This is a genomic window from Mariniphaga anaerophila (genome assembly GCF_900129025.1).
In the GTDB taxonomy this organism is placed as follows: domain Bacteria; phylum Bacteroidota; class Bacteroidia; order Bacteroidales; family Prolixibacteraceae; genus Mariniphaga; species Mariniphaga anaerophila.
The window spans coordinates 346,028-398,986 of sequence record NZ_FQUM01000006.1 but is presented as its reverse complement, the minus strand read 5'-3'; the positions used below and the strand labels follow the sequence as shown (position 1 = coordinate 398,986).

The window sequence follows — 52,959 nt, the reverse complement described above, 5'->3', positions numbered from 1 at the left end:
TCCCGTTCAAAAAAGCTTTTACGATTAATAATCCAGAAAATGAATTAATTTTGAATGAAAGAAAAATACCAGACAGAGTTTAGATTACACTCCCGGAAATAGCTGTGTCCCCTGACGCTTGGGTTAGAATCTAATATACTTGCAGTACTATACTGCTGCAAATAGGCAATTGCATTTGGAAACGGTTAAGAACGATTTAACGATAGGGAAACAAAGAATAAAAAAGGAATCAAATTTTGCAAGTTCGCTAAAAGTATATATATTTGCACCCGCGTTCAAGAAGATATTTCAAAAGAAATCAAGATATATTGCGGGATGGAGCAGTTGGTAGCTCGTTGGGCTCATAACCCAAAGGTCGTAGGTTCAAGTCCTGCTCCCGCTACAGAGAAGCCGGTTTTTGCCGGCTTTTTTTATGACTTTTTTTAGATGCAAGCTGCTAGTATTTTTTGCCGCTGGAGTCAATCATTGGGACAAAACGCACCGGCAATATATTTTTCTCCCTTAATTTTCCGTTTTTCTTTTTTTGTAATATCAGGTGTTGCAGAGGATTGGTTCCTACGGGAATAATCAGTCGTCCACCCTCGGCAAGTTGTTTTTGCAGGGGCTCGGGCACTTCTGTGGGCGCACAGGTTACTATAATGGCATCAAACGGTGCATATTCTTGCCACCCCTGGTAGCCGTCATCAATTTTGCTGAAAATGTTGTTGTACCCTAGTTCCGAAAAAACGCGGCGTGCCTTGTGCCCCAGTTTTTCAAATATTTCGATGGTGAAAACGGAGTCGCAAAGTTCGGCCAGAATCGCCGCCTGATAACCCGATCCGGTACCTATTTCAAGTACTTTGTCGGTTCGCTTTAAGTTTAGGGCATCGGTCATAAAAGCAACAATGTATGGTTGCGATATGGTTTGCCCTTCGTCTATCGGTAGTGGTGAATCGGAGTATGCGTATGGAATGTACTGGGTTAATACGAATTTGTGGCGCTCAACTTTACGAAACGCCTCCAGCACATTTTTATCGGTAATTCCCCGTGCTTCAATTTGTGTTTTTACCATTTGGTTTCGTAATGCCGGAAAAGGATCGCTGTTTTGGCTGAATGAAACCACTGAAATAAGCAGAGAAAGTATTACACACGAAAAAAGTCTGGCCTCCATTTTAATCTGTTTTTCAGATTATACGGAGAAGGGGAAATTGTGTTTCTGGCTGATTTTAACCCGCTAGTCTTTATTTGACATCTTCTTGCCCGATTCCTTCAGCTTTTTTAAGTCATTTACCGTAAAATCGCCATAAAAAGAAACAATAAACCGTATGGATTCGGGTTCATCTCCGTCAAGAAAGATGTGGCATTCGGAGTATTTGCTTCTTTTCCCCAGAAGCCAAATTTGGCCGTTTTCAAAATCGTCATCAGAGTCTTTGTACTGTTTGTACGAACCCGGTAAAAGTGAAACCGCTTTTTTGGTAAAATCAGTTCCCGAGAGTTTTCCTTTTTCCGGATTGTAAGTCATAAACCGCACTTTGTTCAGATCTCCCGTTACATTCCTGTCATCATCTTCGCTTAAATCCAGATCAATTGCATCAATCATGTTTTTTGAAAAGCTGAACTGGTTAATTCCGTCTTTGCCGTCAAAATAGTCATACATTTTATTTGACTGGCTTTGTCCTACAGCGCTTTGCGATGCAGCTGCAATAAATAGAAAAAGCAAAAAGGTAATTTGTTTCATGTGAATTTGTGTTTGTTAATTTTCTAAAGTAGAATATCAGGGGGCATGCTTTTGTGGCATGCCCCTGATTCTGCTGTTTAATTATTCTTCTATCTCAACTTTGGTGTTTTCAACTTTTTTCATTGTGAGTCCTTTGGGTTCCATCTTCCAGTATTTTCCTACCATATCGCCGTCCCAGGTATTTGTAACGTTTTCAATATCGTAAATAATGTCAACCATCTCATCGTCGAGGAAAATGGTTCCTCCCTCCGGAACTTTTACAGTGATATTTACTTCCTGGTCACGCCACTTGTCTTTTTCATTCAGAAAAAAGTAGGGGTCGAAAAGTAGAACAGAATCCCGGTTCTGAAACTTGTAAACAAGGTCAGATGCATGGTCTCTTGCAGTTTCCCGGGTTCGTCCGCGCGATGACTTTTTAACGGTTACGATAAAGGAGTTTCCACTGGATTTTTCAATGTCGAGGCGTGGATTTCCGAGGATAATTTTTTCGCCGTCAATTTGCCTTACTTTCAGTTTGTTTAAATCCCAGCCATCAGCGGCGTATCCTTTGTACTTGTCCTCGTTAAGTTTCAGGTAGATTGTTTGGCAACTGTCGCAATTTATGGTGCTGCTTTCTACAACCGACGCCTGGTTTTTGAAATTACCTAACTGGCTTGTGGAAATTACGAATAATGATATTAGTGCAATGAGCCACACTCCTACCATACTAAGCCCGATGGCGGTATTGTTTGATTTGTAGTTGAACACCAGTTTTGTGCCAACATACAGCATGGCAAGCAGTGGAATTCCGGCAAGAAAACCGACTGAAATAATGCCGAGCTTAACCGTGTCCGGCTCAACAAGATAATTGAGAAATTCCGGGAAATTGATTTCGGGGCCCCAAACCACCAGCGGCCAGTCCTGTACAAACGAATGCCCGATTGCCAGTGATGAAATTAACCCGAGTAACCCAAAAAAACCTGAAATGATAAGAACGACGCCAATTATTACGACTGCAACTTTTAGCAGTAACCTGAAGATGTTGTAGGTCACTTCACCAGCACCTTCAACTTTTTTTTTTCCTTTGGTGAAAGTGTCCGACTCCTTAAACTTTTTGTAGCTCTCTTTTACGTCTTTTACTTCTTCTTTAATTGATTTTTCAATGTTTTTTACCGTGGCTTCCTGCCCCCGCATTTCGAGGCGCTGGGCTGTTGTAACAGCCTTCGGAACAGCAATCCATAAAATCAGATAAGCAAGTAACCCGGCTCCGGAAGTTATAAAAAACAGCACCACAAAAATGATTCGCAGAATAACCGGATCCATGTTGAAGTATGCGGCCAGTCCTCCGCAAACGCCGCCAATTACGCGTTGTTCTGTGTCGCGGTAGAGTCTCCGCTTGCGTTTGGTTGTTTTGCTGTAAATTTCTTCTTCGCTTTCGCCTTCTTCTTCGGCAAAATCTTCCGGTGTTCCCATGGTTTCAATTACCTGTTCCACTCCGGCCATAGTAATAACATCTTTTTCTCCTGAAGATTTTTCTGAAAAGATTTCAGCAATCCTGGCTTCAATATCTGTTAATATCTCTTGCCCTTCTTCCTCTGTTCCGAAATGATTTTTAAGCTTCACCAGGTACTTTTGCAGTACTTCGTATGCATCTTCTTCGATGTGAAAAACAGTACCGCTGATATTGATTGTGAATGTTTTTTTCATATCAATGAATTCTTAGAATTTTTGTTCTGGTTTATTGTTTCTGTTAACTCATGTTTTTTCTGACTTTTCCAACGGCGTCAACTAATTCGGCCCACGATGCCTCAAGTTCTGCTAAAAAACTGCGCCCTTTGTCGGTGAGTTCATAGTATTTTCGTGGTGGCCCCTGGTTGGATTCTTCCCAACGGTAAGCCAGTAATTCGGCATTTTTAAGTCGCGTAAGCAGCGGGTACAGGGTTCCTTCAACTACTATCATTTTTGCTTCTTTTAAAGCCTGAATGATGTCGCTGGCGTAAAGAGGTTTGCCGTCAAGTACCAGTAGAATACAGTACTCCAGCACCCCTTTTCTCATTTGTGCTTTTGTATTTTCAAGTTTCATCTTAATTTTCTCCTTTCTAAAAGGCGACCATGCCCCTTTTCTTTAGATGGTCCAAAAATCAGCAGAAGTCATCCAGTCTTCTACTTCCAGCGGTTCTTCCTGCATTTTGTGGCTGTAAAACAGATTTTCGTCCAGCATCCAGCTTTCCATTTTTAAGGGGATGTCCACTTCGTTTTGAAAGCTAAAAGTAGCTATTTCAAAGTAATTTTCGGTGGTCATCCAACCTTCCATTTCAAGTGCCGGGTCGAAAGCTTTGTCGAAAGAATACCAGCTTGCATTATTGACTGATAAGTCCGCTGCTTCTGCTTCCCTGGCTGATGTTTCAACCATTGCAAGAGCAATTTCGTTGAAACTGCTGTGAGTCAGAACTTTTTTCCAAAACTCCTGCGCGCTAACGGTAAAACTTACCAAAACAAAACTTACGACTACGGCGACTGAACGTAATACTGCTTTTCTGAAATTTGTTTTTGTTTTCATGGCCTTTTCTGTTTTCATTGTTTCAATTGTTTTCATGGCTTCTGCTTCTCTGTTTGTTTTCTTGTTTCTTTGTTTCTGCTATTATGACGTAGTTTTTTGTGAAACGTTACAACTTGTATAGAACTTTTTTTTAAAAACTACTTTTAAATACACTGTTGTTGGTAATGCAAATATATGTATTTTTTTTAGTACTGTGCAACACATAGTACTAAAAATATTGCAATTATTTTGTATTGTATTTTTAGCGTGTTGATTGTCAGCTTGTTTGTGGGGAATGAAAAAATATTGAATGGGCGATTTTTTTTTATCTGAATGCAGATAGAAGCTCTTTGCAATTCGTTTTAGCACAGCTGCTCCCCTTTTTCAACATGATTGTTAATAAGAAAAATGCAGTTTTTGAGTGTCCGGTTTCAGGAAATGATGTCGGGTAATTATTGCTTTTTGTTCTTCCCTTTGTTGTCAAATGATTTTGCGATAGCGTGGGCACCTAGGGGCGCTGTTAGGTAAATAAATACGATTATGAATAGCGATTTAATGTAAACTACGGGCGTGTTAAAGTAGATGCTTACCCCGATAAGTAGCAGTAAGATGCCAAAGGAAGGCGCTTTTGTACCGGCATGCAACCTGGCGTATAGATCCTTAAAACGTAGCAATCCGATAGCGGCCACCAAAATAAAAAACGAACCGGCAAGAATAAATATCGAAATAATTATTTTATCCATTTTTGTGTTTTAAATAGGTTGAGACTGCTACCGTTCCAATAAATGAAATCAGCGAAATAACAATTGGAATATCGAAATACATGGCATTATTAATGAGTACGCTGTAAACCAGAATAAACCCCATTACTACAATTGAAATAACATCCATGGCTGCGATACGATCGTTTATCGACGGGCCTTTTAAAAGACGCGTAAAGGCAAGAATCAGCGCCGCTAAAAGCAACGAGAATGCAATGAGAAGAACTGTTGTTGATATCGAATCGTTCATTGTTTACCCGGTTATTCTTTTTATTTTTTGTTGCATTTCTTTTAATCCGTTTTGTATTTGTTCTTCATCAGAATAATATAAAACGTGCACCAGCATTGTTTTTTTATCCCGGCTTATATCGAGGCTCAGTGTCCCCGGTGTCATCGACAGCAAATTGCTGAACATTAATAATCCCGTGTCTGAATTTAAAATTACCGGCACTTCAACAAATGCTGGATTCGATTGCTTGCCGGGAGTCAGAATGTCCCACGCAATGTAAATATTCGACTGCACCAGTTTAAACAGGTAGAATAGACAGAACGCAAGCAGATAATATGTTTTTTTCAGAATTTTCATCGTTTCAGCCTTTTAGAACAGTTTCAATATAGAGAGAAGGATCGATAAGCTGATTGGCTGCATTCATTGTAAAATCAAATAAATATGCAGCAAACAGGCCCATTAAAATGCTTGTTGCGCCTAAAAGAACAGACGGGAAATACTCGGCAAATTTTAATTTTTTGAATGGAGTACTTGCATACTCATTTGCAGGCTGTGCCTTTAAAAATGCTTCGTTCCATATTTTTATCATGGAATAGAGTGTAAGCATTCCGGTAAGAATGGCAACCGCAGTTATTACGTAGTTTCCATTTTCGAGGCCGGCTTTAATTAATATGAATTTGGCAAAAAAGCCTGAAATGGGAGGTACTCCTGCCAGGGCAAAAGCAGGCACCATAAACAAGATGGCCAAAAAAGGACTTTGCTTGAAAAGCCCGCCCACTTCTTTCAGCTCAAAAGTGCCTCGTGCTTTGGCAATCATTCCGGCAACCAGGAAAGTATTGGTTTTTGCAATCATATTATGAATCGTAAAAAAAATGGCTCCGGCAATGGCAAGGGGCGTAAAAATTCCCAATCCCATTATCATGTACCCTATTTGGCTGATGATGTGGTAGGAAAGTATGCGCCGGGTTTCGTAATGTGCAGCGGCTGCCATGCCTCCGGCTACCATTGTAAATCCGGCTGTTATCAGAAGAAGCTGGTGCCAAAACTGTTGGTCGTGCACAAAAAACAGTGTAAAAAAGCGGATGAAAGTGTAAACACCAACTTTTGTAAGCAACCCGGCAAACAGCGAAGAGATGGTGATGTTGGGAGTGTGGTACGAAGCCGGAAGCCAAAAGTAAAGGGGAAACACAGCGGCTTTAATTCCAAATGCCACAAAAAACAGCACAGCCGAGGTATTCATCAGAATGGCCTGGTTGTCATTTTTCAAAATTTCAGCCAGATGCGCCATGTTCAGCGTTCCGGTTTTTCCGTAGAGCAATCCTACTCCCGCCAGAAAAAGAAGCGAACCAATAAGGTTCAGTGACATGTATTTAATTCCGCCTTCGAGTTGCTCTTTTGTTCGTCCCAGTGTAATTAATACAAAAGACGACATCAGCATCACCTCAAACCAGACAAAGAGGTTGAAAACATCGCCGGTAACAAACGCTCCGTTCAGCCCCATTGTCAATCCAAAAAAGAAAATGAAAAAGCGGTTTAACCGGATGGTTTTTGGCAAAAAGCGCAAGGCATAAATTGCAATGGAGAAAACAATTAATGCTGCAACAACCAGCATAATTGCACTCAGAAAATCAACCACCAACGTAATGCCAAACGGGGCTTCCCAGCCTCCCATTTGCAACGCAATTACGCCGTGCTTCTGCACCAGAATAAAAAGGTACCCCGAAAGTAAAATGAGTAATCCTGACCCGAAAACGCCCAGCCAGCCCGCCAGCCGGTCAGAACGAAACACAAGCAGGCTGATGATGAAAATAAACGGAAGAAGTATGGGTAGCGCAACGAATGTTATCATTAATTATCTGTTTTTTTTAGCTGATCCAAATCGTCTGTTCCTGTAGTTTCAAAAAATTTGTATTTCAGTGCCAGGGTGAAAACCACAATTCCCAGTCCGATGACAATTGCTGTTAGCACCAGCGCCTGGGGCAGCGGGTCTGCAAGAGGTGCCGAGCTGCCTGAACCTGCCTGCACAAAAGCGGGGCTTCCGGGAACCAGTCCCGCCGAGAGAAAAACAAGTAAATTGGTGGCGTTGCTCATAAAAATCAGTCCGATAATAAATTTCAGAATACTGCGACGAAGCAGCAGGTACACACCTACCGTGTACAATAATCCAACAACTATGGCGAGTATTATTTCCATTATTTTTTTTGTGTTAATGAGAAGACAAATAGCAGTGTTACGCCAATTACAGTAAAGAATACCCCGATGTCGAACAGAAAAGGGGTTCCGAGTTTAATTCCCGAAAAAAACGGAACAGGAACAGTAATCCATATGCCCGTCATTAGAGGTTTGCCGGCAAATACAGACGGGATAAAACTCAGTAGAATCAAAAACAATCCAAGCCCCATGTATCGTTCAGGTCGTTTAAGCAGTTTTTCTTTAACCTGAAAAGCGTTAAAAGCAAACCCTTTGTACACAATTGCAAGTCCGGCCATCAATCCGCCGATAAACCCTCCGCCCGGATTGTTGTGTCCGCGTAGCAGCGCTAAAACGGCAAAAGATATGAGCAGCCATCGTAAATATTTTGCGGCAAGTTGAAGTATTACTGAGTTCATAATTTTCGGCTTTTGGGTTTCGATAACAATAAATAAACTCCCACGGCAGCAATGGTAAGAACCGTTACTTCGCCCAGTGTATCAAGCGCCCTGAAGTCCACAAGAATTACATTAACCACGTTTTCGCCAAACGCTTTCAGATAACTGTTTTCCAGATAAAAATCGGAAATGGAACGGTTCAGGTTAACGTTTACCGCTTTCAGTGCCAAAATTGTCATTACCGAACCAAATCCCAGGGCGATTAAAAAATCCCGCAACCTTGTTTTTTTGGATGATAAAACAGCAAATCGAGGCAGCTTCTGCAATATGGCCATAAACATCACCAGGGTAAGGGTTTCTACCAGAATTTGTGTGATGGCCAAATCGACAGCACTGTAATACAGAAAAATGAGCGAAATTCCGTAGCCGGCTACTCCCATTGAAATGATGGTTACAATTCGCGAACGCGAAACAGCACTTACCGCAGAGGCCAGAATAATGACAAGCGCGAGCCCCGAAATATAAAATGGCCGCAACGTAAACGGGATATCAAAATTCCATGAGCGGGTTACAAAAACCTGAAACCACAGCAGTAACGATGTAAACACAATGATTGTAAGAATGTACAAGCGGTGGTATCCGTGTTGTACTGTTTTGGTTTTTAATTTTGAAACAGCCACAAATTTATCCATTACCCAGGCAAATACTTCGTCGAGCTGAACTGCAAATACAACGTCGTTTATTTTTTTCCAGTAGATAAGCAGCTTGTCTTTTTTTAGCATGGCAACGTACAGCAAAAAGCCCAATATAATTGTGAGCATACTTAAAAAGAATACCTGGTTGAATCCGTGCCAGATTTTTAGTTTAACCTCAGCAACTTCGCCTAAAACAGCGCTCAGGGCAGGCTTGATAACTGCCGAGCCTAGTTTACCGGGAGAAAGGCCAAGCACCAGGCTTAACAATGCTAAAACGCCCGGGCCAATCAAAAAAGCCGCCCCCCTTTCGTTGGGTTGTTTGGGAAAATTGCCGGGTTTTCCCAAAAAAACTTTCCGGGCAAAATACAACGAAACGGCTACCATAAAAATGTTGGAAGTTACTCCAAGTATCAATATCATTGAGGCGATTCCCGGGGACTGTACTTTGGCTTCGTAAATCAGTTCTTTTCCTAAAAAGCCTAAAAGTGGGGGCAATCCTGCCATTGACAGCAGTGCTAAAAAGGCAATAACAAAAGTAAGGGGCATGTATTTTATCAGGCCTCCCAGTTGTCTGAGCTCCCTTGTTCCGGTCTTTTTTTCAATCAGCCCTGCAACCATAAACAGCGTTGCTTTATAAAAAGCATGAATAAACAAAAACAGCATGGCTGCCTTAATCGATTCTGTGGTATTTATTCCCAAAAGCAGCACTAAAACCCCGAGGGCATTAATGGTGGTAAAAGCCAGAATTCCTTTTAAATCGGTTTGAGTAATGGCGAAGTACGAACCGGTAAGCATGGTAAGAACCCCGGTAAGGGAAATGATGTAAGTCCACTCGGGAGTTCCACCCAAAACCGGACTGAGCCGGGCAAGCAGAAAAATACCTGCTTTTACCATGGTGGCCGAATGCAAATACGAGCTTACCGGCGCAGGAGCCTGCATGGCTCCGGGTAACCAAAAGTGAAACGGAAATTGTGCCGATTTGGTAAAAATTCCTGCCAGAATCAGTAGCAGTCCGGGGAGATATAAATTGCTTTCTTTTATTGCATTGGCATTGGAAAGCCAGTCGGAAAACGAGTAGCTGTCAACCACGCTTCCCAGAAGTACAATTCCCGCAAGCATGCTGAGCCCGCCAAACCCGGTGATATAAAGCGACTGAAATGCTGCTTTTCGTGCCGACTCTTTTTCGTGAAAAAAGCTGATTAAGAAGAAGGAAATAAAACTGGTTAGTTCCCAAAAAATAAAAAGCTGAATGAGGTTTCCCGATAAAACAAGGCCCAGCATTGCGCCGCTAAAAAGCATCAGGTAAAAGAAAAATTTGTCGGTTCCGGCATAGCTTTTCATATAATCTTTTGCGTAAAGAAACACCAGCGCGCCAATGCCGGTAACCAGCAGTGCGAAAACCATGCTCAGGCCGTCAAGCATAAATTCGAGATTAAGACCCAGTTGCGGAATCCATTCAATAAAAATTGATTTTGAATGATAACTGGTTATTTCAGAAACATGGGATAAAAAGTAGATGAAAGCGGCGAATTGGACAAAAGATAGTAAAATGGCTTTTTGCTTTTTCAGCCATCCGGGGAGAATAAAAATCAACAGAGAAGCAGAGAGGAAAACAAGCAGTATATAAACCATTAATTTGTTTTAAGGTTCCGTGTATTTTTTAAGTTTTTTTGTATGTAAAAAGCCCGATTGGGTCAACAAGCGTTTTGAAAAACGGAGAAAAATTTGGGTCTTTCGACAGCGACGCGATACTGAAGACCGGGACTTTTGACATGTTCATAATGTGATGAGCGAATGCTCCGATGTAATTGTCATAAGTGTATCCTTCCTGGTGGGTCATCAGCAAAATCATTCCTGCGTCAACATCTTCCGCATACTCCAGCACCCGCTTAAACGGTGGAATTTTGGAGCGGTCGAACAATTTTATCTCACATTTCAGCCCGTTCATTTCCAGAGTTTCCTGGGCTTCTTTCAGTTTGCCGTAAATGCGGCTTTCGGTTTTTTTAATTCCACCCACAACCGCCGAAACAAGATGAATAGTTGCTCCGTACTCCAGTCCGTAGTATAAAGCCGATAGCAGTTGCTCCCGCGTTTGCTTGGTTAAATCAAGCGGAACAACAATGCTGTCTTTCATTTTACTGGTATCTTCTTTTAACGTGAGCACCGGTATTTTTGCTTTGAGGGTGACATGGTAAACGGTTGTTCCAAGGTCGTCTTCGGGGTCTCCGCTGTGGTGGTTTTCGCCCAGAACAATCATGGTGGCACCTGATTCGTCGGCCACTTCAAGAATTTTTTCGTAGGGTTTGCCCAGCTCAATTCGTGTGTTGATTTTAACTCCCGGTACTTCTTTTTTTACTTCATCTGCAATTTCCTGCAGTTTGTCTTTGGCCTGGTTGGTTATTTTTACCAGATAGTCGCCCGAAGAAAAAAACTGAGCCATTAGCCCGGGGGTGTGAATAACGTAAAGCAATAAAAGATTCCCGTTTAATTTTTCCGTCATTTTTGCGGAATATCTGACAGCTTTCACCGAAGTGTCTTCAAAATCTACGGGGATTAGAATGTTCTTTATCTTTCGTCTCATGGTATGATGACTTTGTTATTTGAACAACAAATTTCGCTGTATGGTTTACAGAAAATTCTAAGATATGTTCCAAATATATTTAAAAAAATAAAACAAAAAAGAGCATTGTTCTGTTTCGGTTGTAATCGGAATTGCCTGAATCATACAGTTCTGGGCGTTTTAATATTTTGATTACTAGTTATAATTTGGCTTTCGGCATTTTATTTTTTTCGGAGATATTTTTTTTTAAAAATATTCAGGGATGTTGCTTTTTTTCCTGTTTGTTACTCGAAGTGGAAAACGGAAATTTTTTTGCCGATGAGTTGTAAAGAATAAACAATTTGGAACCTATGAAAAGTCTTCTCGAAGAGGTCAAGAGTTCTGTGGGAAAACCGTATGCCGATTTAGAATTTCTTTTGGAGTGTTTCTCCGAAGTTTTAGTGGAAAACAACGAAGCTGCCCTGGCTGCTCAAATTCCCTGGATTTCGGAAAGTGAACCTCGTTTCGATGACGAAAATGCTCAAAAACTGCTGCATTTGTTTTCCATCAGCTTTCAGTTGCTAAATCTTTCAGAAGTGAACGGGGCTGTTCAGAACCGTCGTGCCCGTCAGGAAAATTCGGGGTTGGAAAGTGTTAGCGGAATGTGGGCAGATATTTTTAACGATTTGAAGTTGAAGGGTTTGCGGGAAGAAAGCATTGCCGAATGTCTTCGGCAGGTTCATGCAGAGCCTGTTCTTACTGCCCATCCAACCGAGGCAAAGCGCCCTGTGGTACTGGCTCTTTACCGGCAGCTTTACCTTCTGCTGGTGAAACGCGAAAATTCGATGTACACCAGTTACGAGCAGGAAGAAATAAAGTACGATATCAAACAAATATTGCATAAACTCTGGTTTATTGGCGAAATTTTTATTGAAAAGCCGGCCGTAGAATCTGAATTGGAAAATGTACTCTATTATTTCCATAAAGTTTTTCCGGAGATGATTCATTACCTGGATTATAAGTTGAAACAGGCCTGGGAAAAAGCAGGGTTTAATCCGCAGTTAGTAGAGGACACGGAGAATTTTCCGGTGTTGAGTTTTGGAAACTGGGTGGGCGGCGACCGGGACGGGCATCCGCTTGTCTCTTTCGATGTAACACGAAAAACGCTGGAGATTTTTCGGCTACATGCTTTGTCGCTGCTCAAAAGCATGCTGAACGAGCTTTCCGATAAGTTGAGCATCTATTGCAATATTGATTCTCTCCCCTCGTATTTCATTGAGCGAATGGATGAACTGTATGGTGAAATGGATATTGCTTCTGATAATCCGGACGAACCTTTTAAAAAATACATTCAGTTTATAAAAGAGAAACTTCCCATAACTGAAAATGCGTCGGGAGGAATAAAGTTGCAGGATGCTGTTTCTTCTTACTCGAATTCTGATGAATTGCAGGCCGATTTGCTTGTGTTGAAAAAAGCATTGATTGATTACGGCGCCCGTTCTATAGCAGTTTCCGATGTGCAGAAAGTACTGCGTCATCTGAAAGTTTTCGGATTTCACCTGGCACTTCTCGATGTAAGACAGAACAGCCGTTACTACGAGCAGGCGTTGCTTGATATTGTGAAGAGCAGCCTTCCGGCAAAATTCGAATCGGTTGTAAAAAGCAGGTCGGCTTACGAAATGTTTATCAAAGAAGAATTGGAGCACAATCGTCCGTTTATCAGCAGAACCGATTTATTGCAGTCGGAAAAAGCTCGCGAGGTGGTAAAAACTTTTCGCACGCTGGGGAAGCACATCAGGGATTATTCCGGTAAGTCGCTGGGATCGCTTATTGTGAGCATGACGCGCAATGCAACCGATTTGTTTACGGTGTATCTTTTTATGCGCGAAGCCGGTTTGTCTCATTTCGATTCTCGCGGACTGGCTTGTCCGTTGCCCGTTGTTCCGCTGTTCGAAACCATTGACGATTTAAAGAAAAGTCCTCAGGTGCTGGATGAGTTTTTGAGCCACCGGGTTACCCGAAACAGCCTGGAATATATCAGGGAGAAGAAAAAACTTCCGCGGCTGATACAGGATATAATGATTGGTTACAGCGACAGCAACAAAGACGGTGGCATTTTGGCAAGTACCTGGTATTTGTACGAAGCACAGGTGAAACTTTCTGAAGTTGCCCGGAAACATGGTGTGCAAGTTCGTTTTTTTCACGGAAAGGGCGGCACAATTAGCAGAGGTGCCGGCCCAACTCACTGGTTTTTAAAATCGCTCCCTCTTTCTACTACAAACGGGTTAATTCGTATGACGGAGCAGGGCGAAACCATTGAGCGGAAGTATGCCAATAAAGTTAATGCTGCATATAATATGGAATTGTTGGTGGCCGGATTGGTGCGTCAAACTTTGCTGAACAAAGCCGGAGCCGCGGGGGAGAACACCCTCCGTGCTGAGCTTTTCAGTTATCTTGCCAATGAAAGTTTTGAAGCATTTAAAACGCTGACAGGGCATCCTTCATTTATTTCGTTTTACGAACACGCCACTCCCATCGATGCCATCGAATCCAGTAAAATCGGTTCCCGTCCGGCTCGTCGAACCGGAAAACGTACATTGGCTGATTTGCGCGCCATTCCCTGGGTATTTAGCTGGACCCAGTCGCGCATGCATATTTCAAGTTGGTACGGCGTTGGATCTACGCTGCAAAAACTAAAAACCGAACATCCGGAGAAATATATTCAGTTAAAAAAGCTGGTTAAAACCGACGATTTCGTGCGGTATGTATTAACAAATATCGACACCAGTCTGGCTGCTACTGATGAAAATATTATGAAGCTGTATGCTGGTTTGGTAGAAGATGCGAAAGTGCGGGAAGAGATACTGGCGTTGCTGCTTCGGGAGCTGGCGTTAACCCGCGAAGCCATGCTCGGGTTGCTGGAGAGCCCTCCGGAAGAAAGACGGAGAAATCACTATTATTCTACCCGGCTCAGGGCTGAAGCTCTCCTCCCCTTGCATCGGCAGCAGGTTAATTTATTAAAACGATGGAGAGTCGCCCAAAAAACGGGAGAAAATGGGAATCATGAGCTTTTGTTGCATAATTTGTTACGAAGCATTAATGCCATTGCCAATGCTATGGGAACCACCGGGTAGTTCATTTTTTGTTTAGAGGTTCGAATCCTTTATTCCGTTTTCGCGATACATGCCCGGAGTAATTCCTTCCATTGTTTTAAATACCCGAATGAAAGTTCCCACAGATCCGAATCCCACAGTATCTGCAACGTGGTTTAGCGAAAAGCTTTTGTTGATGTCTTTTGCCAGCACTTTTTTGGCTTCCTCTACCCGGTATTTATTGACAAATTCGTTAAACGAACAGTTAAATTCGTTGTTTATCAGTGCAGAAACATAAGAGCGGTTGGTTCCCAAAAGTTGCGAAATATCTGTAATTTTTAACTCTGAATTGTTGTACACTTTTTTCTTTTCAAATAAGTCAGTCAGCTTTGGTTTTAGCTGGTCTGCGTGGTATTTTGTTTGATCTGCCGACAGGTGGCCGTTTTCGTCTTTTTCCAAATCAACAACCGTGTGGTTTTGCATGTACCCCAGCAGGCCAATAAAAAACAGGAGAATACTGAATATGGAAGAAGGTATGGCAAGAAGCGCCGGCGAGTCTAAAAATATTTCGCGCCCGATTAAATTAAAAGCGATACTCATGGATGAAGTGGCAACAAATGAGTACAGTAAAAAATTCACCCAAAAAATGGTTTTGCTTTCCAGATTAGAGTAGAAATTCGCAATTCGCTTGTTGTAATGCAATACCAGTTTTCGCCCCAGAACAAGAAAAAATACAACCTGAATTGCAAAAACCAATCGTCCGAAATAAAAGAACAATTCCTGAATTTTTATAAGAGTAGTTTCGTCAATCATGCCGTTTCTTTCGAGAAGAAATCCCTGAACATAAGTTAGCTGCTCTTCTTTAGTCATTAATTGGTACAAAAGAAATGTTGCCAAAGAAAAAATCAGGGCGGGCAAAAGCATCCTCAGATTTATCCAGTGGTATTTGGTTTCAACGGTAAGCAGTTTTATGTACCAGTAGTATAAAGGATAAACAGAAAGTGAAGCAAAAACATACAGTGGGTCAAATATGCGATAGGCAAAAACATTTTGTTGAAAAAAAACGGCGTGAGAAAGGTAGGTAAGAAAGGCTGCAGACATGAAAACTCCCAGAAAAAATTTTGCAGGATTATTCTTTCTTTTGGTTATCAGAAGAACAAGTGCCCAAAAGAAAGTGACATACATCGGGGTGTAAATTATCAGGTCTTTCCCCATAAAATCTGAAGCGGTTTTTAATAAAATAAATCAGGTCTTTTTCAAAGTTACAACTTTTATACTGTTTGAAGATTGATTTTACGATTTGAATATTGCAATTATTTTCGAAGCTGTACTTTTGTCGCCCGGTGGCGGTAATTAAACAAATCGGACTAGAGAAGTAGAAATAGCCTTAAAATTAGGAGCCCTTGAGGTTATCCTTAACAGCTGGAAAAGAAGGGGGTTTCTCCTTCTTTTTTATTTTCAGAAACAAAAAATGGCCGTTATGTCATTGCGTAACGGCCATTTTTTATGCGGTTAATTTTTTAGATTTCAAACGAATCCACTTCGCGGTAGGCTTTTATAAATGCAAGTTCGCCTTCTTTTCCCGATTTGCTTTTTCCGTGTTCGCAACACAAAACGCCGTCGTAACCTTTGTTGTAAATATGTTGAAACACATTTTTATAGTTTATTTCGCCCGTGGTAGGCTCTTTTCTTCCGGGGTTGTCACCAATGTGAAATGCCCCAATTTCGCTCCATGAACTGTCGATGTTCGGAATGATATTTCCTTCGGTAATTTGCTGGTGGTACATGTCGTCTACAATTTTGCACGACGGGCTGTTCACTGCGCGGCAAATAGCATAAGCCTGCGGCATTCCGGTAAGGAACAATCCGGGGTGGTTCCATCGGTTTAGAGGTTCCAGAACAATAACCATCCCCTCTTTTTCGGCCATTTCGCTCAGTTCTCTCAACGAGTCAATTACATTGGCCGTTTGGTAACCCCATTCCAGTTTTTGATTGTACCTGCCCGGAACCATCAATGCATATTTGGCACCGGTGCGTTTATAGGTTTCAATACCTTGTTGAAGTTTTTCCTTCAGCATTTTTCTGGACTCATCGTTGAAAAGCACCATCGATTCTGCGCTAAAATCGGCATACAAAACAAATGGCCCGATATCCATTCCCTGGCGCGCAAGTTCGCCTGCAATTTTCTCCTGCAATTCAGTCGGTTTGTTCATCAGCCCGTTGTCGAATATGGCCCGAAATCCCTGGTCTGCAATAAACCTGATGTTGTCAATCGGGTCTTTCCCGGCAAGCTCGGGAAACATGCCCAGGTGCGGTGCGTATTTCAATTTAAATTTGGCGGTATTCGATACAGTTGATTCAGAAGCTGAAGCTCCCATAAAACTTCCTAATCCTGCCATTGCAATTCCGCTGGCTGCTGCATTTTTTATGAAATTTCTTCTTTCCATGGTTACCCGATTTAATTGTAATTTTAGATGAATGGGCTAAAATAACGAATTGTTTCCTAATTCTGTTTTCTGCCGGCTTTCAAAAAGTGGCTTTTTTGTGCTTTTTGAGCAAGTGGCTTTTTGTTTTCGGTTTCCCCCGTCAGTTTTGCTTCCTTTCAAAAGAGTTGCTAATTTTATAGGCAAAATTTCTAAATCAAAATAAACACTTTAATTATGAATAGAAAACTCAGAATGGGTATGGTTGGCGGAGGAACTGATGCTTTTATCGGAGCAATCCATCGTCTTGCCGCATTTATGGATAACCAGATAGAGCTGGTTTGCGGTTGTTTCAGTGTGAATCCTGAAATCTCAAAATCCTCGGGAAAATTGTATTATCTGCCTGAAAACAGGGTGTATGAATCTTACCAGGAGATGTTCGAAAAAGAGGCAAGGCTTCCTGAAGGAGAACGCATGGATTTTGTTTCGATAGTAACGCCCAATTTTGTGCATTTTGCCCCCGCTGTGATGGCGCTTGAAAATGGGTTTGATGTGGTGATTGACAAGCCGATGACTTTTACCCTGGACGAGGCAATAAAACTGAAAGAAAAGCTAGAAGAAACAGGTCGCACCCTGGCGCTTACTCATACTTATTCGGGTTACCCTGCGGTTAAACACGCAAAACAAATGGTTGCCAACGGGGAGCTGGGGGAAATTCGAAAGGTTTTTGTTGAATATCCTCAGGGTTGGCTTTCTGCAAAAGTGGAAGATCAGGGCAATGCTCAGGCTTCGTGGCGCACAGACCCGAAACGTTCGGGAAAAGCAGGCTGCATGGGCGATATTGGAACGCACGCTCATCATTTGGCTGAATATATTACCGGATTAAAAGTGACCGAGTTATGTGCCGAGCTGAATGTTTTTGTTCCTAACCGTTTGCTCGATGACGACGGTGCTGCTCTTCTGCGTTTCGAAAACGGGGCTAAAGGTGTTTTAATGGCAACACAGATTGCTGCCGGAGAAGAAAATGCTTTAAAAATTAGAGTTTACGGCGAAAAAGGCGGGCTGGAATGGTTTCAGCATGAACCGAATTCGCTCATTTTGAAGTGGCTGGACAAACCCATGCAGGTTCTGCGCGTAGGAACCAGTATGAACAGTGCAATTGCAGTACACAATACCCGTACTCCAGGCGGCCATCCCGAAGGATACCTGGAAGCTTTTGCTAATATTTACCGGAATTTTGCAATGACTGTAATGGCCAAAAAAGATGGCGTTGAACCTACCTCAGAAATGCTCGATTTTCCAGGAGTGGACGACGGAATTAGGGGTATGCAGTTTATTGATACCGTTGTGAAAGCCGGTTATGACGACACAATGAAATGGGTGAAATTTGCTGAGTAAGCTCAGAAATCTGTTTTGCCCGGTAATTTAGAATATGCAGTTTTTTGCTGTGTATTCAAATAAGATGCATTTCAAAAACGTTAATTAGAAAAAATAGTAAGATGTCAAGACCTGTAACATTATTTAGCGGACAATGGGCTGATTTACCCATCGAAAAAATGTGCCAGAAAGCCAAATCGTTTGGCTACGACGGACTTGAACTTTGTACCTGGGGCAATCATATGGAAATTGATAAAGCAGACCAGGCCTATTGCGACGAAAGAAAAGCCCTTCTAAAAAAATATGAACTCGACCTTTATGCCATATCTACGCATCTGGTGGGGCAGTGTGTTTCTGACCCTATTGATGAACGCCACCAAGGGATTCTTCCCGATTATATTTGGGGCGACGGCGATCCCGAAGGGGTTCGGCAAAGAGCGGCAGAAGAGGTAATAAAAACGGCAAAAGCAGCAAAAATGCTGGGGCTCGATACGGTAATTGGTTTTACCGGTAGTCCGGTGTGGCATTTGTTGTATTCTTTCCCGCCCATCCCAAAAGGAATGATTGAAAAAGGCTACGAAGAATTTGCCAAACGCTGGATTCCGATTCTGGATGAGTTTCAGAAATTGGGGGTTAAGTTTGCGTTGGAAGCGCATCCTACCGAAATAGCTTTCGATATTCATTCTGCCCATCTGGCTTTGAAAGCATTGGATAACCACCCGGCTTTTGGATTCAATTTCGATCCCAGCCATTTTGGGTATCAACACGTGGACTATATTCGGTTTATTTACGAATTTGCCGATCGTATTTTCCATGTTCACATGAAAGATGCGTATTGGAGCGATGTTCCAATGGGAATTGGTGTTTTTGGTGGCCATTCCGAATTTGGCGATAACCGCCGTTATTGGAACTTCCGTAGCCTGGGGCGCGGAAAAGTGAATTTTGAAAACATCATTCGCGCACTAAATGACATTGGCTACAACGGGCCACTTTCGGTAGAATGGGAAGACAGCGGAATGAACCGCGAAGCCGGAGCTACCGAAGCTTGTCATTTTGTGAAACATGTTGATTTTGAACCTTCGGATGTGGCGTTTGACGATGCAATGCAAAAGAAAAAATAGAATAAAAACCAACGCCGGGAAGTGATTTTAGCCTCCCGGCAGCCAACTGTCAACCTAATAATTTATTTTAAAAAATGTCAAACAGAAGAAGTTTTATTAAGAACTCTGCCCTTGCCGCTGCAGGGGTTGGAATTACCGCCTCAATGCCCATGGCAATGAACTCGTGCATAGGGGCAAACGAAAAATTGGTGTGCGGACTGATTGGTGCCAAAGGCATGGGATTTTCCGATTTAAAGGCATTTCTTGGCCAGCGCAACACCGAGTGTGCTGCCATTTGCGATGTTGACGAAAATATCCTGAACCAACGTATTGCTGACACCGAAAAAATTCAGGGATTCAAACCAAAAGGGTTTAAAGATTTTAGAAAGTTGCTGGAAGAACCCGGTATTGATGTAATTATAATTGGCACGCCTGACCACTGGCACTGCATTCCGTTTGTGAATGCTGCGCAGGAAGGAAAGTATATTTACTGCGAAAAACCGTTGGGTAATTACATCGAAGAGCTGAATGTTATGGAACGGGCTGCCCGGCGCTACGGGAATGTAGTTCAGGTAGGGCAATGGCAGCGGAGCGACAAGCACTGGCAGGATGCCACAGAATTTGTGCATTCGGGCAAGTTGGGTAAAATTCGTACCGTTAGAACCTGGTCGTACCAGGGCTGGATGAAGTCAATTCCTGCTCAGCCCGATGGCGCTGTTCCGGCTGGTGTTGATTATGACTTTTGGCTGGGGCCCGCCAGAGAACGCCCGTTTAATCCCAATCGGTTTCATTTTAACTTTCGCTGGTTTTGGGATTACGCAGGTGGATTGATGACCGACTGGGGAGTTCATATTATTGATTACGGACTTTTTGGAATGAACGCAAAAGCGCCAAAATCGGTTATGGCAATGGGAGGTAAATTTGCTTATCCCGACGATGCCTGCGAAACGCCGGATACCATGCAGGCGTTGTACGAATTTGACGGCTACACTATGTTGTGGGATCACGGTTTAGGTAGCGATGCCGGGTATTACGGGCGCTCACACGGCGTAGGTTTTGTTGGTGAAAACGGAACGCTGGTGGTCGACCGCGGTGGATGGGAAGTAATTCCTGAAGGCGGAAAAAATCCAAAAATGGAGCGTGTGGAATTGAAAAAAGGCGACGGACAAGGCCTGAATAACCATATGAAAAATTTTATCGATTGCATAAAGGACACCGACAAAGTTACCAATGCAAATGTTGAAATTGCAGCCAACACGGCACGGGTTTGTCATCTTGGAAATATTGCACTGAAAACCGGACGCCGGTTGTATTGGGATGCTGATAACAGTAAATTCATCAACGATGATGATGCCAATAGTTATCTGGTTCCTGAATACCGTGCCCCCTGGGAATTGCCTAAAGTTTAGCCAAATATAAATACAGCCGTACCGTTGCGTTTTGTAATGGTATGGCTTTTTTTTTATCAATCCATCGTCCGCTTTTCGGGGTTTGCTTTTCGGTTAATTTTTTCTGAAAGTGGTTTGTATTCTTTTTTGTCGGTAAATCGTATAGTTTCCGAATAATGCTATCGCGGGCATTTTTCTTAAATTTGCTGTTCAATATACAAGGATATGACAGAAAACAGCCCGAAAAAACTTTTCTTACTCGATGCTTATGCGTTGATTTACCGTAGCTATTACGCATTTATTCGTAATCCGCGTTTTAATTCCAAAGGTGTAAATACATCAGCAATGCTGGGGTTTGTAAACACGCTGGTTCAGTTGCTCGAAAGTGAAACCCCCCAGTATATTGGAGTGGTATTCGATGTTTCAGCTCCTACTTTCAGGCACGAAATTTTTAAGGAGTACAAAGCCAACCGTGAAGCAATGCCCGAAGATTTGAGGAAATCCATTCCTTACATCCGCAGAATTATTGAAGCATTCAATATTCCCATAATCGAAAAAGAAGGTTTTGAAGCCGACGATGTGATCGGAACTTTGGCGCAAAAGGCAAAGAACTCGGGCTTTGATACGTTTATGATGACCCCTGATAAAGATTACGCCCAGTTGGTGGAAAACAACGTTAAAATGTACAAACCTGCCAAGCAGGGAGCCGCTGCTGAAATTTGGGGACCGGACGAGGTGAAAAAGAATTTTGGAATTGAAAACACGGCACAGGTAATCGATATTTTGGGATTGATGGGCGACAGCGCCGATAATATTCCGGGCTGCCCTGGAATTGGCCCTAAAACTGCAGAAAAACTTATTGGAGAGTTTGGCAGTATCGACGGGATTTACCAGAACATTGATAAGTTGAAAGGCAAGCAAAAGTCAAACCTTGTTGAATTTGAAGAGCAGGTTCGCCTTTCACGCAAGCTGGCAACAATAATTCAGGATGTGCCTATTGATTTTGATGAAAAAGCACTCGCCCGCGAGGAAGTTAACAAAGAAGCTCTGAAAGCATTGTTTGAAGATTTGGAGTTTCGTACGCTGGCCGAACGCCTGAATCTGGAAGAAGGGAAAAGCGAAAAGGCGGTGCAGCAGACTTTGTTTGGTGACGTGGAGACAGTTCAGCCGGCAGCTACGCAAATGGAAACCATCGAAACAATTCCGCATCAGTACTACCTTGTGGAAAATGAAATGCAGCGAGCCAGCCTGCGCGCCGAGCTTTCTGTTGCCGATGCTTTTTGTTTCGATACTGAGACTACCGGGTTAGATACACATTCTGCCGAAATTGTGTGCATGTCGTTTGCGTTTCGGAAACACGAAGCGTATTGCGTGTTGGTGCCGTCAAAAAAGGAAGAGGCCCAAAAAGTGATTAGCGAGTTCCGCGAAGTTTTTGCAGATGAAAATATTTTGAAAATAGGGCAGAATTTGAAGTACGACCTGTTGATGCTCGGGAATTACGGTATTGAAATAAAGGGTAAAATGTTTGATACCATGTTGGCGCACTACCTGATTCAGCCCGAACAAAAGCACAATCTCGATTATCTTTGTGAAATTTATCTGAATTACGAAAAAGTACATACCGAGAGCCTTATTGGTAAAAAAGGGAAGAATCAGTTGAACATGCGTTCGGTGCCCAAAGAAAAGCTGCGTGATTATGCTTGTGAAGATGCCGACCTGACTTTCTGGTTAAAAGACGCCATCGATCCGGAGCTGGATAAGTACGAAATGCGCCAGCTGTTCGATGAGATTGAAATGCCTTTGGTGCCGGTGCTGGTGCACATGGAGCAGGCGGGCGTAAAACTCGATGTTGCGGCTTTGAAAGAATATGCTGTTGATTTGCGCGAACAAATTATTCAGGTTGAAAAGGAAATTTTTGAGCTTGCAGGAGAAGAGTTTAATGTTTCGTCGCCCAAGCAATTGGGGCCCATTTTATTTGAGAAACTGAAGATTTCTTCGAGCGGAAGCGCCAAAAAGACCAAAACCAAGCAGTATTCCACTTCGGAAGAAGTGCTGGTGAAACTGGCTGACAAACATCCCATCGTTAATAAAATTCTGGATTTCCGCGGGTTAAAAAAACTGTTGTCAACATATGTGGAAGCGCTGCCTGAACTGGTGAACCCGAAAACAGGTAAAGTTCACACGTCGTATAATCAGGCAATTACGGCAACCGGGCGCCTCAGCTCTGTTAATCCTAATTTGCAGAATATTCCTATTCGCGACGAAAACGGCAGGGAAATCAGGCGGGCATTTATTCCTTCAGATGAAGATCATGTTTTCCTGTCGGCTGACTATTCGCAGATTGAGCTACGCATTATGGCGGCCCTCAGTAAAGATGAGGAAATGCTAAATGCTTTCAAGGAAGGAAAAGATATTCATGCGATTACGGCTTCAAAAATTTACAAGGTGCCCGAAAACGAGGTTACTTCTGATATGCGGCGCAAAGCTAAAACAGCCAACTTCGGAATTATTTACGGAATTTCTGCATTTGGTTTATCGCAGCGCCTGAATATTCCCAGAACAGAGGCCAAAGAATTGATTGACGGGTATTTTGAGAACTTCCCGAAAATAAAAGGATTTATGGATCAGCAGATAGATTTAGCGGGAAAGAATGGATATGTGCAAACAATTAAGGGGCGCAGGCGTTATTTAAATGATATTAATTCAGCCAATGCAATAGTGCGCGGAATGGCAGAGAGAAACGCCATTAACGCACCAATTCAGGGGTCGGCAGCAGATATAATTAAAGTAGCAATGATTAACATTTATCGACGGTTCAAAATAGAAAAACTCAAATCAAAAATGGTTCTTCAGGTGCATGACGAACTAAACTTTGATGTTTTTAAAAATGAACTGGAGAAAGTGAAGGAAATTGTGAAATATGAAATGGAACATGCCTTAGAACTTGGCGTTCCGTTAACTGTAGAAATGAATGCCGCCGGAAACTGGCTAGATGCTCATTAGTTGTATGCAAAAAATTACTGAAATAGAAACCGAGGAAGAATACCGAAACGCGCTGAACAGGTTCATCCAATTGTGCGAACTGCAGAAAACCGATGAAGACCTGCAAGAATTGATCCTGCTTACCGATTTAATGGAAAAATACGAGCGGGCCAATTGTGGGGGCAGTTAAGCGTAAGTCGATTTTTCGGGTTTCTTTTGCCTGTTGGTGTGGCTGTTTCAGTTGTTTTGGGCGGAACAAATCCTATTATTCGATATTTATTTTGAAATCTCCAGCATCCGTTCAATCGGTATGCGGGCTTTTTCAATAACGTCGGCAGGTAAAGTTATTTCCGGCTGTTCGTATTTCATGCAAATGTACAGCTTTTGCAGGTTGTTCATTTTCATGTACGAGCAGTCGTTGCAGGCACAGGTTGAATCTGCAGACGGAGCCGGGATAAAGATTTTATCGGGACAGTCCTTTTTCATTTGGTGTAAAATCCCGCTTTCAGTTGCTACAATGAATTTTTGAGCAGGGCTGCTTTTTGCATAATTCAATAACGAAGTGGTAGAACCAATATGCTTTGCCAGTAACAGAACCGGTTTTTCACACTCAGGATGTGCAATGAATTCGGCTTCGGGGTACTGATCCATCAATGCAATAATTTTTTCTACCGAGTATTGTTCGTGTACCATGCAGGCGCCGTCCCACAAAACCATGTTTCGGCCGGTAATGCTGTTTATGTAGTTCCCCAGGTTTTTGTCAGGGGCAAAAATCAGCTTTTCATTTTTCGGAAAACTATCCACAATTTTTTTAGCATTGGCAGAGGTGCAAACAATGTCAGACATCGTTTTGAGCGCGGCTGTGGCGTTTACGTACGTAATAACTTTGTGTTCGGGATATTTGGCTTTGAACTCGGCAAATGCCTCGGCCGGTGCTGATTCTGCAAGGGAGCAACTTGCTTTCAGGTCGGGAAGAATGACTTTTTTTGTGGGGTTGATAATTTTTGCAGTTTCTGCCATAAAGTGAACACCGACAAAAACAATCATTTCAGCGTCGGTTTTGGCTGCTGCCTGCGCCAGTCCCAGGCTGTCACCCACATAATCGGCAATGTCCTGCAATTCGCCTTCCACATAAAAGTGGCTCAGTATTACAGCATTTTTTTCCTTCCTTAGGCGGTTGATTTCTTCTACCAGTTTCAGATTCGGGTCTATCGCTTCTTCGATAAAACCTTTTTCTGTCAACATCCCGTCAATTTGTACCTGTTCCATCTCCAAAATAGTTTCTGAATGTCTCCTTTAAAAAGCGGCGGTAAAAATAGAAATTCATTTGCAAAATAACCTCTTTTTGTCTGAATTGTTTCTGTTTTACCCGGCTTCATTAAATAAAACAGAGCAGAATATGATATTTGTCCGGGTATTTTTTGACAGATAGTCATATACTAGCGGACTGAAAGATTTGTTTTTCACAAAAACTGTTGATATTTCAGAAGCACACTGATAAAAGTTTGAAATAGAATTGTTTATAGAATTAATTGATGTTGGTAATTGTTGATACTATCGTGTTGGTTATTAGGGAGTAACCGCCTAAAATATTGTATTTTTATACTGTGGTTATTGTGATGTCGACACAAAAGCAAAAATTAATTTTTGGAATTAGCAAAAATCTATTCATAATTTAATCTAAAATTCAACATTGATTAATAATAATCTAAACATACAAATAGATATAAAACTAATTTTGTACCAATTTTTAAAAACTATTCAAAATGAAAATGAAGTTATTTCGATTCACTTTAACACTCACTTTTTTGTTGTTTTTAGGGAATGCTGTTTACTCTCAGGTAACCACCTCAGGAATGAACGGTTTTGTTTCCAGCGACCAAGGAGAGATGTTGCCCGGAGCCACAGTGGTTGCGGTGCATGAACCATCTGGGACTCAGTATGGTACAATTACCAATACTGAAGGTAAATTCAACCTTCAGGGTATGCGACCGGGTGGTCCGTACAAAGTTGAAATTTCGTTTATAGGATATGCGAAAAAGACCTACACAGATGTTAGGTTGTATTTAGGTGAAACATTTGTGCTGGATGCTACTTTGGCGGAAAGTACGGTTGATGTTGGTGAAATTTTGGTGGTAGGACGAAAAGCTTCTGCTTTTCAAACCGATAAAACCGGTGCAACAACCAACATTTCAAATGAGCAGATGACTGCTATGCCAACCATCAACAGAAGTATTTCTGACATTGCACGGATTTCGCCCTACGCCAACGGGATGAGTTTTGCCGGAGGCGATGGCCGTTCCACAAACTTTACCGTGGATGGTGCAAACTTTAACAACAACTTCGGATTGAGCTCAAGGCTGCCCGGTGGAGGAAACCCAATTTCGTTGGATGCCATTGAAGAAGTTCAGGTAGTAGTTGCTCCGTTTGATGTGCGCCAGACTAACTTTATTGGTGGAGGTATTAATGCAATTACCAAATCGGGAACCAACAAATTTAAAGGTTCGGCCTACACTTATTTTACCAATCAGAACATGAGGGGTAACAGTATTGGTGATCAGGATTTTGGCGAACGCGATAAAGAATCAAGGACAACATACGGTGCTACCCTGGGTGGCCCTATCATTAAAAACAAATTGTTCTTTTTTGTTAACGGCGAATACGAAGTGCGCCCCGGGCAGGTTGTAACCTGGAGACCGTCTGAAGATGGCGTTATGGATGAAAAGAAAATGCTTTCGCGTGCAAGTGTTTCCGATATGGAAAGAGTAAGAAAACACTTAATCGATAATTACGGATATGATCCCGGATCATACGACAGCTATCCGGCTGACGAAAGCAACCGCAAACTTTTGGCCCGCATCGACTGGAATATTAACGACGCAAACAAGTTAAGCCTGCGTTACAACTACACCAAAAACCAGGCATGGAACGGCACAAATGGTAATTCAACCGATGCAGGTTTCCGTAACAGAGCGATGAATCGTATTTCGCAATATTCCATGGCTTTCTCTAACTCCATTTATTCCATGGACAATATTGTAAATTCATTCTCTTTGGATTTAAACAGCCGTATTTCCGACAAGGTTTCAAACCAGTTTTTGACCACATATTCTAAAATAAAAGATATGCGCGGTTCTGAATCTTCTCCGTTTCCGTTTATTGATATTATGGCGGGAGTAAGAGAAGATGCAAGTCAGATTCTTGAACCTTACATTTCGGCTGGTTACGAACTGTTTACCTGGAATAACGGGGTAAACAATAATACGTTTACTGTAATTGACAACATGACTTTCTACCTGAGTAGCCACAAGATTACTGCAGGTGCAAGTTTCGAATACCAAATGGCCAACAACTCTTATATGCGAAACGGAACAGGATACTATCGTTATGCAAGTATCGATGATTTTCTGAACCAGGCAGCGCCAAGAGACTTTGCTCTTACTTATGGTTACGACGGGGAAAAGAACCCGGCAGCTGAAGTTGCTTTTAACCAGATTGGAGTTTATGCCCAGGATGAATGGAACATCACTCCTGCGTTTAAATTATCATATGGTATTCGGGCCGATTACCTGAAATATCAAGATAATATCATCCGGAACAATGCTATTTACGAACTGGACTTTGGCGGTAAAAAAATTGATACCGGCGAATGGCCAACTGCAAAAGTTCAGCTTTCACCCAGAGTTGGTTTTACATGGGATGCAAAGGGTGACCAGACGCTGAAACTCCGTGGAGGTACAGGTATTTTTGCCGGAAGGCTTCCGTTGGTATTCTTCACTAATATGCCTACTAACTCAGGAATGGTGCAGGGTAGTTACGCTGCAGTTACTAAATACGATTCACAGGGCAACGTAGTTGTCAATCCCCAGGGAGCCGATGCAGCTGTTTTAGCAGGCTTGGCCGGTCCGATGATAACTGACGTTAATGAAATGATTGAAAGGCTTAATCTGCCTAACACCATTTCTCCGGAACAAGGTGTTTTGCCACGTGATATTAATGCAATTGACCCTGATTTTAAAATGCCTCAGGTGTGGAAGAGCTCGTTGGCTTTAGACTACGAAGTGCCAGTTTCATTCCCGATGACAGTTACCGTTGAAGGTATTTACACCAAAAACATCAACGGAGTAATGCTGAAAAATTACGACCTGAAAGAACCTGATAATACATGGCAGCGTTTTAATGGCCCGGATGACAGGTATATTTATCCTTCCGGTATTAGCTACAACTCGAAAAATGCTTACGTGTTGACAAACAACAGCGAGGGCTGGGGTGCAATTGGTAACATTACAGTTACTGCCGAGCCTGTTGAAGATTTGAACCTGATGGCTGCTTACACCATCACCGAGTCTAAAGAAATTTCTGGCATGCCCGGAAGTAATGCAGCATCTGCATACAACGGTCTTATTCAGGTTAACGGACCGCACTTGCCGGCAGTTCAGCGTTCGCAATATGTTGTGCCGAGCAAAGCAATTGCTTCTGTTTCGTACAGAATTCCTTGGGCAAACAAAATGAAATCTTCTACAATTGTTAATTTGTTCTATTCCGGATATTCTGCCGGCGGTTACAGTTTTACTTACGCGAACGACATGAATGACGACGGATATGCAACAGACCTGATTTACATTCCGAAAGAAAAAGGTGAAGTTAAGTTTGTTAGCGCTGAAGACGAAGACGCTTTCTTTAAGTTTGTAGAACAGGATAAATACCTGAAAAACCACAAAGGCGAATATGCTGAAGCATATGCTGCACGGGCTCCCTGGGTTCATCAATTCGACCTGCGCCTTTCTCGTGAATACTATTTTAAAGTTGGTGGTACAACCAATACTTTGCAGTTTAGCCTCGACTTCCTGAACTTCGGAAACCTGTTGAACAGCAAATGGGGTGTCGAAAAAGACATGTATTCGGCTAACAACGGACAGATTTTGAAGTTCGAAGATGTTGACGCCAATAATGTGCCCAGCTTCTCAATGGTTAAAAAAGATGATGGCAGCTATTTGTCAGAAACATATTCTACCTACTACAACTACAACCAGTGCTGGCAACTGCAGGTAGGTATTCGTTATTTCTTCTGATTTCTTTGAAATCGTAGTTTTAAAAAGAAAGGCTGTCCGGTTAAAAAGGGCAGCCTTTTTTTTATCTTGTCCTGTAGTCGCTTTGCATAAAAACAGGGATTTATTTGCTTTGATGCCGGATTTATGCCAGTATTCTTTTATATAAATATTGGGGTAGCCGGTTATCTTTTTTATTTTTGAAAAGCAATATACAGATGAAGGGACTATGCAACTATGCTTCACAAACAAGCACAATTGGAATCATGGAAGTTTCATCGAAATGAGCTTGCGAATTCTATCGAATACCCTTGAGATAAACGATAGAATGAGATAAATGCATTTGAAAACGTACAATTTTAATGAGATGAAATACAAAACAGAAATACTGTTCCTGTCTTTTTTGATGCTGTTGTACACCGCTTCTGCACAACCTGAACAAGATAAAGCCCTGCTCAATGGGTTTCACTCGATTTCCAGTCACGAAATACTTGGGTTTGTCGAAGAGTTGAGTTCAGAAAAGTACAAAGGACGTTTGTCGGGTTCTCCCGAGTATCTTGAGGCGGCAAAGTGGTGTGCCGATAAATTTTCAGAATGGGGAATTCTTCCGGCTAACAAAGGAAGTTATTTCCAGCGTTTTCCTAACGCTTTTACAGAAGTATATTCTACCGGAAGTCTGTCCTACTCTTTTGATTCGAAGGAGACGCAGTATTCATTTCCTGATGACTATTTCCCGGGTTCAAATTCGGCATCGGGAACGGTAACTGGTGAGTTGGTTTACGTAGGCTTTGGAATTACTGCTTTGGAGTTGGGGTACGATAGTTATGAGAATGTTGATGTCAAAGGGAAAATAGTAATTCTGGAATCTGGTGTTCCGTACACAAAAAACGATACTGTTCAGGTAAAATGGACGCCGTATGCCTATCATCGCTATAAACTTGAAAATGCATTGGCTCATGGCGCTGCAGGCCTTTTGTATGCAGGAAAAACAGCCAATCCAAATACAATTCATCTTGAGAATTTTATTTATGCGCATATCGACAAAAAAGTTGTTCAGCAACTATTCTCCGATTCAGGGAAAAATTACGATGAAGTAAAGAAGAAGCTAGGGACGATGGAGCCGTTTTCATTTGCTTTAAATACGGGTCAGCAAGTAACAATTTCCGCAGAGACAAAACATTTTCCCATGGCAGAATCCTGCAATGTGGTTGGGGTAATTGAGGGGAGTGATCCTGTTTTGAAAGACGAAGTGATAATTGTTGGCGGTCACCTGGACGGACAAGGATATTTGGGTGAAACGTTTCCTGGCGCACTGGATAACGGCTCGGGAGTAGCAGATATTTTGGGCGCAGCAAAGGCGCTGGCTCAATCCGACGTAAAACCAAAGCGTTCTGTCCTGTTTATTCTGTTTGGTGGCGAAGAGTGCGGGTTGTATGGGAGCAAGTATTATGTAAGCAATCTACTTTTCCCGGTTGATAAAACATTAATGATGATTAACCTTGATATGGTTGGGAATGGAACAGGTTTTTTTGTTTCCAACGGGAAGACTTTTCCTGGGTTGTTTCGTCATTTCGAACAGGTGAATAAAAATTACCTGCACCGGGAAATGAAAGCTTCAGAACAGCGAAAAAATTATGGGCGTCCCCGCTCCGATGCATCAATATTTGAAAATGCGGGAATAGCAACTTTTTCGTTGTGGACTAGTAATTCTGTACATCCGGTGTATTATCACCATCCGTTGGATAAAACAGATGTACTCACTCCTGAAATTATGGAAGATGCCGCCAAGTTGATTTATCTCGGCGTACTAGGTGTTGCCAATGATGAAAACTTGTAGTGCCGGTATTTTTAATGCAGTTGTATCAGGCCTTCTTTTATGGCGTATTTAACCATGTCGGCATTGCTGCTTAATCCGAGTTTTTCGAAAATGTGTTGTTTATGTGTTCCAACTGTTTTTACACTGATGAAAAGTTTTTCGGAAATTTCCCGGGTTGATTTTCCTTCGGCATAAAGCTTAAGTACTTCCAGTTCTCTTTCCGAGAGATCTACCTGTCCTTCGGGAGTATCGTCTTCCGGGTCGAGGTATCCCTGAATAACCATTTCTGTGATATCGTCACTCAGGTATTTTTTTCCTGATATTACGGATTGGATGGCATCGATAAGTTGTCTGTATGTGCAGTTTTTTAGCAGGTATCCGTCAGCTCCTGCCTCGAGTGCACCTTTCACAAATTGCCGGTCAGAGTGCATGGAAACCGCAATGACCTTTATTTTTGGATTATCTTTTTTGATGATTCGGGTTGCCTCAATACCGTTCATTACAGGCATTCCGATATCGATTAGAACTACTTCGGGGTTAATTTTTTTTGCTCTTTCTGTTGCTTCTTTGCCATCTTTGGCCTCGGCTATTACTTCAATATCCGGAGCCGAAGAAATTAAGTTTACCAACCCTTCTCTGAAAAGTTGGTGGTCGTCTGCAATTAGTACTGTTGTTGCCATATTTTTTAACCTTCGCTCGTTGGTATAATTACTGTTGCGCTGGTTCCTTTTCCAATGGCTGAATCTATTTCCAAATGTCCTTTTATGCTGTCGAGCCGTTCAGTAATGCTTAAAAGGCCGAAACCTCCTTCGAGGCTTGCTTTCTTGTTCAGCTGTTTTTTAAAACCAACACCATTGTCTCGAACTGTAATATAATAATATTTTTTCTCTTTTTTTATTTCCAGCTCAACCAAATCTGCCTGAGAGTGCTTGATTACGTTGTTGAGTAACTCGGTAACAATCCGGTACAGGAAAATGTTGTATTCCTTTTTTATCTCAATTTTTTGATCTTCGCCGATTAATACAGTTTTTAGTCCTTGCTTGTCCTCAACTTCTTCCAGTTTCCATTTAAAAGCCGGGACTAGTCCCAGTTCGTATAGAATAGGCGGGCTGAGGTCGTAAGTTAACGTGCGTGATTCGGAAATGGCTTTATTTAGAAGTCCTGATATTTCATTGAAAACTTTTTCTGCCTGGGGAGGAAGTTCCTCGTTTGCAATGGAAGAGAGTTTTATGAATGCGAGAGAAAGAGTTTGCCCGAGGCTGTCGTGCAGGTTTTCTGCAATTCTTCGGCGCTCTTTTTCTTCAACAAGAGTGAGTTCGGTGTTCAGCTTCTTCAGCTTTTTTTGGTAATTCTTTATTTTTTTTAAGCTCTTTTTTAATGCAATTTCGGCTTGCTTGCGTGTTGTTATGTCGTAACAAACTCCGCGAACTCCGTAGAATTCGTCCTTTTTATTGAAAATTGAAAAACCACTTACAGATAGCCACAGTTTGTCTTTCCCGTTTGCTTCGAGTTCAATTTCATAATCGTTGAATCCGGATTGGTTGTGAAAGCTTTCTTCAATGGCAGAAACTTTTTCTTTGTCGGATTTGAGCTGAAAAAGTGTTTTATAATCTATCTTTTCAATAATATCATCGGGCTTCTGGCCAAGTATTTTTTCGATAACCGGGCTTACGTATGAGAATATACCTTTGGAATCGACCTCCCAGTAAAACTCCAGCGCATGTTCTGAAATTTGCAAATATCGCTCCTCGCTCTGCAGGTATTTTGTAGTCTGGTCTTTAATCAGCACTTCGAGGCTTTCGTTTCGCTTACGAAGCAGGTCTTCTGCTTTTTTTATACGCAGAACCACGTCTATTTGTGCGCGAAGTTCATCCTGGCTGAAAGGCTTTGAAATGAAGGCATCGGCACCGGCATTTAATCCCTTCGTACGCTCAATGGGATTTTGCCCCAGGGCCGAAATCATTAATATGGGAATATGTTGGGTAACGGTGTTGTTTTTTAACCGTGCACAAACCTCATATCCGTCCATCTCTGGCATTAAAATGTCAAGCAAAACGATTTCGGGCTTTTCTTTAACTGCTATATCAATACCTTCTTTCCCCGAGGTTGCCTGCAAAAAAACATAATCAGAGTAATACAGTTTTATGATTTGGTTTAACAGTACCAAATTTATCTCATTGTCGTCTATTGCAAGGATTTTTTTCATTGGGCATCCTCCGAACTGATTTAATGTTTTGGAAATACACTAATAAAACCTGTTGATTACTAATAACTTCAACTTACACAAAAGTATCACTTTTTTTGTGATAGATTGAATATAAAAGTATAAAAAGTAGAATAAAAGTTGCGGCTGGATAAGCATTAACTCGCAATCAGTAACTTAAGCTGACTTGCAGTCAGTAAAATTCCTACGCATTTTCAGCAAATCGCCCCGTCCCATTTCAGCAATAGATTTTAGCCTGTAGCCCTGTCATGCTGTACTTTAGCTCATGATTTGTAAAACTAAATATCAGTACAATGCGGTGGTTAATTCAAATAGCTTTTTTGGTTTTTGTGACAGGCAATACTTGGGCACAGGGAAGCTTTAAAGGAACTACAGCCCAAAGCGAAAGCCTTATTAATATTGCACTGGAAGAAGTTAACAAAATATATGTTGCCCCTCCGCAAGAGTTCAGGCAACTGAAATCATCAAAAGTATCGCAATCATCCATTAAGGTTACCTATCATAATTTTCCGGAAGAAGCAAAACAAGCTTTTCAATATGCCATTTCCATTTGGGAATCACTGCTTGTTTCTTCGGTTTCCATTCAGTTGGATGCATACTGGGAAGATATGGGCGTAAATGTATTGGCAGAAGGCAGGCCTTCTGTTTTTTACCGGAATTTTAGCGGTGCGCCGTTGCGCGATACTTTTTATCCGGTTGCTTTGGCTGAAAAACTTACGGGTAAAGATCTAAATGGCAGTGAAGCGGATATTATTTGTCAGTTTAATAATAAGATAAATTGGTATTTTGGAACTGATGGAAATACGCCATCTAACAAGTACGATTTTGTGAGCTCAGTTCTTCATGAAGTTACACATGGACTTGGATTTTCCGGATTTTTGAAAGATTCAGGCGGTAAAGGGTTTTTCTATAGCGAAAGCAATTTGCCCAGCATTTACGACCACTATATTTTTAATTATCAGAACCAGAAAATTGCAGACAAATCATTGTTTGAAAGCCCGTCGTACGATTTGCACAAGCAGCTTACCTCAGACAATCTGAAATTTTGCCAGACCGGCTCTGCTGAACAGTACAACACAATTGACTGGATATTTGCTCCGGAAGTTTGGAATGAAGGCTCCAGTATATATCACCTCAAAGGTTATCAGTATGGCGAAGAAAACAGTCTGATGACGCCTTCCGCAAGAAAAGGAGAGGCGATTCATAATCCGGGCGAAGTTACTATTCAAATTCTGGCTGAGTTGGGATGGAGCTCTGTTAAGTTTGAATTTGAACCGTTAAAAGATATCGAACAAGCGGTTGCTGAAATTCCTGTAGAAATGGGCTTGGTTTCTGATTCTGACGAAGATTTTTCAACGGTGAGAGTAGTTTACTCTTCTGATAATTTTTCGACAGCCAATGCGGCAGTTTTAACGCAAGCCGGAAGCGCGTCTGATTTCGAAGGGAAATTGCAGCTTAACTACGCAACCGGCAAAGTTGACTATTACATCGAAGTAAAAACAAACGAAGGGCGCGTATTTAGAAATCCGGCTGATGCTCCGTCCCGGAAATTTACGTTGCGAATTGGCCCTGATTATTATGTGCCTGACCTGTTTCACAATCCGGTAAAAGCTGTTGCCGGAACGGTTTCTGAAGTAGAATTGAGTGCTGAAGCCAAAGATAATGTGGGAATCAAATCGGTAACTGTTGAATATAAAATTAATGGCGTTTTGCAGGAGCCTTTTTCTCTCGAAACAGAGCAGAGTGGACTCTACACAGGCAAATTACAGTTTCAGAATAAAATGGAAACAACAGACAGGCTGGAGTACCGCATAATTGCCATTGACAATTCTTCGAGGGGAAATAAAAGGATGTTTCCTGCAATGGGTTTTCAGAAGGTAGAAGTTGGCTCGATATACGAACCTGTTTCCGGATATGCCACCAACTTTGATGGAGCAGAGAATGACTTCATTGTTTCGGACTTTGGCATTTCATCGCTCAACGGGATAGAAGGAAACCTCTTGCACACAAAAAATCCCTACCCGGTTTCTGCTCTTGAAAAAGAGAAATTCAACCTGGTAGCTCAGCTTAAGTATCCGGTTGTTGTTCAGTCTAACGGACAGCTCTCTTTTGACGAGGTTGTTTTGGTAGAGCCTGGAAGCCGCGAAGTGGAACAACAATTGTGCGACTTTGTAGTTATTGAAGCGAGTAAAGATAATGGAATCAGTTGGTTGCCTTTAACCGACGAGTACGATTCCGGAATAAATGATACCTGGTATACTGCCTTCAAAAGTGGTTTTTCTAATAACACATCTGAAGCTCAACCTCATGAAAGTTTGTTTGTAAATCGTACAATTAACCTTACCCAAAGCACAAGTTTGGAAGCTGGTGATACGGTATTAATTCGTTTCAGAATGGCTTCCGATAATTCAGTAGTTGGTTTTGGATGGGCTATCGACAATCTAAAAATTCAGGAGATGACGACTGCCACAGAAGAACTGTTTGCCGAAGGCAGTTTCCAGGTTTATCCTAATCCGGCAAAAAACCATTTGTATGTAGAATGGTTTGAGGCCGATCAAAATTCCCCGATAGAAATTGTTCTGTCTGATTTGTACGGTAAAATTATTCGTCGTGAAACAGGTATTGAACCTTTTTATTCGTCGAGGGCACAGATTGATTTATCGGGAGTCAGTCCGGGAATCTATATGGTAAACATAACCAGTGGAAACCAGATTGTGGCTACCAACAAAATAGTAAAAAACTAGAGAGAGAGAATATATAAGAATTATTAATCATAAAAATTGAGAAAAAATGGGAACTTTATTAATTGTAATTTTCGGAGCGTCGTTTGCAGGTTTAGTTACTTCATCTATTGTAATGTACAAGATTTTAACTTCAAAGAGAGGACGATAGCCAACATTCCTTAGACCATATTATTTTTTTGAGGTCGTATGACCTAAATTGGTAAACTTATTTTATTTTCAGGCTGTTTAGTTTACTTAGAGGCTTGAAATAGAATTTATCATGCAAAAAGGGCTTGTTGTGTTTTTTATGCTGGCGGTTGCATTTTCGGCCACCGGACAGAAATTGTGGCAGAAGCGGGGAATTACTCCGGTGCCTCAGGTTTGTTATGCATCCGATAAGGTTGAAAAAGGATTTATTCCGCCGCCTGCCGAAGTAATGAGTGCGCTAAAATCAGCCGAGCAGAAATCTGATTTTATAGTGACGTACAATAATTTTTCTCCGGAAGCGCAACAGGCTTTTAGCTATGCCATAAGCATTCTGGAACAGTTGTTCGAATCTTCTGTTCCTGTTTATGTCGACGCCAATTGGAGTTCTCTCGGAAAAAATGTGTTGGGAAATTGTGGTCCGTCTGATTACAAAAGGAATTTTGAAGAAGCGCCACAAAAGAATGTTTACTACCCGATAGCACTCGCCGAGAAAATTTCAAGGAAAGAGCTAACCGGCTCAGGTCGTCCGGATATTCTTGCCAATTTCAATCAGGATATTAACTGGTATTTTGGAACTGACGGAGACACTCCTGCTCTTCAGTACGATTTGGTTTCAGTTGTGTTGCACGAAATGTGTCACGGTCTGGGTTTTACCGGTTTCTTTTATGTTGAGGGTCAGGTTGGTGGTTATGGCTGGTCAGATGGAGAGATAACGTCTTTCGACAGATTGGTAGAAAAATTTGATGGCACAAAACTTATCGATGCTGCTGTTTTTGCAAATCCTTCTGTTTTATTGAAAAATACCCTGGAGTCGGGTTTGTTGTATGCAAACAGCCCGGTTGCTGTTGAAGAAGGATCGACCAAACTTCCCCGCCTTTATGCTCCCTCTTCCTGGGATGACGGGTCTAGTATTTATCATCTGAATGAGGTGAGTTATCCCGCTGGAAATATTAATTCGTTAATGACGCCAGCACTCAGCAGAGGTGAGGCAATTCATAATCCGGGGCCGCTCGCAATGGGCATTTTTGGAGACTTGGGCTGGAAAACCACTCTGCTGGAGTTTACGCCCATTAAAGATCAGGAGCAAGTAAAACCGCTTGATTTCAACGTTGAGATTGTTAGCGATTTGCCACTGGATACTGCTGAATTATTTGTGGTTGTTTCTTCGGATACATTTAATGTTCAGGTAGACTCAATTCCTCTGACATTTAACGAAAATGGTTATTTCGAAGCACAGTGGACCCCCGATGCAGAAAACCCAAAAGTTCAGTATTACTTAACTGCCAAAGATCAAAAAGGGAGGGTTTTTACAAATCCTTTTGACGCTCCGGAAGAGTTTTTTGAAGTGAATTTTGGCCCGGATGATATTTTGCCGGAAGTTGAGCACGATTCGATTCCTTACTTTTTTGCCACCGGGAAAAGTCTTGAAATTAGTGTTCGCGCAGATGATAATTTGGGTATTGATACCGTTTATGTAGAGTATTCGATTAATGGGCAGCCACAACCGCCATTTGGGCTTTCACATGGCTTGGGAATGCACTACTCATCGGTATTTCCGCTGGTTTCGGATTTGCTGAACGAGGGCGACCTGATTGAATATTCTGTGGTGGCAAAGGATGTATCTGTATCGAAAAATACAACAAGACTCCCGTCAGAAAACAGCTTTTCTTTTCGGGTTGAGAAAATGTTTGAACCGGTGGCAGATTATCAGAATAGTTTTGACAATCCGACAACTGATTTTATTCTTTTCGATTTTGATATATATACAGAAAAGGGATTTGAAAGTGGAGCATTGCACAGTCTTCACCCCTACCCCAGCCCGGGATTAGATGATGCAGAGTTTAATTTTATTTGCAACCTGAAATATCCGATTGTGCTTAGCAGCGAAGCCCAAATGAGTTTCGACGAGATTGTGCTTGTTGAGCCGGGTTCTGATGATACAGCTTATGGAGATTTTGAGTTTTGGGACTATGTGATTGTAGAGGGCAGCAAAGACTTTGGAGAAACGTGGCTTCCGGTAACCGATGGCTACGATGCGAGAGAAAGTGAATCTTGGGAAGTGAAGTATAACGATTTTGTTGTAGATGGTAATTCGTTGGCTTCCGGTAATCCGAACCTTTTTGTAAACAAGCAGATAAATATTTTTGAAAACGGGAATTTTTCTCCCCGGGATACTGTTTTGTTCAGGTTCAGGTTGTATTCCGATCCCTACGCCCACGGATGGGGATGGGCCATTGATAATTTACAGATACAATCGCCGCTTTCGGCTTTGCCGACAGTGCTTTCTCCCGGTGATTTTACTGCATATCCAAATCCTTTTTCAGGTTCGTTTCATCTGAGTGTCCGGATAAAAAAGCAGGTGGAAAAAATTCAGGTTGAATTATTTAATGTTTACGGGCAGAAAATAAAAGAGGTGAACTATAAAAATGTATTGGGAACAATTTCAGAAGAAATTGAAATTGATAACGGCCCGGGAGGTTTGTATTTGCTGGTGGTGAAAGAAAACGGAAAACAGGTTTTTGCAAAGAAATTGATTCGTAATTAAAATTAATGGCTATCTTTGCTTCCAAATTGAAAGAAAATGAATTCGACAATTAACAATACATTTTATTACTGGTATTTTTATTTTGGTTCTGAAAACGGGATCAACCAGTAGGGTATTGTTATACGTAAACATATTTTGCTAAGGTCCCGGAGTTTCCGGGGCCTTTTTTTTTGAAAAAAATTGAAATGAAAATAACAATTATTGGATTAGGATTAATTGGTGGTTCGCTTGCAAAAGATTTGAGGCGGACAAAATTTGCAACCGAACTCACGGGTGTTGAAGCCAGTGAGGAAAACGCCCGCGAAGCGCTGAAGCTGGGCCTGGTTGATAAAGTTGTTCCGCTTGAAACAGGAATTAAAGATGCCGATTTAATTATTGTTGCAGTTCCCGTAGACAAGGAGCTGGAAGTGCTTCCGGCTGTGCTCGACGGCGTGGATCGCAATACAACGGTAATTGATATGGGATCAACCAAAAAATTAATTGCAGATTTGGTTAAAGACCATCCTAAAAGGAAACAATTTATTCCTTCTCATCCCATGTCCGGAACCGAAAACTCAGGGCCAACAGCAGCAATCGATGAGCTGTTTAAGGGAAAAATTGCCATTGTTTGCGACCAGGAAGATTCAGGCCCGCAGCATCTTGCGCTAATTGAAAAAATGTTTCAGGTGCTTGGGATGAACATTGCTTATATGACTTCCGACGAGCAGGATCACAGTACTGCTTTTGTGTCGCATTTGCCTCATGCAGCGGCTTTTGCACTTGCCAATGCCGTTCAGTTTAAAGAAGATCGCAACATCATTTTCGATCTCGCCAGCGGAGGTTTTCGCTCTACAGTAAGATTAGCTAAAAGCTCCTGCTCAATGTGGAAGCCAATTTTTGAACAAAACAGAAACTATGTGGTTAATTCTCTGGATGTTTATATTCAGCACCTGCAGCAGTTTCGCGACTGTCTGAAAAACAATCAGTTTGATGAGCTGGAAAAGCTTATTCTGAATGCCAATAAAATCAGAACTATTCTCGATGGAGGAAATCAACATTTTATTAAAAACGAAGAAAAAATTGTAAAACTTTATACAAAAGAACAATGAGTACAAAATTTGAAATTAATCCGATAAAAGAGTGGTTGCCCCACATTAACAACCCACTCCTTATTTCCGGACCGTGCAGCCTCGAATCTGAAAAACAAGCTCTTGATACAGCCAGATTGCTGGCTAAAGATCCGCGTGTATTTGTTTATCGGGGAGGTGTGTGGAAACCTCGTACGCGTCCGGGTTCATTCGAAGGAGTTGGTTCAATCGGGCTGAAATGGTTACAAACCGTAAAACAGGAAACCGGATTGCCTGTTGGTACCGAAGTTGCTAATGCGCAACACACCGAAGAGGCTTTGAAAGCCGGGCTTGATGTAATTTGGATCGGAGCACGTTCAACTGCCAGTCCGTTTGTAGTGCAGGAAATTGCAGACGTTGTAAAAGGCAGTAACGCAGTGGTAATGATTAAAAATCCGGTTAACCCCGATGTGCAGTTGTGGGTGGGCGCAATTGAGCGTATTTACCAGGCCGGAATAAAAAATATTGTAGCCATTCATCGTGGGTTCACCCCATTTAGAGAAACGGTTTACCGCAACTACCCCAATTGGAAAACAGTAATTGAGTTGCGTCGTTTAATGCCGAATTTGCCAATTATTTGCGACCCAAGCCACATTGCCGGAAAAAGGGAATTGCTTTTTGAAATCGCACAAAAAGCATTTGACATGGGAATGGAAGGGCTCATGCTTGAGTCTCATATCGACCCGTCGTGTGCATTGAGTGATGCTGCCCAGCAGGTTACGCCGGCCGATTTGGCCAAACTGCTCGACCGACTTGTTATCAGACATCAGTCGGCAAATAACCCGGAGTTCGAAAATCGTTTGGATATGCTCAGAAGCCGGATTGACGCCATTGATTCAGAATTGCTGGAGTTGCTTGCTTCCAGGGTGACTATTGTAAAAGAAATAGGAAAGTATAAAAAGGAAAACAACGTTACTGCGTTGCAAATAAACCGGTGGGCTCAGTTAATGGAAAACCGGGTAAAAACCGGAACAAAGCTGGATTTGAACGAGACTTTTGTGAAAATTCTGTTTCAGCTTATTCACGAAGATTCTGTTCGGATGCAGACCGAAATTATGGAACCGAATTGATGCTCTCGGCCAACGAAGACAAGCTTTTCTTCATGGCCTTTTCAATGGTTTTGAAGCTCAGAACTTCCTTGCTGACGTAAATAAAGAAGATGGCTTTTTTTGTCGACAGTTCGTCTGGTGTCAGCAGGTGCTTGTTTAGTCGGTAAGCTTCGCGCATGCGGCGTTTTATTAAGTTACGCCGCACTGCCCTTTTAAATAGCTTTTTGCTGACGGCAAAACCAACTTTGGCAAGGAATGGTTCCTGAAAGCTAATTTCAGTATGGACAACTTTGAGCGGGTAGAATAAGAATGTTTCTCCCTCTGAAAAAAGTTTGTCCATTTCTTTTTTGCCACACAGGCGCTCTTTCTTTTTCAGCGAAAAATGAGGAGTAGTTGGTATGTTCTCTGATGAATTTTCCATGAAGTACAAAAAAGGCCGTCTGCTTTGTGCGCAGACAGCCTTTCAAAGGTATATATTTTTCTATTTAGTTGCCTTTGTTTTCTTTTTTGATGTATTGCTCAAGAGCCATTGTCATCGACGGAGCCTGGGCAGTAGGAGCTTCAATATCCAGTTTTAACCCGGCCTCGCGGACTGCCTGTGCTGTGGTTGGGCCAAAGCACGCAATTCGTGTGTCGTTTTGCTGAAAATCAGGGAAATTTTGGAACAACGATTTTATTCCCGATGGACTGAAAAATACCAAAATATCGTAGTTAACATCCCGTAAATCTGACAAGTCGCTGCTTACTGTACGGTATAAAATGGCTTTGGTGTATTTAAAGCCGCCTTTATCGAGCAGTTCAGGTATTTCCTGTTTGTGAATATCAGACAATGGCACTAAGAATTTTTCATCTTTGTGCTTTTTCATGAGGGTGGTTAAATCAGCAAATTTTCCATTTCCGAAAAAGATTTTCCGTTTTCGGTACACGATGTATTTCTGAAGATAATAAGCCGTTGCTTCTGACATGCAGAAGTATTTCATACTATCAGGAATAGTAAGGCGAAGATCCTGACTAATCCTGAAAAAATGGTCGATTGCGGTCCGGCTGGTAAAAATAACTGCCGTATGTTCCAGAATGTGAATACGGGTTTGCCGGAATTCTTTTGCAGTAACACCTTCAACTTGAATAAATGGCCTGAAATCAATCTTGATATTGTTTTTTTCGGCCAGATCAAAGTAGGGTGATTTTGCCGTTGTTGGTTCTGGTTGTGATACCAATATGCTCCTGACTTTCAAAATGCTCTTATTTTAGTTTAATTATACCCATTGGTTACAACACTAAAATTTTGTATAGTAATACCAAGGGTACAAATTCAAGGGTACAAAAGTATAAAAAGAGATAAAATATTGAAAATTGTTTCTTCAATAAAATTACAAATCCTCTAATAATCAATAAAAAATAAATTAGTGCAATCAAAATTACTCCGATAGTAACCGGCAATTCAATGTTGTTGAACGGGTAAAATGCAATAATAGTAACCACCGGAAATAGAATAACCCCGGCAATTCGGGTAAAGTTATTCATATTGAACAAGTACTCGCCGGTTTCTCCTGTCTTTTCAATAGTGAAACCTACCAGTCTGTATATTAATTTTTTTGCGAAAAAATATACAATAACAAGTCCGGCGCTAAATAAAAAGAGCTGAAAATTTTCGAATGGCAGGTCGATGCTAAAGAAAACAAGCAGTTGAAACGCGAATGCTGAAAAAACCAGGTAAAACAAAATATCGAGTTGAAAGGCTCCTTGTAAAACCGACGTGTTTTTTTCCTGAAACATTCTGATGGATGTAGAATAATTAACAACCGAATGAAATAAGTTTTCAATGTACTTGTTCCAGGTTTTTTTGACTGAGGCAAACAGCACCAAAGCAATCAAAAGTAAAATGGTTAGCCAGTCGTAACTTGCACGGTTGATCTGACGTGCAGGCAGGTGAAATTCGGCTTTCTCATTTTTTGAAATAGTGACGAGTTGAAGTTCGTTACGTGGTGTCATGTAGCGTGAATCGCCAACCAGTAACTTACTCTCCTGTCGCCACCACCAATAGCGCTGTTGAGACAGGGTTGGCGGGGCAGGTTTTTTAACGACTGCAGCCGGCTCAACTTTCTGTGTCTGAGTTTCCCGTTCGGGAATTGGGGCTAATGGAACGGGCTGGGAGCGGTTAATGTTGAGCTCCCCGGATTTGGGCACTAACGGCCGTTGGATTGGCAACGTTGTAGTTGACCTCACAGTGTCATACTGATATGTAAATCCTTGTTCCATATTTGTCTGGCAAAGATACCAATTGATTATTGATCCTATTCCGATTGCAGCCGAATTTCGATGTACACAAAAAAATTTTAAAAAATTGCATTCAGTTTTGAGAGCAGGCTTTGTTTGTTGTGTTTTTTTTTAGATATTTAGATTGGTGGCATATTAACATCTATCTCAAATGGTGGTTTTAGTTTCTATTTTTTTCTACATTTGACCGGATTTTAAAATTTAATACAATGGCAAGTCAAACATTATCAAATCTTTATACAGAATCGTTCAGAAAAAACTGGGATAGTTTTGTATTTTCAGATTATGAGGGGAGCGATTTCAAATTCAGCGATATTGCAACAACCATAAAATCGTTGCATTTGTTTTACCAACTTTCTGGGTTGCAGCGTGGCGATAAAATTGCAGTGCTCGGAAGAAATTCCGCTAACTGGGGAGCTGTGTTTCTGTCTGCTCTTTCTTCCGGAATTGTTATTGTCCCTATTTTGCCCGATTTTAACGAAGTTAACACCAACCATATTATTAACCATTCAGAGGCAAAACTTGTGTTTGCAGCTAAACCGCAGCTCGAAAAAATTGATTTCGAAAATGCAGAAAAGCTACAGGCAGTTCTGGTTTTGGAAGATTTTTCGTTACATGCAGCCAAAGATGAAAATGTTCAGTACAAATTGGCAGATGCCTTTCAGTACTATAAAGAAAATCAACTAAAAAAAGAGAATTTTAAATTTGAGGACTGGGAACGCGAAGAAATCTGTATTATCTCTTATACTTCTGGTACATCTGGGTTTACCAAAGGGGTGCAGATTCCGGAAAGGAGTTTGTTTTCAAACATTATTTATGCACGCGAGCATATGCCGCTTCTGCCTGGACACCAGCTTGTTTCGTTTCTGCCAATGGCTCATGTTTACGGGTTGTTGTTCGACTTTTTGTTTCCGGTTACTTTGGGCTGCCACATTACCTTCTTGAGTCGGATGCCTTCTCCGGCAGTTATTACAAAGGTATTTAGCGAAGTAAAACCGCACCTGATTCTTTCGGTTCCGCTAATTATTGAAAAAATTTATAAAAAGAAAATTTTACCCACCATCGAAAAACCTATAATGAAGGTTTTGTTGAAGACTCCGGTAATTCAGAATATTTTGCTGAAAAAAATTAAGGAAAAACTTACCGAAACATTTGGAGGAAGATTTTTCGAGATTGTTATTGGTGGTGCTCCGCTCAGCTCCGAAGTTGAAGAGTTTTTCCGCCGTATAAAATTTGAGCTTACTGTTGGTTACGGAATGACAGAATGTGGCCCGCTTGTTAGTTACGCTGCATGGAACAAAACCGCGCGGTCGTCCGCCGGCCAGTTGGTAGACCGTATGAAAGTGAGGATAGATTCAGAAGATCCTTATAATGTGGTGGGAGAAATTCAGGTGACCGGCGATAACGTAATGACCGGCTATTTCAAAAATGAACAGGCAACCAAAGAAGCTTTCACTGAAGATGGGTGGTTGAGAACCGGTGACCTGGGGGTAATTGATAAGGACAATTTTATTTTTATCAGGGGGCGTTCAAAAAATATGATTTTGGGGCCTTCCGGACAAAATATTTACCCTGAAGAGATTGAGGCCAGAATTTGCAACCTCCCGTATGTGGGTGAATGTGTTGTTGCTGAGCGCCAGAATAAAATGGTAGCAATGATTTACCCCGACTTCGAAGCCATGGGAGCAGACAGCGTTTCGAAGGAGGATCTTCCTTCAATAATGGAAGAAAACAGGAAAAAACTGAACGCAGAACTTCCGCGTTATGAGCAAATAAGCACTTTCGAATTGGTGAATGAAGAATTTGAAAAAACACCTAAAAGGAACATCAAACGTTTTAAATACGTATAAAAAACGCGGCGGGCTGCAAGCGGGGAGCCCCTGTTCTCGAAAATAAAAACTAATCATCCTTTGTTTCCTATGAGTTCAAAACCAAAAACCAACATGGGCTCAGGCGAAAACCGTTTGTTGTCGCTTGATTTTTTTAGGGGAATTATAATGTTTTTGCTCGTTGCAGAAGGAACAGCATTGTGGAGTGTTTTAGTAAAAGAACCTGTAGCCGGAACATTTCTGGAACCTTTTTTTCAGCAATTTCATCACCACCCGTGGAATGGCTTGCGTTTTTGGGATTTGGTGCAGCCTTTTTTTATGTTTATTGTTGGTGTGGCCATGCCGTTTTCTTATGCAAAAAGGCGCAAAAGGGGAGATTCGAAACAGAAAATTACGCGGCATATAATTCAGCGTTGTATTTTGTTGCTGGCTTTTGGCGTCGGCCTGCACTGCGGGTATCGTCGCGAGTTGGTTTGGGAACTGTGGAACGTACTTTCCCAGCTTTCTGTTACCATCATAATCGCTTATTTTTTGATGCGGTATAAGCCATCGGTACAACTTGTTGTCTCTTTTGGGCTTTTGTTGCTTACCGAAATATTGTACCGCACTTTTCCTTTGGACGGATACAATCAGCCTTTTGTGAAAGACCACAATTTCGGTTCGTGGATGGATATGGTTTTAATGGGTAAAATCAATCGGGGCGGCGGATGGGTTGCTATCAATTGTATTCCAACAGCGGCTCATACAATCTGGGGTGTTGTTGTCGGGAAATTGCTTCTGTCGGAAAAAAAGGCTTCCGAAAAACTTAAAAAGCTGTTAGTTGGCGGCCTGGTTATTCTGGCTGCGGGATATTTGCTTCACTGGACTTCTGTAACGCCTATTATTAAACGCATTTCCACCTCTTCGTTTGTGCTTGCTTCGGGCGGTTGGTCTGTTTTGGTGCTGGCATTCAGTTATTGGTTTATCGACGTAAAAAAAATTAACGGCTGGATTTTTCCGTTTGTAATTGTTGGCATGAATCCAATATTCATTTACCTTTTTTCAAATACAGTTGGCGGGCAGTGGTTCAACGGTTTTGTTGGAATTTTCATCAACGGATTTTTGGGGTGGTTTAATGCCCCCGGGTTTTTGATGGCGCTGGTCACTTCGCTTACGGTGCTGGCGCTGGAATGGCTTCTGTGCTACTATTTATACCGGAAAAGAATATTTTTTAAAATCTGAAAGTACTTAAATTTTAACTTAAATCTGATAAAAATGGACAACACATCTCGTAGAAAATTTTTAAAAACAACAATGGCAGTATCTGCCGGAACACTGTTGCTACCGTCTGCTTTTGCAGGTTGTGCGTCAAAAAGGTCACCGTTTGAAATATCGCTGGCTGAGTGGTCGTTGCACAAAACTTTGTTTGCCAATGAAATGACAAATCTCGATTTCCCCCGGTTTGCTGCAGAAAACGGAATTAAAGGACTGGAGTATGTCAACCAGTTTTTTAAGGATAAGGCAAAAGACATGGAATACCTGGCCGAGCTGAAAAAGATTTGTGAAAACGAAGGCGTTAAAAGCGTGCTGATTATGTGTGACGGCGAAGGAATGGTAGGCCATCCGGAGAAAGCAGAGCGTGAGAAAACAGTAGAGAACCATAAAAAATGGATTGATGCCGCCAAATACCTGGGATGCCATTCAATACGGGTAAATGCAGGTAGCCAGGGTAGTTTCGAAGAGCAGCAAAAACTGGCGGCAGATGGCTTGCGTATGCTTTGTGAGTACGGCGACCAGCAAAGTATTAATATAATTGTTGAAAACCACGGCGGCTGGTCCAGTCACGGCGAATGGCTTGCAGGCGTGATGAAAATGGTTGATCACAAACGTGTTGGTACATTGCCCGATTTTGGCAATTTTATTATTAACCGCGAAACAGGAGAAGAGTTCGACCGCTACAAAGGGGTTGAATTGCTGATGCCGTATGCCAAAGGGGTGAGCGCCAAATCAAATGATTTTGATGCTGACGGAAACGACACTCGTTCAGACTACTTCAGGTTGATGAAAATAGTGAAAGACTCTGGTTACAAAGGATGGGTTGGAATTGAATACGAAGGTCGCGAGTTGTCGGAAAAAGAAGGCATTCTTGCAACGAAACGTTTGCTGGAAAGGGTTTTTGAAAGCTTGGAATAGCCCATTTTAACAGGTTAAAAATTGTTAAAGAAGAACAGGATTGAAACAATGGCTTTTTCTGTTCGTAGTCTTAAATTGTCTTGAATGAATTTTTTGTGGGCTTAATAGGTTGATTGTTGAGTTAGTTCGAGGCAGGTTGAAGGTAAATGTTTGTTTTAAAAGAAGCGGCGAAAACGGTTTTCACCGCTTCTTTTATTTTCTGCGTTTAGAAAACGGTTTTCCTTTCCTTTTTTTATGAAAAATATTTTTGTTCATTCTCGAAGAGCGCGTAAAATTGCTTTTATTGAACCTGCGGTCGGGGATGGCAGAATAAACAAGGCCAATGCTGGCTTGAGCTACAGCGGCGGGGCTGTTGGTTCTCTCCATGGAAGTTTGCCCGTTTTTGTTTATGTAGTTGTAGTTGGGCACACCGTTTACTATGTCCGAATTAACGAGCAGAGCTGTTGCGTCAAAATAGATATCGAATTTGTCTGATAAGCGGTAAGTGGCTCCAAGCCCCAATCCACCGGTTATTGCAGCAGTCTTTGGGTCATCGCTGTTTCTGGTTCCTCTGGAATAAAGTACTCCAACATCATATTCCACCCGGTACACCGGATTGTGAAAGGTGAAGTCGGTGCCGGTAAATGTAACTCCCGCCAAGGCCTTTGCAAAAATGTTGACGTTGTTTTTTACGGGTAGAATATAAAAGCGGGCAGTGCCCAGGATGTTCAGCAGGTTAGTATCAAAAATCAGGGCTTTGTCGGGGTATTTGTAGCTATTGGGAAGAGGGTTGTATCTGGACAGAAAGAAGTTGTACAACGGAGGCGACGGCGTGTGACCCGAAACGCGCAAATAGCCAAACTGCACGCCCAACTCAAAATCGGGAGTAACAGGAGCCATTATTTCCAGTTCAACGCCGGGCTTAAAAACCGGAGAAAACTCTTCGCTGCCGGGATTGGATAGTTCATCCTTCATCGGGTAGTCTATTTCAGCTTTTCCGGGTTCTCCTAAAAAAGCACCGGCGTTTGCACTCAGTCGGTATCTGAAAATTTGTCCGGATGAAGTCTGGCAGATCAGAAAAAGCAGGAAAAGAAGAACGACATGAGGCTTCATAATAATAGGTTAAATTTCAGCTGTCAATATATGATTTTCTTCGCCTAAAATCCAAGCCTGCAGGCAAAAAACTACCGCCTTTCTTTTACTTCTTTGGCATCAACCACCTTAAAAAGTTTGTCTGAACGTCTGAGTTTTGTGTCAATCGGTACTGAAATATGTTGCCCTTTCAACCCCTCTTCAACAGGTTTTAATTCGAAACGGATTTCTTTCACCTGGGTTTGAACAACTCCGGTAGTGGGGCCGGTAATAATAATTTCGTCGCCGGTTTTCAGATTTAGCGTTTCCAGTTTAAACTCAGCTACTTTAATGTTGGAAAAATAGTTGGTGCACTTGCCAATGTATATTTTTCGTTTGGTAGCTCGCGAACCGTAATTGGCGCTCCATTCTCCCAGCCGCTGTCCGAGGTAATAACCATTCCAGAACCCACGATTGAAAACTGCCGCCAGCCGCTCATTCCAGTTTTCTATTTTTTCTTCTGTAAATGTACCTTCTAAGTAGGCTTGCACAGCTTCATGGTAGCACTCTGCGGTTGTTTTTACATATTCGGGAGACCGTGCGCGTCCTTCAATTTTGAGTACCGAAACTCCGGCGTCCAGAACTTTATTCAGAAAATGAATTGTTTTAAGGTCTTTGGGCGACATGATGTATTCATTGTCGATCTCCAGTTCTGCTCCGGTTTCTTTGTCGGTTACCGTGTAAGCACGCCTGCAGGTTTGCAGGCACGAACCGCGGTTGGCCGATGAGTTCATTTCCTGAAGACTCAGGTAACATTTTCCGCTGATGGCCATGCACAGTGCACCATGCACAAACATTTCGAGACGCACCAGATTTCCAGACGGCCCTTTTATTTGTTGCTCTTTTATCTGATTGCTGATTTCCCAAACGCGTCCGAGGTTCATTTCACGGGCCAGTACCATTACATCGGCAAATGCAGAATAGAATTTCACTGCATCAATATTGGTAATGTTTACCTGTGTGGAAATGTGAACTTCCAGACCGATGGAGCGGGCGTACATAATTACAGAAATGTCGGCAGCAATTACTGCAGAAACTCCTGCTGCTTTTGCTGCATCGAGAACGGCGTGCATCTGTTCCGCTTCGTTGTCAAAAATTTCAACGTTGAGTGTTAAATATGTTTTAACGCCGTGTGAGGTGGCTGTTTCAACAATTTTTTTCAGGTCGTCGAGAGTGAAATTATTGGCCGACCGCGACCGCATGTTCAAATGTTCAACGCCAAAATAAACAGATCCGGCACCGCCCTGAATTGCTGCCATTAATGATTCGTATGAACCAACTGGAGCCATTATTTCAATTTCTCTTCCTTCCATTCTTGTAAAAATTTCCGGACAAAGGTAAAATATTTAAAAGAGGAAACAGCCTTTCCCGTTCAGTGCGAGCTAAAAACACGGCATATTTTTATGGGAACAGAATAATTCTGAAAACAATCATTTTGTTCGGCGCTCTTTCATTTGATGGCGAAATCTTATCTTTGCACAAAATTTCAAAAAATAAGCAATGAGTAACCGGAAAGTTCGGGTGCGTTTTGCCCCAAGTCCTACGGGGCCGCTCCACATGGGTGGTGTTCGTACTGCTTTGTTCAACTATCTTTTTGCAAAAAAACAAGGTGGTGATTTTCTTTTACGCATCGAAGACACAGACCAGAATCGGTTTGTGCCCGGCGCAAGTGAATATATAATGGAAAGCCTGCGTTGGTGCGGGCTGATTCCTGATGAAGGGCCGGGTATTGGCGGCAATTACGGGCCATATCGGCAAAGCGAACGGAAAGCACTGTATAAACAGTATGCAGATCAGCTTGTGGAATCGGGCTGGGCATACATCGCGTTTGATACTCCGGAGGAGATTGAACAACTGAGGAAAGAAGCTGAAGCAAACAAAGAAACTTTTTCATACGGTATTGGAACCCGCGAACGGCTGAATAATTCGCTGAACCTCTCAGCAGAAGAAGTACAGCGGAAAATTGATGCCGGAGAACAGCATGTGGTACGTTTTAAAATGCCTGCAGATTTGGATGTGACCGAGCATGATATTATTCGGGGCGAAGTAACGTTTAATACCACTAAAAGTCTTGACGACAAAGTGCTGTTTAAGTCAGACGGAATGCCTACTTATCACCTGGCCAATGTGGTTGATGATCATCTGATGGAAATTACGCATGTGATACGTGGCGAAGAATGGTTGTCGTCCATGCCGTTGCACGTTTTGTTGTACCGTGCTTTGGGCTGGGAAGAAACCAGACCCGAGTTTGCCCACCTGCCGCTAATTCTGAAACCTCACGGAAAAGGAAAACTCAGCAAACGGGATGGCGATAAAATGGGATTTCCTGTTTTTCCGCTTGAATGGACAGATCCTGTGTCTGGAGAAGCTTTTCACGGATACCGCGAAGACGGCTATTTCCCGGAAGCATTTATTAACCTGCTGGCGCTGCTGGGCTGGAACCCGGGAACTGAGCAGGAGTTCTTTTCGCTGAAAGAACTGACTGAAGTTTTTAGTCTTGAACGTGTTGTTAAGTCCGGGTCGCGTTTCGATCCTGAAAAGGCGAAGTGGTTTAACAGGCACTATTTTCAGCAAAAAAATGCTGAGGAATTAGCCGAACTTTTTAAACCAGTTTTACAGGAAAAAGGCATTTCTGCAACCAACGAAAAAATAGTTGAAGTAGTTGGCGAAATTAAGGAACGCTGCGAATTTGCATCCGATCTTTGGGAACAGGGAAGTTTCTTTTTTGTTGCCCCGGAATCGTACGACGAAAAAACGGTAAAAAAACGTTGGAAAGAAAATACACCTGAACAACTTTCGGCCGTTGTGTCTCTTTTCGAAAAGATTGAACAGTGGGATGCTGAAAGCATGAAAGAAACATTTTCTGCATTTATGAACGAAAAAGGTTGGGGCTTTGGAGCAATTATGAATCCACTGCGCCTTTGCCTGGTTGGTGGAAACATGGGACCGGATCTGTTCAAAATTTGTGAAATTCTGGGAAAAGCAGAAACCATTCAGCGTATTAAAACGGCAATAGAAAAAATTTAGGGGAGGTCGCAATTGACCTTTCCTCTTTTGCAGGTACGTTGTGTTATTTTACCATAATCTTTTCTATTGGTTAAATTGAAGCCTTTTGGGAGGAAGTGAAGATCTTCTTCCCCGAACTTTCGTAATTTTAGCCATTCATAACCAAAAATATAGCAATGAAGAAGTTAGACACCAGCCTTATGCACCCGCGCGACCAGATTACCATGATAATCGATAAAATCTACCGGAGCGGGTTAACTACAACATCCGGAGGAAATGTTTCCATTATTGACGAAAACGGAGACATCTGGGTAACTCCATCGGCCGTTGATAAAGGATCTTTGCGCGCGTCAGACATTATGGTGGTCAGAAAAGACGGCACCATTGAAGGCCGTCATAAACCTTCTTCAGAATATCCTTTTCACCGTGCAATTTACGAAAGTCGGCCCGAAATAAAAGCAATTATACATGCTCATCCGCCGGCCCTGGTGTCGTTCAGTATTGTGCGGCAAATTCCCGATACGAACATTATTCCTCAGGCAAAACACATTTGTGGCGACATTGGTTACGCTACCTATGAAGTTCCCGGAAGCAATGAACTGGGTAAGGTAATTGCCCGCGAGTTTGACAAAGGGTTCAGTGCTGTAATTATGGAAAACCACGGAACTGTTGTTGGGGGAAGTGACTTGCTGGATGCTTTTCAGCGGTTTGAAACGCTTGAGTTTTGCGGACGGACAATCATTTACGGAAACACGATTGGCACTCCCAATTATCTCGCCCACGAGCAGATCGAAGAATTCGAGAACCAGATACCACGCCTGTTGCCTGAAATGGAACAGGTGGAGCACCCTTCTGATGAAAGGGCTATCCGCGAAGAGATTAAACGGATTGTTCACCGCGCCTGCGATCAGGGGTTGATGATAAGCTCTTACGGAACGGTTTCGGTGCGCTGGCGGGGAAACGACTTTTTGATTACACCAACCGATGTGGCTCGCTGGAATATTCAAAACGAAGACATTGTGCAGATAAAAAACGGGAAACGTGAGCCGGGTAAATTACCCAGCCGGGCTACCTGGCTGCACCAGGAAATATATAGGCGTAATCCGGAAGTGAACTCCATTATTTTGACTCAAAGTCCTCACCTGATGGCTTACAGTGTGACTCACGAAAAGCTGAATGTACGAACCATCCCGGAAAGTTGGATCTTTCTGCAGGACGTGCCCAATGTTCCTTTTGGCTCTCACTTTGCGGGAGAAGAAACCATCCTGAAACTGATTTCAAAAGATACTCCGGCAGTGATAATTAACAACGATTCTGTATTGGTTACCGGAGATAAACTGCTTGGAACTTTCGACCGGCTTGAAGTGGCTGAATTCAGCGCGCAGTCACTTACCATGGGCGCTTCTTTGGGTAAGCTAATCCCAATTAACGACAACCAGGTAGAAGCGCTTCGTAAGAAGTTTTTAGGTTAGGAAAACAGTTGACCACGGGTTGCGCGATTTGATTTGCATTTTAGGTGCAACCTCGTGGTTGATTTACTTGTACAGTTTTTTTGGGGTTACATCTTTTTGAAACAGCGTTTTTTTGTCGTTGTAAAATTTGATAAAATTTTCGGAATCAGGACTGCTTTTGTAGGGCGCAAAAGCGCCGTGTCCGGCCGGATGCCACGGGTTTCTCCACACCAAAACGTAGGCCAAATCGAACGGTCTCAGCGTTTCCAGCAGTTGAGTCCACCACTGGTGATTGACGGCGATGGGTCCTCCGGTTTCGGAAACTGCGGCAATTTTTCCTTTCTCTTTTGCCAGCTTGGTTAAAAAGGTAGCGCAGTTCTTCAGGGTGGGCAGGTATTCCGAGCCACGATCGTACAAATCAAAGCCCAGCATGTCAACAACGTCGTCGCCCGGGTAGCGTTCCAGATATTCACTTTCAGATTGAAAACGGTCGGTAGAATAGGCGTACAAAATATGGTGAATGCCCTTCTTTTGCTGGAGGTAATTCGCCGTAAAACGCCACAATGCAGTGTATTCGTTTACAGAACAAAGGTCTTTCCCCCACCAAAACCAGCTCCCTGTATGTTCATGGAACGGCCGAAAAAGAACAGGAATATAAGTTCCGTCAGCGGTTTTTAGCCCGAGCATAAAATTCGCCAGTCGGTTAAGATATTGTTTAAAGAGCTCGTGTTTTTCCCCGCCCGGAAGAATCGATTTTACAGCCTCTTTTGAAGACGTATCCCACGATGTTCCTCCTGTGAGCGGGTTGCGTAAGTGCCAGCTTATGGTATTCACTCCTCCCCTTTTGTAAACGGTTTTTATCCAGCCCTGAATTTTGTCGAAATGCACCGAGTCTAAGCTGTAGGCATCTCCCAGCTCGAGGTGTCCCAATTCCCAGCCATAAACTGCCGGGTAATCGCTGCACACATCTTTCACGTCCGACCGGCC

41 protein-coding genes and 1 tRNA gene (1 of these 42 running past the window's edge) are annotated in these 52,959 nt (G+C 42.2%); 18 read left to right on the top strand and 24 right to left on the bottom strand.

What is annotated here, in order from left to right; all coding sequences use genetic code 11:
• Positions 1-309: 309 nt before the first annotated feature.
• Positions 310-382: transfer RNA gene (locus tag BUB08_RS14495), tRNA-Met, on the top strand.
• Between the two features lie 54 nt (positions 383-436).
• Here the strand turns inward: BUB08_RS14495 and BUB08_RS14490 are convergent.
• From BUB08_RS14490 to BUB08_RS14430, 13 genes are all read right to left on the bottom strand, one after another.
• Positions 437-1,150, bottom strand: coding sequence for a protein-L-isoaspartate(D-aspartate) O-methyltransferase (locus tag BUB08_RS14490; RefSeq protein WP_073002594.1), 714 nt, complete (start codon positions 1,148-1,150; stop codon positions 437-439).
• A gap of 63 nt (positions 1,151-1,213) precedes the next feature.
• Positions 1,214-1,717, bottom strand: a complete 504-nt coding sequence (locus BUB08_RS14485; RefSeq protein WP_073002593.1) for a DUF4252 domain-containing protein — start codon at positions 1,715-1,717, stop codon at positions 1,214-1,216.
• Between the two features lie 81 nt (positions 1,718-1,798).
• Complete coding sequence (locus tag BUB08_RS14480) at positions 1,799-3,403, bottom strand: PspC domain-containing protein (RefSeq protein ID WP_073002592.1); 1,605 nt, start codon at positions 3,401-3,403, stop codon at positions 1,799-1,801.
• A 43-nt stretch (positions 3,404-3,446) separates the two neighbouring features.
• Complete coding sequence (locus BUB08_RS14475; protein WP_073002591.1) at positions 3,447-3,779, bottom strand: PadR family transcriptional regulator; 333 nt, start codon at positions 3,777-3,779, stop codon at positions 3,447-3,449.
• Positions 3,780-3,821: 42 nt separating this feature from the next.
• Complete coding sequence (locus tag BUB08_RS14470) at positions 3,822-4,274, bottom strand: hypothetical protein (protein WP_073002590.1); 453 nt, start codon at positions 4,272-4,274, stop codon at positions 3,822-3,824.
• Between the two features lie 413 nt (positions 4,275-4,687).
• Positions 4,688-4,978, bottom strand: coding sequence for a monovalent cation/H(+) antiporter subunit G (gene mnhG, locus BUB08_RS14465; protein WP_073002589.1), 291 nt, complete (start codon positions 4,976-4,978; stop codon positions 4,688-4,690).
• Positions 4,971-5,246 carry an MrpF/PhaF family protein gene (locus BUB08_RS14460; protein WP_073002588.1) on the bottom strand — a complete coding sequence of 92 codons (276 nt, stop codon included), beginning with the start codon at positions 5,244-5,246 and terminating at the stop codon, positions 4,971-4,973. Before BUB08_RS14460 ends, mnhG begins: the two co-directional genes overlap by 8 nt.
• Before the next feature lie 3 nt (positions 5,247-5,249).
• On the bottom strand, positions 5,250-5,582 hold the full coding sequence (locus BUB08_RS14455; RefSeq protein ID WP_073002587.1) for a Na+/H+ antiporter subunit E: 333 nt from the start codon (positions 5,580-5,582) through the stop codon (positions 5,250-5,252).
• Positions 5,583-5,586: 4 nt separating this feature from the next.
• Positions 5,587-7,074 carry a proton-conducting transporter transmembrane domain-containing protein gene (locus tag BUB08_RS14450; protein ID WP_073002586.1) on the bottom strand — a complete coding sequence of 496 codons (1,488 nt, stop codon included), beginning with the start codon at positions 7,072-7,074 and terminating at the stop codon, positions 5,587-5,589.
• Positions 7,074-7,418, bottom strand: coding sequence for an NADH-quinone oxidoreductase subunit K (locus tag BUB08_RS14445; protein ID WP_073002585.1), 345 nt, complete (start codon positions 7,416-7,418; stop codon positions 7,074-7,076). The genes BUB08_RS14450 and BUB08_RS14445 overlap by 1 nt, the downstream gene beginning before the upstream one ends.
• Positions 7,418-7,834: an MnhB domain-containing protein gene (locus tag BUB08_RS14440; protein WP_073002584.1), complete on the bottom strand. Its 417-nt coding sequence runs from the start codon at positions 7,832-7,834 to the stop codon at positions 7,418-7,420. The genes BUB08_RS14445 and BUB08_RS14440 overlap by 1 nt, the downstream gene beginning before the upstream one ends.
• Complete coding sequence (gene mbhE / locus BUB08_RS14435; RefSeq protein ID WP_073002583.1) at positions 7,831-10,140, bottom strand: hydrogen gas-evolving membrane-bound hydrogenase subunit E; 2,310 nt, start codon at positions 10,138-10,140, stop codon at positions 7,831-7,833. Before mbhE ends, BUB08_RS14440 begins: the two co-directional genes overlap by 4 nt.
• 28 nt (positions 10,141-10,168) lie before the next feature.
• Positions 10,169-11,089, bottom strand: coding sequence for a universal stress protein (locus tag BUB08_RS14430; RefSeq protein WP_073002582.1), 921 nt, complete (start codon positions 11,087-11,089; stop codon positions 10,169-10,171).
• 329 nt (positions 11,090-11,418) lie between these two features.
• Between BUB08_RS14430 and BUB08_RS14425 the strand changes: the two genes are divergently transcribed.
• On the top strand, positions 11,419-14,181 hold the full coding sequence (locus tag BUB08_RS14425) for a phosphoenolpyruvate carboxylase (protein ID WP_073002581.1): 2,763 nt from the start codon (positions 11,419-11,421) through the stop codon (positions 14,179-14,181).
• A 12-nt stretch (positions 14,182-14,193) separates the two neighbouring features.
• On the opposite strand, the gene BUB08_RS14420 is transcribed toward BUB08_RS14425, so the two are convergent.
• Positions 14,194-15,354, bottom strand: coding sequence for a helix-turn-helix transcriptional regulator (locus tag BUB08_RS14420; RefSeq protein WP_073002580.1), 1,161 nt, complete (start codon positions 15,352-15,354; stop codon positions 14,194-14,196).
• 305 nt (positions 15,355-15,659) lie between these two features.
• Positions 15,660-16,586 carry a hydroxypyruvate isomerase family protein gene (locus BUB08_RS14415; protein WP_073002579.1) on the bottom strand — a complete coding sequence of 309 codons (927 nt, stop codon included), beginning with the start codon at positions 16,584-16,586 and terminating at the stop codon, positions 15,660-15,662.
• Positions 16,587-16,799: 213 nt separating this feature from the next.
• Here BUB08_RS14415 and BUB08_RS14410 point away from each other — a divergent pair, with 213 nt between their 5' ends.
• The 5 genes from BUB08_RS14410 (at position 16,800) to BUB08_RS20375 (ending at position 23,599) form a co-directional block, all read left to right on the top strand.
• Positions 16,800-17,960 carry a Gfo/Idh/MocA family protein gene (locus BUB08_RS14410; protein ID WP_073002578.1) on the top strand — a complete coding sequence of 387 codons (1,161 nt, stop codon included), beginning with the start codon at positions 16,800-16,802 and terminating at the stop codon, positions 17,958-17,960.
• 101 nt (positions 17,961-18,061) lie between these two features.
• Positions 18,062-19,060 carry a sugar phosphate isomerase/epimerase family protein gene (locus BUB08_RS14405; RefSeq protein ID WP_073002577.1) on the top strand — a complete coding sequence of 333 codons (999 nt, stop codon included), beginning with the start codon at positions 18,062-18,064 and terminating at the stop codon, positions 19,058-19,060.
• 74 nt (positions 19,061-19,134) lie between these two features.
• A complete protein-coding gene (locus BUB08_RS14400) occupies positions 19,135-20,448 on the top strand; it encodes a Gfo/Idh/MocA family protein (RefSeq protein ID WP_073002576.1) in 1,314 nt (437 codons plus the stop codon).
• Between the two features lie 204 nt (positions 20,449-20,652).
• The gene (gene polA / locus BUB08_RS14390) at positions 20,653-23,430 is read left to right on the top strand and encodes a DNA polymerase I (protein ID WP_073002574.1); all 2,778 of its coding nucleotides are present in this window, start codon (positions 20,653-20,655) and stop codon (positions 23,428-23,430) included.
• A gap of 4 nt (positions 23,431-23,434) precedes the next feature.
• Positions 23,435-23,599 (top strand): hypothetical protein, encoded by a 165-nt coding sequence (locus BUB08_RS20375; RefSeq protein WP_175550014.1) that lies wholly within the window; start codon positions 23,435-23,437, stop codon positions 23,597-23,599.
• Positions 23,600-23,685: 86 nt separating this feature from the next.
• Here BUB08_RS20375 and nadA read toward each other — a convergent pair whose 3' ends face one another.
• A complete protein-coding gene (gene nadA / locus BUB08_RS14385) occupies positions 23,686-24,678 on the bottom strand; it encodes a quinolinate synthase NadA (protein WP_175550013.1) in 993 nt (330 codons plus the stop codon).
• A gap of 497 nt (positions 24,679-25,175) precedes the next feature.
• Between nadA and BUB08_RS14375 the strand changes: the two genes are divergently transcribed.
• On the top strand, positions 25,176-28,481 hold the full coding sequence (locus BUB08_RS14375; protein WP_139249725.1) for a TonB-dependent receptor: 3,306 nt from the start codon (positions 25,176-25,178) through the stop codon (positions 28,479-28,481).
• A 343-nt stretch (positions 28,482-28,824) separates the two neighbouring features.
• Complete coding sequence (locus BUB08_RS14370) at positions 28,825-30,294, top strand: M28 family peptidase (RefSeq protein ID WP_073002571.1); 1,470 nt, start codon at positions 28,825-28,827, stop codon at positions 30,292-30,294.
• A gap of 11 nt (positions 30,295-30,305) precedes the next feature.
• On the opposite strand, the gene BUB08_RS14365 is transcribed toward BUB08_RS14370, so the two are convergent.
• Both BUB08_RS14365 and BUB08_RS14360 read right to left on the bottom strand, forming a co-directional pair.
• Positions 30,306-30,953, bottom strand: a complete 648-nt coding sequence (locus tag BUB08_RS14365) for a response regulator (RefSeq protein ID WP_073002570.1) — start codon at positions 30,951-30,953, stop codon at positions 30,306-30,308.
• Between the two features lie 5 nt (positions 30,954-30,958).
• A complete protein-coding gene (locus BUB08_RS14360) occupies positions 30,959-32,479 on the bottom strand; it encodes a response regulator (RefSeq protein ID WP_073002569.1) in 1,521 nt (506 codons plus the stop codon).
• A 311-nt stretch (positions 32,480-32,790) separates the two neighbouring features.
• Here BUB08_RS14360 and BUB08_RS14355 point away from each other — a divergent pair, with 311 nt between their 5' ends.
• From BUB08_RS14355 to BUB08_RS14340, 4 genes are all read left to right on the top strand, one after another.
• Entirely contained in the window at positions 32,791-35,241 is a 2,451-nt protein-coding gene (locus BUB08_RS14355) for a T9SS type A sorting domain-containing protein (RefSeq protein ID WP_073002568.1), read from the top strand.
• Between the two features lie 259 nt (positions 35,242-35,500).
• The gene (locus BUB08_RS14350) at positions 35,501-37,972 is read left to right on the top strand and encodes a T9SS type A sorting domain-containing protein (RefSeq protein WP_073002567.1); all 2,472 of its coding nucleotides are present in this window, start codon (positions 35,501-35,503) and stop codon (positions 37,970-37,972) included.
• 185 nt (positions 37,973-38,157) lie between these two features.
• Entirely contained in the window at positions 38,158-39,060 is a 903-nt protein-coding gene (locus BUB08_RS14345; RefSeq protein ID WP_139249724.1) for a prephenate dehydrogenase, read from the top strand.
• On the top strand, positions 39,057-40,148 hold the full coding sequence (locus tag BUB08_RS14340; protein ID WP_073002565.1) for a chorismate mutase: 1,092 nt from the start codon (positions 39,057-39,059) through the stop codon (positions 40,146-40,148). The genes BUB08_RS14345 and BUB08_RS14340 overlap by 4 nt, the downstream gene beginning before the upstream one ends.
• On the opposite strand, the gene rnpA is transcribed toward BUB08_RS14340, so the two are convergent.
• The 3 genes from rnpA to BUB08_RS14325 all read right to left on the bottom strand — a co-directional run bounded on the left by rnpA (position 40,132) and on the right by BUB08_RS14325 (position 42,386).
• On the bottom strand, positions 40,132-40,548 hold the full coding sequence (gene rnpA, locus BUB08_RS14335; protein WP_073002564.1) for a ribonuclease P protein component: 417 nt from the start codon (positions 40,546-40,548) through the stop codon (positions 40,132-40,134). The two genes, BUB08_RS14340 and rnpA, sit on opposite strands and share 17 nt — an antisense overlap.
• Before the next feature lie 64 nt (positions 40,549-40,612).
• Positions 40,613-41,362: a uroporphyrinogen-III synthase gene (locus BUB08_RS14330; RefSeq protein WP_073002563.1), complete on the bottom strand. Its 750-nt coding sequence runs from the start codon at positions 41,360-41,362 to the stop codon at positions 40,613-40,615.
• A gap of 34 nt (positions 41,363-41,396) precedes the next feature.
• A complete protein-coding gene (locus BUB08_RS14325; RefSeq protein WP_073002562.1) occupies positions 41,397-42,386 on the bottom strand; it encodes a DUF4271 domain-containing protein in 990 nt (329 codons plus the stop codon).
• 227 nt (positions 42,387-42,613) lie between these two features.
• On the opposite strand from BUB08_RS14325, the gene BUB08_RS14320 reads away from it, so the two are divergent.
• The 3 genes from BUB08_RS14320 (at position 42,614) to BUB08_RS14310 (ending at position 46,405) form a co-directional block, all read left to right on the top strand.
• The gene (locus BUB08_RS14320) at positions 42,614-44,254 is read left to right on the top strand and encodes an AMP-binding protein (RefSeq protein WP_073002561.1); all 1,641 of its coding nucleotides are present in this window, start codon (positions 42,614-42,616) and stop codon (positions 44,252-44,254) included.
• A gap of 69 nt (positions 44,255-44,323) precedes the next feature.
• Complete coding sequence (locus tag BUB08_RS14315; protein WP_073002560.1) at positions 44,324-45,454, top strand: acyltransferase family protein; 1,131 nt, start codon at positions 44,324-44,326, stop codon at positions 45,452-45,454.
• A gap of 33 nt (positions 45,455-45,487) precedes the next feature.
• Positions 45,488-46,405, top strand: coding sequence for a TIM barrel protein (locus BUB08_RS14310; RefSeq protein WP_073002559.1), 918 nt, complete (start codon positions 45,488-45,490; stop codon positions 46,403-46,405).
• 192 nt (positions 46,406-46,597) lie between these two features.
• Here the strand turns inward: BUB08_RS14310 and BUB08_RS14305 are convergent, their stop codons facing one another.
• Both BUB08_RS14305 and BUB08_RS14300 read right to left on the bottom strand, forming a co-directional pair.
• Positions 46,598-47,497: a hypothetical protein gene (locus tag BUB08_RS14305; protein ID WP_073002558.1), complete on the bottom strand. Its 900-nt coding sequence runs from the start codon at positions 47,495-47,497 to the stop codon at positions 46,598-46,600.
• A 71-nt stretch (positions 47,498-47,568) separates the two neighbouring features.
• Positions 47,569-48,828 carry a peptidase U32 family protein gene (locus BUB08_RS14300; RefSeq protein ID WP_073002557.1) on the bottom strand — a complete coding sequence of 420 codons (1,260 nt, stop codon included), beginning with the start codon at positions 48,826-48,828 and terminating at the stop codon, positions 47,569-47,571.
• Positions 48,829-49,015: 187 nt separating this feature from the next.
• Here BUB08_RS14300 and gltX point away from each other — a divergent pair, with 187 nt between their 5' ends.
• Positions 49,016-50,542: a glutamate--tRNA ligase gene (gene gltX, locus BUB08_RS14295; RefSeq protein ID WP_073002556.1), complete on the top strand. Its 1,527-nt coding sequence runs from the start codon at positions 49,016-49,018 to the stop codon at positions 50,540-50,542.
• Positions 50,543-50,697: 155 nt separating this feature from the next.
• Positions 50,698-51,993 carry a class II aldolase/adducin family protein gene (locus tag BUB08_RS14290; protein WP_073002555.1) on the top strand — a complete coding sequence of 432 codons (1,296 nt, stop codon included), beginning with the start codon at positions 50,698-50,700 and terminating at the stop codon, positions 51,991-51,993.
• A gap of 63 nt (positions 51,994-52,056) precedes the next feature.
• Here the strand turns inward: BUB08_RS14290 and BUB08_RS14285 are convergent, their stop codons facing one another.
• Positions 52,057-52,959, bottom strand: partial view of a glycoside hydrolase family 26 protein gene (locus tag BUB08_RS14285; protein WP_073002554.1) — the 3' portion only. Its footprint extends 195 nt past the window's final position; 903 of the gene's 1,098 nt are visible here — the last part of the coding sequence; its start codon lies off the right edge, out of view — the gene reads right to left on this strand; it ends in the stop codon at positions 52,057-52,059.

Coding starts and splice junctions, on each gene's coding strand:
- BUB08_RS14485 (WP_073002593.1), bottom strand. CDS start 1,717: ATGAAACAAATTACCTTTTTGCTTTTTCTATTTATTGCAGCTGCATCG.
- BUB08_RS14425 (WP_073002581.1), top strand. CDS start 11,419: ATGAAAAGTCTTCTCGAAGAGGTCAAGAGTTCTGTGGGAAAACCGTAT.
- BUB08_RS14450 (WP_073002586.1), bottom strand. CDS start 7,074: ATGATAACATTCGTTGCGCTACCCATACTTCTTCCGTTTATTTTCATC.
- BUB08_RS14490 (WP_073002594.1), bottom strand. CDS start 1,150: ATGGAGGCCAGACTTTTTTCGTGTGTAATACTTTCTCTGCTTATTTCA.
- BUB08_RS14325 (WP_073002562.1), bottom strand. CDS start 42,386: ATGGAACAAGGATTTACATATCAGTATGACACTGTGAGGTCAACTACA.
- BUB08_RS14305 (WP_073002558.1), bottom strand. CDS start 47,497: ATGAAGCCTCATGTCGTTCTTCTTTTCCTGCTTTTTCTGATCTGCCAG.
- BUB08_RS14375 (WP_139249725.1), top strand. CDS start 25,176: ATGAAAATGAAGTTATTTCGATTCACTTTAACACTCACTTTTTTGTTG.
- BUB08_RS14355 (WP_073002568.1), top strand. CDS start 32,791: ATGCGGTGGTTAATTCAAATAGCTTTTTTGGTTTTTGTGACAGGCAAT.
- nadA (WP_175550013.1), bottom strand. CDS start 24,678: ATGGAACAGGTACAAATTGACGGGATGTTGACAGAAAAAGGTTTTATC.
- BUB08_RS14460 (WP_073002588.1), bottom strand. CDS start 5,246: ATGAACGATTCGATATCAACAACAGTTCTTCTCATTGCATTCTCGTTG.
- BUB08_RS14400 (WP_073002576.1), top strand. CDS start 19,135: ATGTCAAACAGAAGAAGTTTTATTAAGAACTCTGCCCTTGCCGCTGCA.
- BUB08_RS14445 (WP_073002585.1), bottom strand. CDS start 7,418: ATGGAAATAATACTCGCCATAGTTGTTGGATTATTGTACACGGTAGGT.
- BUB08_RS14315 (WP_073002560.1), top strand. CDS start 44,324: ATGAGTTCAAAACCAAAAACCAACATGGGCTCAGGCGAAAACCGTTTG.
- mbhE (WP_073002583.1), bottom strand. CDS start 10,140: ATGGTTTATATACTGCTTGTTTTCCTCTCTGCTTCTCTGTTGATTTTT.
- BUB08_RS14300 (WP_073002557.1), bottom strand. CDS start 48,828: ATGGAAGGAAGAGAAATTGAAATAATGGCTCCAGTTGGTTCATACGAA.
- rnpA (WP_073002564.1), bottom strand. CDS start 40,548: ATGGAAAATTCATCAGAGAACATACCAACTACTCCTCATTTTTCGCTG.
- BUB08_RS14475 (WP_073002591.1), bottom strand. CDS start 3,779: ATGAAACTTGAAAATACAAAAGCACAAATGAGAAAAGGGGTGCTGGAG.
- polA (WP_073002574.1), top strand. CDS start 20,653: ATGACAGAAAACAGCCCGAAAAAACTTTTCTTACTCGATGCTTATGCG.
- BUB08_RS14360 (WP_073002569.1), bottom strand. CDS start 32,479: ATGAAAAAAATCCTTGCAATAGACGACAATGAGATAAATTTGGTACTG.
- mnhG (WP_073002589.1), bottom strand. CDS start 4,978: ATGGATAAAATAATTATTTCGATATTTATTCTTGCCGGTTCGTTTTTT.
- BUB08_RS14340 (WP_073002565.1), top strand. CDS start 39,057: ATGAGTACAAAATTTGAAATTAATCCGATAAAAGAGTGGTTGCCCCAC.
- BUB08_RS14470 (WP_073002590.1), bottom strand. CDS start 4,274: ATGAAAACAGAAAAGGCCATGAAAACAAAAACAAATTTCAGAAAAGCA.
- BUB08_RS14345 (WP_139249724.1), top strand. CDS start 38,158: ATGAAAATAACAATTATTGGATTAGGATTAATTGGTGGTTCGCTTGCA.
- gltX (WP_073002556.1), top strand. CDS start 49,016: ATGAGTAACCGGAAAGTTCGGGTGCGTTTTGCCCCAAGTCCTACGGGG.
- BUB08_RS14350 (WP_073002567.1), top strand. CDS start 35,501: ATGCAAAAAGGGCTTGTTGTGTTTTTTATGCTGGCGGTTGCATTTTCG.
- BUB08_RS14415 (WP_073002579.1), bottom strand. CDS start 16,586: ATGGAAAGAAGAAATTTCATAAAAAATGCAGCAGCCAGCGGAATTGCA.
- BUB08_RS14430 (WP_073002582.1), bottom strand. CDS start 11,089: ATGAGACGAAAGATAAAGAACATTCTAATCCCCGTAGATTTTGAAGAC.
- BUB08_RS14440 (WP_073002584.1), bottom strand. CDS start 7,834: ATGAACTCAGTAATACTTCAACTTGCCGCAAAATATTTACGATGGCTG.
- BUB08_RS20375 (WP_175550014.1), top strand. CDS start 23,435: ATGCAAAAAATTACTGAAATAGAAACCGAGGAAGAATACCGAAACGCG.
- BUB08_RS14290 (WP_073002555.1), top strand. CDS start 50,698: ATGAAGAAGTTAGACACCAGCCTTATGCACCCGCGCGACCAGATTACC.
- BUB08_RS14310 (WP_073002559.1), top strand. CDS start 45,488: ATGGACAACACATCTCGTAGAAAATTTTTAAAAACAACAATGGCAGTA.
- BUB08_RS14420 (WP_073002580.1), bottom strand. CDS start 15,354: ATGGGGAAAGACCTGATAATTTACACCCCGATGTATGTCACTTTCTTT.
- BUB08_RS14455 (WP_073002587.1), bottom strand. CDS start 5,582: ATGAAAATTCTGAAAAAAACATATTATCTGCTTGCGTTCTGTCTATTC.
- BUB08_RS14320 (WP_073002561.1), top strand. CDS start 42,614: ATGGCAAGTCAAACATTATCAAATCTTTATACAGAATCGTTCAGAAAA.
- BUB08_RS14410 (WP_073002578.1), top strand. CDS start 16,800: ATGAATAGAAAACTCAGAATGGGTATGGTTGGCGGAGGAACTGATGCT.
- BUB08_RS14365 (WP_073002570.1), bottom strand. CDS start 30,953: ATGGCAACAACAGTACTAATTGCAGACGACCACCAACTTTTCAGAGAA.
- BUB08_RS14370 (WP_073002571.1), top strand. CDS start 28,825: ATGAAATACAAAACAGAAATACTGTTCCTGTCTTTTTTGATGCTGTTG.
- BUB08_RS14405 (WP_073002577.1), top strand. CDS start 18,062: ATGTCAAGACCTGTAACATTATTTAGCGGACAATGGGCTGATTTACCC.
- BUB08_RS14480 (WP_073002592.1), bottom strand. CDS start 3,403: ATGAAAAAAACATTCACAATCAATATCAGCGGTACTGTTTTTCACATC.